Source organism: Streptomyces chrestomyceticus JCM 4735, from assembly GCF_003865135.1.
GTDB classification, from domain to species: domain Bacteria; phylum Actinomycetota; class Actinomycetes; order Streptomycetales; family Streptomycetaceae; genus Streptomyces; species Streptomyces chrestomyceticus.
This window is the reverse complement of record NZ_BHZC01000001.1, coordinates 9091750-9149420: the sequence shown is the minus strand read 5'-3', so window position 1 is coordinate 9149420 and position 57671 is coordinate 9091750. Positions and strand designations below refer to the sequence as shown.

The following is a 57671-nucleotide window of genomic DNA, read 5'->3' as shown; positions in this document are numbered from 1 at the left end:
CCGGCGCATTCCCGATGATTTGCGATGTCATTGCACAACCTTTTTCGGCTCGCTGCCCTGTCGTGTGGACCGGTTGCCCGGAAGCCGTTTGCCCGCGGCGGGAACAACGCTGTCGGTACGACGCGGCGCGGGTTATGTCCCGGGGGCTCGGCGGGCTCTCGTCGTTGTCCGGTACCGGCGTCGGCCGGGGTTCGTCGGCTGCTGTGCGGATGAGCCAAAACCCTAGTCACGATGGCGCTGGTGAAAAGGGCCGGCGGCCGATCCGGGACCAACGGGCAGCGTGCGTTGCCCTTGTGTACCCGAGCCGCGAGCGCCCCGCAGCGGCCCGGCGCCGCTGGTCATGGCCGTGCCGACGATCAGTACCGTACGCGTGCGCGCGAGGGGCGGGATATTCGCGGTGGTGCCGGCTTTCCCTAACGGCCCGCGGGTCTTCCCTCCCGCAAATCCTTTGGGGCAGTGAAGCCTTGACAGTGCCGAGTGAGCGCTGTTGTGATTGTTCTGCGCGGCGAGCCCCGCCCCAGCACATCTCTTCCGTCCTTCGGGCGGCGCGGCTCGCAGTATTCTCCAACGACCCTTTCGGAGCGTTCTTTGGAAAGCTATCTATGGAGGGACTCCGAGGTGTCGCGCTCCGGTTCCGGCGACGAGCCTTTCGGCTGGGTCCCGGAAGCGCACAGCGTCTTCACCGAGCGGATTCTCGCCGAAGAGCCGTCCTATCCCTGTTACTTCGGGACGCAGGGCCAGCAGCGCGGCAACAACTCCTTCAGCGCCGTCGACACCCGCTACCCGGACACCCACGGTCCGGCCGCGCTCGCCCGGTCCCTGCGGGCCTACCGGCAGCGGGCCTGGCAGGGACCCAAGCGGCAGACCCTGATCGTCTTCGTCGGTCCGGCCGTGCCCGGCGCGGAACTCGCGGACGACCACCGGCGGTTCTGGACGCTGCTGGACGAACTGCGGGCGTACGACACCGAGCCCTGGCCGGCCGAGGTGCCCACCGACCCCGCCGACCCCCGCTGGCAGTGGTGCTTCGACGGCGAGCCGTGGTTCATCTTCGCCGCTAGCCCCGCCTACCGGGACCGCCGCAGCCGTGACCTCGGGCCGTGCCTGACCCTGGTCTTCCAGGTCCGGCGGGTCTTCGAGGGCATCGGCGGCAGCACGGTGGCCGGCAAGGCCGCCAAACGCCGGGTCCGGGAGGGGCTGGCGCGCTACGACCGGATCGGGCCGCACCCCACCCTCGGCGACGGCGACACCTCCACCGACTTCAAGTGGCGGCAGTACGCACTCCCGGACGACGCGAGCGTCGCCGCCCCCGACGCCTGTCCGGTGCGGCACCACGCCGCCGTCCCCGTCCTGCCGGAGCGGAACGCCGTCGACGGCTCCGCCTTACCGCAATCACACGAAAGGCAGCGTCCGTGACTGCTGAAGACTTCTGGTCCCGACACGTGTTCGTCCTGCTGAGCTCCGACATCGTCTACCGGGGCCGGCACGGCGATCTGGTGCGGAGGCTGCGGGACGAGGGCTTCCCGCCGGTGGCCGCGCGGGCCCTGCAGGCCGATCCGGAGCTGATCGACGACCTGTACTCGGACCTCATCGCGGGCCAGTGGCAGACCTGGCGCTACCGCCTGGTGGACGCCGTCCTCGGCCTCGGTCCCACCGTCGCCCTGATCTGCCGCTGCGACGGCCGGCACGCCGAACTCGCCAAGCTCAAGGGCTACCAGCACCCGACCGACGCCGACCTGGGCACGCTGCGGCGGGACTTCGACGCCATCAACAGCGCCATGAGCGTGATGCACAGCTCCGACGGCCCGGAGGACTCCGAGCGGGAGGCCGCCGTCTTCGGTCTGACTCCGGAGCACGCGGGCGACCCGGAGGAGGTCGCCGCCGAGATCGACCAGTTGTGCCGGCTGAACACGCCGGGCAACCCGGAGACCCGCGACTTCGAGCAGGTACTGGCCTCGGTGCGCACCCGGCTGGTGGGCGCGCTGTGGGAGGAACTGCCTGCCGCCGTACGGCAGCGGTTCACCACCGAGTTCGCCGACACCGGCCAACTGGGCCTGCCCGGCGCCGGCGACCGGCTGGCCGACCTCCTCGGCGACCGGCTCACCGCCGGCTTGGCCGACGTGGTGCGCTGCGACTTCACCCCGAAGTGGCGCGACGAGCTGCGGATGGCCTGGGCGGAGGAGCGGCTGCGCCGGGCGGGCGTGGTCCTGGACGAGTGGGAGCGTGTGGTGCTCGGCTCGTCGCTGCACTTCCCGCCCCTGCGGGCGAGCGTGGAAGCGGCCAGGTGATCGGCACCCGTACCGCCTCCTGCACCGTGTCGGTCGCCGACTCGGTGGAGGAGGTGGGCCGCCGAGCCTGGACCTCGCTGGTGGAGGCGTGCGGGGCGCCCGTCTTCTACAGCTACGACTTCCTGTGCAGCGTGGAGAAGCTGCCGCTCACCTCGCCGTCCCGCGCCCGCTACCTGGTGGCGCGGGAGGAGCCGGCCGGTGAACCGGTCGCCGTCCTGCCGGTGTACCTCCAGCACACCCGTGACCCGTTCGCCACGGGCCCTGGGGCCGACGCGCTGCTCACGGTGCTGATGGGACACGTGTGGCACTGTTACGACACCGTGCTGCCCAGTCGCGTACCGCTGACCGCTCCCCTGGTGGAGACGTTCTGGAACGCGCTGGGTGAGCTGGCCGACAGCTCCGACGTGGATCTCTGGGGACTGGCCAACGTGGCCGCCGACGGCGAACTCGCCCGCCTCCTCACGGAGATCGGCGTGGCGACCGAGTCCACCGTGCCGCGTTACCGCCTGCCCCTCGCAGGCGGTCCCGCCACCCTGGACGAGCACCTCACCACCGTAAGCCGCCCCTCCCGGCGCACCCTGCGCCAGTTCGCGCGGCGGGCCCGCGACGCCGGCGCCGAGATCACCCTGCGCCAGGGCTCCGAAGCGCTCGACCAGGACGTACTGGACCTGTGCGAGGCCACCGCGGACAAGCACGCCCCCGGCTACTACCCGCCGGACCGGCTCGCCGCCCTGGTGAACGCCCTCGGCCCCGACTGCGGCATCCTGCGCGTGGATCTGGACGGCGTGCTGCTCGCGGTCTCCCTGTGCCTGTACGACCGCACCCGGATGCACGCCTGGGCGGGCGGCTGTCTCTACCCGCAGGAACTCAACTGGAGTCCCCAGTACGTGCTGTTCGCGGCCGAACTGGAGGCCGGCATGGCCTCCGGGCGGCAGGTCCTCGAATGCGGCCGCCGCAACGACGAGTTCAAGACCCGTTACGGCCTGCACGCCCAGCCGCTGGTCCGTGCCGCCGTGCGGCGCTGAGCCTCCGCACCGTACGGCCCCGCCGCGGGGCTCCCCTCCCCCGCGCACGCAAACGTCAGAGGAAAGGCCCCCACCATGTCCCTACCGGACCCTGCCTTCGACCGGCGGGCGGCAGCGCTGCTGCGCGCCGCCGCCAACGATCTCAAGCGCGACGACACCACCGCCGAGGCCGACCTCGGCCTCGCCCCCGGCACCTTCGCCGGTCTCACCAGCGGCGAACAGCCCGTGGACCTGGCCCTGCTGGGCCGGGCCGCCGAAGTGTGGCCGCTCAACGAGCGCGATCTGCTGCCCGGCCACGACGACACCTCCCGACGGGTCCGCATCATGCGGGCCAAGGAGTCGGAGGCGTCCTCCCGGGTGCTGGCCCGCGGCGGTGACGACTACTACGAGTACCGCGACACCGCGATGTCCCGCGTGGCCTCGTACCGCCCCGAGTGGATCCGCATGCTCCAGCCGGTGGACGACAACGATGCCGACAACCCGGCCGTCCGCTGGAACCGCGGCCATCTGCTCTACCAGTTCACCTACTTCGTCGGCCCGGTCAACTACTACTACCGGTGGCAGGACCGCAGCGTCTGCGTCCCGATGGAGACCGGCGACTCGGTGTGGGGGCTGCCGTTCGCCCCGCACTCCTTCACCGCGCGGTCCACCGACGAACCGGCGTACATCCTGGCCCTCACCTACGGCGGTGACCTGGTCGGGGACGCCCAGCGTGAGCTGGCCATCCTCGGCAACGCCGCCGCCCACCAGGCCAAGCTGACCCCCGACGGCGGACCGGCCGCCCTGCTGCGCTCGTTCCTCCAGGCCAGGGCGGTCACCGTCGAGGAGCTGGCCCGCCGCACCGGGCTGTCCGCCGGGCACCTGGCGGTACTGGTCGACGGGGACCGGCAGCCGACCGGCGCCGAGCGGGCCCAACTGGCCGAGGCGCTCGGCATCTCCGAGCGCGACCTGCTGCCGCCGAGCACCCGCACGGACGGCGGTGTGGTCGTCCAGCGGTCCGCGACCGCCCACCGCTGGCACTACCCGGCGGACTCTCCCGCCTACCGCTTCACCCAGCTCGCCGGCGACGCCTCGCACCCGCACACCACCGCGCTGGAGACCGAGGTGCTGGCCCGCTCCGCCGAGGACACCGCCTGGCTCTCCACCTACCAGCACAGCTACCTCTACGTGCTCGGTGACCAGCCCGTGCGGCTGCTCTGGGAGGCCGACGGGGAGCGGTACGAGGAGGAGCTGCAGCCCGGCGACTCCGCCTACCTCATGCCCGAGGTCCCGCTCTCCTTCGTCCGCACGGACCCCGAGGCGCCCCCCGCCCAGGTCCTGCTGCTGCGCATCGCGGGTGCGGTGCTGCCCGAGGTGCGGCACGCCCTCGGCGCCATGCCCGAGGGCGGGATCGAGCGCTATGTCAACGAAGACCGGCTCTGGTACAGCAAGGAAGGTAACTGACATGTCCGAGAACGCCACCACCACGAACAAGTCCGCACGGCTGCGTGAGCTGCTCGCCGGTCCCCGGCCGGTGGCCGCGGTCGGCGCGCACGACGGCCTCAGCGCCAAGCTGGTGGAGCAGGCGGGCTTCGACGCCGTCTGGTGCTCCAGCTTCGAGGTGTCCGCCAGTTACGGTCTGCCGGACGCCAGCCTGGTGACGATGACGCAGTTCCTGGCGGCCGCCGAGGCGATGGACGCGATCATCGACATCCCGGTGATCGCCGACTGCGACACCGGGTTCGGCGGGCCGCTCAACGTGGCGTTCGCCGTGGAGCGGTACGAGCGGGCCGGCATCGCCGCGATGTGCATCGAGGACAAGCTGTTCCCGAAGATCAACAGCTTCGCGGACGCCGGCCAGGACCTGCTGCCCACCAAGGAGTTCGCCCTCAAGATCGAGGCCGGCAAGCAGACGCAGAAGGACGAGCGCTTCCTGCTGATCGCCCGTACCGAGGCGCTCATCTCCGGCCAGGGCGTACCCGAGGCGCTGGAGCGCGCCCACGCGTACGCGGACGCCGGGGCGGACGCCGTACTGGTCCACAGCAAGAGCCGCCGCCCGGACGACATCCTGGAGCTCGGCGACGCCTGGGACCGCGACGTACCGCTGGTGGCGGTGCCCACCACCTACGCCTCGGTGGAGGAGAAGGCGCTGTTCGACGCCGGTTACCGCCTGGTCATCTACGCGAACCAGGGCATGCGGGCGGCCGTGAAGAACATGCGCGAGGTGCTCGGCAAGCTGCGCGTCGAGGGCCGCGCCGAGTCCGTGGACGCCGACATCGCCACCATGCCGGAGATCTTCGCGCTGCAGGGCATGACCGCGGCCTTCCGGACCGCCCCGTGAGCACGACCTCCAAGGCGTTCGTCACCGCGCTCGACAACCACGGCATCGGCCTGGTCTCCGGAGTGCCCTGCTCGTACTTCGGCGGCCCCATCGGCGAACTGGCCCACTGGCCGGACATCCCCTACGTGCCGGCCGCCAACGAGGGCACCGCGCTGGCCACCGCGGCCGGCAGCCGGCTGGCCGGACGGCCGGCCGCGGTCATCGCCCAGAACTCCGGCTTCGGCAACCTCATCAACCCGCTGACCTCGCTGGTCCTGCCCTATCAGATCCCGGTGCTGGTGTTCGTCAGCATGCGCGGCTGGCCCAAGGCGTCCAGCGGCGAGCCCCAGCACCACTGGATGGGCCGCGTCGTGCCGGACTGGCTCGACTCGCTCGACGTACCGCACCGGATGCTCCTGCCGGACGGGCCGGGCCTCGACGAGGTCCTGGAGGAGACCCGGCCGGTGCTCGCCTCGGGACGGCCGGCGTTCGTCCTGGTCGCCAAGGGCGCGGTGGAGGACGAGAAGGCGGTCGGCGCGCCGGACGCGGAGACGCGGCCGGCCGACGGCGATCTGCCCGACCGCGACGACCTGGTGAAGGCCGTGCTCGCCGAGGTCGGACCGGAGTTCGTCTTCTCCACCACCGGCTATCTGTCCCGCTCGCTGTTCAACCGGGGCGACCGGCCGCGCAACTTCTACATGCAGGGCTCGATGGGCCATGTGGCCTCCCTGGCCCTGGGGTCCGCCCTGGCCCGCCCGTCGGAACGGTTCGTGGTGCTCGACGGTGACGGCTCGGTGCTGATGCACATGGGAGCGCTCACCACGGTGGGGCACTTCGCGCCGCCGAACCTGGTGCACGTGCTGTTCGACAACCAGGTCTACGACTCCACCGGCGGGCAGGCCACCACCGCGAGCACCACGGAGTTCGACACCATCGCCCGGGGCAGCGGCTACCGGCGGGTGCAGTACGTGGCCTCCACCGCGGCGGTGCGGCCCGCGATCCAGGACGCCTTCCGCGCCGAAGGGCCCACGCTCCTCGTGGTCCGCGGCCGGGCGGGCGGCGCGGCGGGCGAACGGGCCTCCGGGGCCGTCACCGTCCCCGAGATCGCGCGCCGGTTCAGCGCCGAACTGACCGCGGGGCAGGTGCCGCTGTCGTGACCGGTACGGTTCCCCCGCGGCCGTCGCCGGACTGCGACGACTGCCAGGACACCCCGCCGCGTTCTTCGGGACCGGCGCCGCCGCACGGCTCAACGCCGTGCTGGCGGGCGCCGGCGCCCGGCGTGTGCTGCTGGTGCACGGGCCGTCGTACGCCACCGGCGCGGCGGCCCGCCTCACCCGAGCCGGCCGGGCCGGGTTCGAGGTGCACCACTTCGGCGACGTACGGCCCAACCCGGAGCTGGGCCACATCGAGGAGGCGGTACGGGTCATCCGCCGGCTCCGTCCCGACGCCGTCGTCGGCATCGGCGGCGGCAGCAGCATGGACGTGGCCAAGGCCGCCTCCGTGCTCGCCGCCCAGGACGCGGACCCGGCGGACTGTCTCGGCTCGCCGGACCTGGTCGGCCGGAAGCGCCCGGGGCGGCTGGTCCTGGTGCCCACCACCGCCGGTTCGGGCAGCGAACTCACCCGGTTCGCCACCCTGTACCGGGACGGCCGCAAGGTGTCCCTGGACACGGACGCGGCCCGGGCCGACGTGGTCCTGGTCGATCCCGAACTGACCGCGACCGTGCCGGTGCCGACGACGGTGGCCGGCGCGCTCGACGCCTTCAGCCAGGCCGTGGAGTCCTCCTGGGCCCGCACCGCCACCCCGCAGTCCCTGGAGTGGGCCGAGGAGGCGCTGCACGCCCTCCTCCCCGCGCTGGGGCAGCTCGCCGACACGGGACGGCCGGCCGAGGTACGGCACGACCTGTCCCTGGGCGCGGCCCTCGCCGGGGCGGCCATCGACGTCACCCGTACGACCGCGGCCCACGCCCTGTCGTACGCGCTGACCAGCCGGCTCGGCCTGCCGCACGGCGTGGCCGTGGCCCTGCACCTGCGCTGGCTCATCGGCCGGCACGCCGCGGCGACCTCCCGGGAGTGCCCGCCGCCCGGTGTCCGCGTCCTGCACGGGCGGGTCGCCGAGATCCGCCGGACGGTACGGGCGCACACCGGCCGGGAGCCGGAGGAGCTGCTCGCGGACCTCCTCCAGGCCGGCGGCTACCCCGCCGACCTCGCCGACCTCGCCCTGCCGGCCGACGAGTGGGCCGGCGTGGTGGCCGAGGCGCTGCACTCCGGCCGGGCCATGAACAACCCCTGCACGCTCACCCCCGAAGACGTCCTCGGCCGGTTCGTCCGGCCCTCACTGACGGAAGGCGCCGCGCGATGAACGCACAGCGTGTCCTGTACACCGACCCCGCCTGGCTGGTCGCCGACGGCCGGCAGGACCTCTCCCTGGCCACCGTCGAGCGCGACGTCCTGGGCGACGACGTAGAGCTGCTCACCGCTCCGCACGAGGACGGCCGCTACGTCCTGACCGACGACCGGCTGCTGGAACGTGCCGCCGGAGCCGACGCCCTGGTGGTGTACCGCTGCCAGGTCACCGACGCCCTGCTCGACGCGGCGGGCGACGGGCTGCGGGTCGTGGTCCGGCAGGGCGTGGGCGTGGACAACCTCAACGCCGACCTGCTCGCGGAGCGCGGCCTCCCCGGCTTCAACGTGCCGGACTACTGCGTGGACGAGGTCGCCGTACACACCTCGGCGCTCGCCCTCGCCCTGGAACGGCACGTGGTGCCGCAGCACGTGACCCTGACCGGCGGCACCTTCGACATCTACGCCGGTGGCGCGCCGCGCCGCGTCAGCCGCCGCACCCTGGGCATCGTCGGCTTCGGCCGGATCGGCCGGGCCGTCGCCCGCAAGCTCGGCACCTTCTACGGCCAGGTGCTCGTGTACGACCCCTACATCGGCCGGGACCTCGCCGAGGGCTACGGCGCCCGTACCGTCGACACGCTGGAGGAACTCCTCGCCGAGTCCGACCTGGTGACGCTGCACTGCCCGCTCACCCCCGGTACCGAAGGACTGATCGGGGAGGCCGAGCTGCGGGCCATGAAGTCCGACGCCTTCCTGGTCAACGCGGCCCGCGGCAAGCTCATCGACCCGGAGGCGCTCGGCAAGGCGCTGGACGAGGGCACGATCGCGGGAGCCGGACTGGACGTCTTCGCTCCCGAGAACCCGCACCAGGACCCGCGCTGGAAGCCGGTGCTCGACCACCCGCACTCCGTGTTCACCAGCCACCGGGCCTTCCTGTCGGAGGAGGCGGAGGCCAGCAGCCGCCGGCGGGTCGCCGAACTCGTCCGGGACGCCCTCGCCGGCGACCCGGCCCTGCTCGCCGGCCGGGTGGGCCGCGTACTGCCCGACGGAGCCGCCCGATGACCAAGCTCGCTCCCACCGCCGTCACCGAGCAGAACGGCGACGTGGTGGTCCTCTCCACCGGCGACATCCGCGTCGCCCAGCACGACCCGGGCGCCGTCCCCGCCGCCCGCCGCGCGGACCAGCCCTACCGCTCCCCCGCCGGTGACCGGGCGCTCCGCGAGGCCATCACCGCCTACGCGGCGGACGGCGGCACCCCGACGTTCGCCCCGGACCAGGTGGTGGTCACCCCCGGCGCCCGGCAGGCGATCTTCACCGCCCTGCTGTCCGTCCTGCGCGGCGACCGGCGGGAGGTGCTGCTCCCGACGCCGTACTGGGCCAGCTTCCCCCGGCTCGTCGAGATGGCCGGCGGGACGCCGGTGCCCGTCCCCACGGAGCCCGGCCAGGGCGCGCCGTCCCTGGAGGCGCTGGCGGGGCTGACGACCGAGCGCACCGCCATGCTGATCCTCAACTCCCCCCGCAACCCCGACGGCGCGGTGGTCTCCGCCGAGGAGCTGCGCGGCATCACCGAGTGGACGGCGGAGCGCGGGCTGACGCTGCTGTTCGACCAGGTGTACCGGGGTGTCGCGCTGTACGAGGAGCCGGCGCCGTCCGTGACCCAGCTCTACCCGGAGCTGCCCGGCCACGTGGTGCTCACCGACGGGCTCACCAAGAGCCACGCGCTGGCGGGCCTGCGGCTCGGCTGGGCCGTGGCCGGGCCCGAGACCGCCACCCGGATCACCGCCACCGCCTCCCACCTCATCGGCGGCGCCAGCGGAGTGGTCCAGGACATCGCGCAGCAGGTGCTGACCACCGGGGAGCCCGGGCGCCGGGAGCTCGGCGCCCGGCTCGCGACCCACCTCGACCTGGCCCTCGACGCCTTCGCCGGCATCCCCGGAGTGCACTGCGCCCGTCCGGCGGGCGGCATCTTCCTCTTCCCCGACCTGCGCGGCTGGCTGGCCGACAGCGCTCCGCCGCAGGCGCGGGAGGACCTCGTCGGCTGGCTGCGCACCCGGCACGAGGTGGCGGTGGTCGACGGCGCGGCCTTCGGCGCACCCGGCCATCTGCGGCTCTCCTTCGCGCTGCCCGCCGACCAGCTCAAGGACGGCCTGCACCGGCTGCGTACGGCCCTCACCCGCCCCTGACCTCCGAGCAGAAGAAGAGAGCGACCACCATGGACCCTGCCCTTCTGGATGCCCTCCCGCACGCGGTACAGGCCGCGCTCGCCGGGCAAGGCGCCACCCCGAGCGCATCGCCGCTCTGGTGGACGACCGGCCCGGCGACGTGGTCATGCTGGCCGGTTCCTACGCGACCGGCGAGGCCAACCCGACCTCGGACCTGGACATCCTCGTCCTGATGCCCGGACCGGGCACGCGCGGGGTACCCGGCACCACCAACCACCCCTCGATCTTCGGGGACAGCTTCGACGGCATGGCGGGCGACTTGATGGTCAACATCGAGTACGTCAGCGAGGAGGCGATCGCCCTGGTGCAGCAGGCCGTACGGCCGGCCACCGGTGACGGACCGCCCGACCTGGCCAACCTCCAGGGCCTGGAACTGCGGCTCATCCAGCGGGTCAGCACGGGCTGGCCGCTGTCCAACGCCGACCGCCTGGACGAGATCAAGAAGGGCATCGACGCGGACCTCGTCCGCGCGTCGGCGGCGGCGCTGTCCTTCGTCGACACGATGAGCCTCCTGGCCGACACCACGGTGCTCGGCTCTCCCGCCCGGGAACTGATGTGCCGCGGCGCCGCCGAAGCGCTCCTCACCTCCGGCCTCAACGCCTTCGGCCGGATCACCTACGGCACCAAGCACCTGCTGTCCAGGTCGGCCGCCGCAGCCCGACTCCCGGGCGCACCCGCCCTGTTCGCCCAGTGCGACAAGGTGCTCTTCGCCGACCGGCTGCCGCAGGAAGAGGCACTGCCCTGGCTGCTCGACCTCACCGAGGAGCTGTTCCGCGCGTTCGCCGACGAGCGGTGCGCGCCCGGCATCCAGGCGCTCCTCGAACCGTTCCGGCCCCAGTGGGCCTGGTCGGGCCGGGCCTTCTAGTGCCGGTCGGCCCTCTGTCCCGTTCCGTTTCTACCTAGGGAGTCCCCCGTGAGCTCCGCTCCCCAGTCACACCGGGGAATCATGGCCCAGCCGGCGTTCCGCCGCTTCTGGGCGGCCCGCACGCTGTCCCTGGTCGGCGACTACGCCTTCCGCATCGCCTTCGCCACCCACCTCATCACCGTGACCGGATCGGCGTCGGTGCTCGCCGCCGCCACCGCCGCGCTGCTGGTGCCCTCGCTGCTGTTCTACCTGGTCGGTGGGGCGGTGGGAGACCGGACCAAGGCGCGGCGGCGGGTCCTGGTGGTGTGCGACGTGGCGCGGGTGGTCGTCCTGCTGCTGATCGCCGCCGCCACCTACTGGACGACCAGCGCGCTGCTCCTGGTGGCGCTCTCGCTGCTCATCGGGATCGCCGACGGCTTCTTCATGCCGGTCTCGTTCTCGTACATGCTGGAGATCACGTCGCGGGACAAGCTGGTCTCCGCGAACTCCGCGCTGTCGGTCAGCATGCAGTTCGGACTGATCGGCGGCCCGCTGATCGGCGGTCTGCTGGTGGGGTTCATCGGGGCGCCCGCCACGTTCGCCTTCGACGCGCTGACCTTCCTGCTCTCCGGAATCCTGCTGATGGTACGGCCGAAGGGCGTGACCGGCGCCCGGCCGGTGACCACCGGCGAATCGGCCGACGAGCCGCGCCAGCCGATGGGCGAGCAACTGCGCCGCTTCGGCAGGGACATCGTGGAGGCGCTGCACTACGTGCGGGGCGTGCCCTGGCTGCTGATCTTCCTGGGCGTCGGCGCGCTGGTGAACGCCGTCTTCGCCGGGGTGCTCGACGTACCGATTCCGCTGATCATGTCCCCGGAGGGCACCAGCCAGGCCCAGTCGCTCGGCGTCTTCTACGCGCTGGAGGGTGTCGGCGCGCTGATCGGTGCCGTGATCCTCATGCGGCTCACCGTCAAACGGCTGGGCACCAGCATGTTCGCCATGCTGCTGATGATGGCGGCGGCACTGACCGCCGTCGGATTCTTCGGCGGAGGCATACCGGCGCTGGCCCTCGCCCTGCTGTACGGCATCGGGCTGCACGTCTTCAACTCCCTCTACCCGAGCCTGCTCCAGGACCGGGTGCCGGAGAACCTGACCAGCCGGGTGGGCAGCCTGTCGTTCCTGGGGTTCGACGGTCTGATCCCGTTGGGCACGCTGCTGATGGGCCCGCTGGTGACCACCATGGACGCCCGGGGCGCGGCCGTCGTGGCCGGCGCGGCGGCCGTCCTGCTCAGCCTCGCGGCGCTGCTCGCCCCCAGCATCCGGGGCCTGAAGGCCGAGCCGCCGGCCGACGTGCCCGCAGCCGAGCCCGACCTGGCCCCCCGCTGACCCGTCCACGAGAACCGGCCCACGACAGAACGAAGGAGAGGAATGCCCCGCACCGAGATCTCCGCGCACTTCGACGCCGCACGCTGGGGCCGGCTGTACCCCGGCTCCGCGGTGCAGAGCGCCTGCTGGATCGACATCATGCTCAGTCGGCTGCCCGGAAAGCCCCTGACGGTGCTGCACGAGGACGACGACGGTGCCGCGCTCGGCTTCGTGGGCGCGGTGGTCACGGAGCCGGGCGCCTACGAGGCGTACAACCCGTGGACGATCCTGCGCGCCGACCCCGAGGTCTTCCCCGCCGCGCACGCCGACGGGCCGGTGGCCCCGCAGCTCGGCGGCGCGGCGGAGGACATGCTGCCCAGCGTGGTCCTGTCCGCCCCCGGCTACCTCGGTGACCCGGTCGGACCGGCCGCCCACCGCCCTGGGGCGGTACGCGACTGCCTGTCCGCGGTGCTGGACCACGCGCGGGACGCCGGGCTGGCGACGGTGTGCGTCCTCTACTCCACCCCCGAAGGCGCCGCCGTCCTCGACCCGGTGACCACGGAGCTCGGCGGCGCGAGCTTCGACCTGACCTCCCGGTCGGTGCTGGAGATCGGCTGGACGGACTGGGACGACTACCACTCGGGACCGCGCAACCGGCGGCGGGCCGAGATCCTGCGCCAGTTGCGCCGGCTGGCCGAAGCCGGCGGCGAGGTGGTCCGCGAGGACCCGCGGCCCCGGTTCGACGAGGTGGTGGCCGCACGCTGCTGCCTGCTGCGCCACTACGGCCAGCCCGCCGACGAGGACAGCGAACGGCGCAGACTGCACGCCCTGATCGAGGCGTTCGGCGACGACCTCGTGCTGTACTCGGTCGTCCGCGAGGGCCGCCTCCTGGCCCACGCGCTGTTCGTCGCCCAGGACCGCGTCCTGCAGAACATCTACGCGGGCACCACCGAGGAGGGCCGCGCCACACCGTACGCCCACCTGGCGGCCACGTATTACGCGCCGCTGATGTACGTCACCGGCAAGGAGTTCGACCGCATCGACTACGGCGTGGGCCACGAGACGACCAAGCGCCTGCGCGGCTGCCTGGTCGTGCCCTTGCGGGGGCATCTGCTGCCGGTGGGAGGGCGGTGACCGGAGGGTGATCGGGCGGGTTCCCGGGCCGGCCCCATGCGGCCCGGGGGCCCGCCGGCATCACTCGGTCGGTAGTGGCGACCACGGGTACACCGGGGCTGGTACCCCCAAGGGGCCCAGCAGCATGCCTCGTACGGGTGAACGGGTGGGCGAGCCCGTATGCCGGTCTCCGCCGTCAGGCAAAGGCAGTGGGGTACGAGACCGCCGCGTCGTCGAGCCCTGACCCCGCTCCTGGAGACCCGCTGACATGACCGTCACCATCGTTGTGGCCGTGGTCGCCCTGATCCTCGGCCTGATCGCCCACCACTTCCTGCGCCGTCACGACACCGACGCCGACGACGCAGGTCTGTCGGTGAAAGACCTGCTCAGCCCGGTGCAGACCCTCACCGTACTGATTCTCGCCTTCGTCCTGGCCACCGCCGCCGGCTCCTACAACCGGGCCGAGGAAGCCGCCCACAACGAGGCCAACGCGGCCGACCACCTGGCGGAGACAGCGGACTACCTCCCCAACGCCGCGCAGCGCCACCGGGTACAGGCCGACGTCGTCTGCTACACCCGCGCGGTACGCCACTACGAATGGCCGACCATGGCCCACGGCCAGGGCTCCCCGGAGCCCAGCGTCTGGACCGCCGACCTGCGCAGCGCCTTCAAGGACATCGGTCCGGACCAGAGCGCCTTCGGCATGCTCGTGTCGGCGGACGACACCCGGGCCAAGGCCCGCCAGGCGCGGCTGACGGAGTCGACCGCGGCGGTCCCCGCGGCGGTCTACTGGTTCATGCTCGTCCTGCTCTCCATCACCGTCATCTCCCTGTGCCTGTGCATTCCCCGCCGCCACAATCGGCCCCAGCTCGCCACCCTGGCCATGGCCACCGCCCTGCTCACCGCCACCCTGCTGCTCGTCCACGACGCCGAACGGCCCTTCGGCGGAGCCATCTCGGTCGGCCCCACCGCGATCAGCGATGTCGAGCAGCAGGCCGCCCGTGACTTCCGCGCCGACGCCCCCGGCGCAGACCTGCCCTGCGACGCTGACGGGCGCAAGGCGAGCGGGCGCGCCTGAGGGAGCGGGAGCAGTCGGAAGCGCAGGCGCGCCTACGGGAGCAGCGCCAGGACGCGGGCCGGGAATGCGGTGCCGTGGCGGGCCTTGCCGACGCCGACGACGATGTGGGCGCCGGTGGGTGGCAGGGTGTGCAGGTTGGTGAGGAGTTCGACCTGGTAGCGGGCGTGGTCGAGTACGTACGCCTCGCAGGCGTAGCGGCGGCGGGCGCTCTCGGGCGATGACGCGTTGTCGGGGCCGGCCGCGGTGGTCCACATGCCGGGGTCGGCGTCGATGGTCTCGTGGCCGATGGCTGTGACGGAGCGTTCGACCAGGAGATGGCGGAGCGCGTCCAGGGTCCAGCCAGGGGTGTGGGAGATGCCGTCCGCGTCGAGGTTGCGCATGGCGTCGATGTCGGGCCATCTGCGGGACCAGTCGGTGCGCAGGGCGGCGAAACAGCCCGCGGGCACCGGGCCGTGGCGCTGCTCCCACTCGCGTACGTCGTCCCGGCCGAGGCAGCGGTCGGAGTCGGCGGCGACGGCCTGGGAGATGTCCAAGACGACCAGCGGAAGGACCAGTTCCTCGGCGGGCAGGGCGTCGATGGTGCGGCCGCCGGCCACCATTTCGGCGGGGGCGTCGACGTGCGTGCCCCACGAGCCCGCGATGCGGTGGTAGAACGCGTCGAATCCGTCGTGCGCGATCGTCATTTCCTGGTGTCGCTGTTCGTCGTCGAATTCCGGATCGCGCGGCTGTCCGGGGCCGAATGCGTGCGTCAGGTCCAGCACTCGGAGGAAGGTCATGGGGCCCATCATGCCGGGGCCGGTGTCCCCTCGGTGGTGAGCGACGGCCGGCGGCGGAACACATTGCTTCCTTCGGCGGATGCCATGGGGCGGCACCGGTGTTTCAGGGAGCGCCGAGGCCGCGGAGTTCCTGTACGCAGCATTTCGCGCCGCCGCCGCTTTTGGCGAGTTCGCTCAGGTCGATGCCGACCGGTTCGAATCCGCGGGTGCGCAGGGCGGGGAACAGGTCCCTGGCGGCTTCGGGCAGCAGGACGTGTCGTCCGTCGGAGACCGCGTTCAGGCCCAGGGCCGCGGCGTGCGCGGAGTCCGCGAGCACGGCGTCGGGAAAGCGCTGCCGCAATACGGCGCGACTGGCCGCGGAAAAGGCTTCCGGGTGGTACATGACGGCGTCCGTCGCGGGGTCCAGGACGGCCAGCGCCGTGTCGAGGTGGTAATAGCGCGGGTCGACGAGTTCGAGGGCGAGGACGGGGCGGCCGAAGAAATGCCGGGCTTCGGCGTGCGAGGACGGGGTGGTGCGGAAACCGTGGCCGGCGAGCAGGCAGGAGGCGGTGAGCGCGTAATCGCCCTCGCCTTCGTTGGCGTGTTCCGGCTCCCGGTACGCGGTGACGCCGTGGGCGATCAGCCATGCGCGGTGGGCGGCCGCTTCCGGGACGCGTTCGGGATGGGCGAAACGTGCGCCCATCGCACGCCCGTCGATGACGGTGGCACCATTGGCCGCGAAGACCATTTCCGGAGCCCCGGGGAGGGGCGTCAATTCCTCTACGGTGTGCCCGAAAGCGCGAAGCCGGTCCCGCAGGTGTTCCCATTGCCGGCAGGCCGCCTCGGTGTCCACCGGGTCGTCGGGATCCATCCACGGGGTGCGGGCTTCGGTGACCTCGAAATACGTGGGCCTGCACATCAGGTAGCGGCGCGGGGTGGCGTGACGTGACACGGCGGCTCCTCGGAGAACTGGTCCGGCATCTTTCGCCCCCGTAGCGAGCATCCCCCATCTGCCGCGTTTTTCATCCGGCTCCGGCCCGGCTCCTGGCGCGCGCCCGGTCGTAAGCCCAGGCCCCCAGCCCCACCAGCACGGCCACTCCGGCCGCGTACACCGGCAGCCACCGGGTCGTGGTGGCGGACAGGCAGTCGGCCACGGCGGTCTGGCGGTGGACGTCCTGCGCGTGGGCGAGGGCGGCGCCGTCGCGGCCGGTCAGGCCGGCCAGTGCCGCCTCGGTGCGGATGCTCTCGTAGGTGCCCAGTTCGGGGCACCGGTCGCGGGTGCCCGGCATCGGGAACAGCCAGGCCCAGCGCTGCATCATGGGGGCCAGGGTGATCGCCGTGCACAGGCCGACGACCAGCGAGAACGCCGTCAGGTTCGCGAGATACGCGGGTCGGAGGCCGGGGGCCCACGGCGGCAGCCGGTAGAAGGAGAGGATCACCGCGAGCAGCGTCACGCCGACGTACGTGGCGAACCACTGCCACGAGCCCTGCGCGAGTGCGGCCGTCAGTACGGCGGCGAGCCCGATACCGATGACTCCCGACCCGCCGGGGACGGTGTGGACCGCACCGGCGGGCGCCGGGCTCCGGGCTCCCCGGCCGCTGGGATCGTCCACGGCTCCTCCTGCCTGCTCCGGGCACCGGACCAGCATCCCGGCGCACCGCACCGGCACGCCGCCGCCATGCCGGGCCGGTCCGGAAGCCTGGCCCGGATGGCGGCACGCCGCGTGCGGCCCCGCGGGGCTCCCCCGCCTCCGCCCGGCGCAGGATTACGTAAGGGCCGGGCTACGTAGTTCTCGCCGACGCGGCGATTCCCCTTCCGGCGGCATGCTCGGTACAGCAGTCACGTACCGGCTCCGGACGGATGGGGACCGCCGGTGAACAGGACAGGGGATTCACGTGCTCAGCTCGCACCCGGCCGCCACGGCTTCCGTACCCACCGCGCGCCGGGTGCGGGTGGCCGTCACCGCGCCCGACCCGATCAGCCGTGAGGGGGTCCTCAGCCAGTTACGCCGCCACCCGGAGGTCGACCTCGGGGAGGACGCCGCTTCCGCCGCCGTGGCCGTGCTCGTCGAGGACGTGCTCGACGAGGCGGCGCTCGCCCGGCTGCGGCGGCTCGTCCGCAGCGAGGGAGCGCGGGTGGTGCTCGTCGTGGGCACCATCCGGGAGAACGAACTGCTGGACGTCATCGAGTGCGGCGCGGGAGCCATCGTCTGGCGCCGCGAGGCCACCGCGCACCGACTGCTGCAGGCCGTACTGACCGCGGCCGAGGGCGGCGGCGATCTGCCCGCCGACCTGCTGGGCCGGCTCATCAGCCAGGTGGGGCGCCTGCACCGGGGCGGCGCCGACCAGCCGGGGTCCTTCCTGGGCCTCACCTCCCGCGAGGTGGACGTCGTGCGGCTGGTCGCCGAGGGGTTCGACACCTCGGAGATCGCCACCAAGCTGTCGTACTCCGAACGCACCGTCAAGAACGTCATGCACGGGCTCACCACCCGCCTGCATCTGCGCAACCGCTCGCACGCGGTGGCGTACGCCCTCCGCGAGGGCTACATCTGACCGGCCGTACGGCGGGGGCGGCCCCTTGGGGCACCAGCGCTGCCCCGCCGCCGTCCGCCGCGCTGGTTCCAGCTCTCCTACCTGGTGACGGCCTGGACGAAGACGCCGCAGGACGAACACCGGCTGCTGTCCGCAGTGCTGGCCACGCTGCTGCCGCACGAACTGCTCGCCACCCGGTCCGGTGGGGACCAGTCCTGAACCGGCCGTGGTACGTCACCCCGTCGGAGCCGCCTTGGCGGCTGACGTACGCGGTGACGTGCCGCGACGCCGGGTCGTCACAGCGACAGCTCGCGGAGCTGGCGGCGCGAGGAGATGCCCAGTTTGCGGTACACGTTGCGCAGGTGGGTGTCGATGGTGCGCGGGCTGAGGAACAGCATCACGCCCACTTCCTTGGACGTGGCCCCGGCGGCGACCTTTCCGGCGATCAGCCGTTCCTGCGCGGTGAGCAGGCCCAGTGGGTCCTCGCCGTGCCGGCGCGGCTGTTCGCCGGTGGCGCGCAGTTCGCGGGCCGCGCGCTCGGCGAAGCCGCGGGCGCCGATGCACGACAGCGTGTCGTGTGCTGCCCGCAGTTCGTCACGGGCCTCGGCCCGCCGGTTCTCCCGGCGCAGCCATTCCCCGTACGTCAGGCGGGCGCGCGCGTGGAGCACCCGTACCCGCGTCCGGGCGAACTGGTCGATGGCCTGCCGGTACAACGCATCGCAGTCGCCCCGTTCGAGGAGGGCCTGGGCCCGGAGGCTTTCGGCGAAGGCCCACGGGACGGGGTTGGCGCGGGCCAGCGCCTCCAGGTGGTCCATGGCATCGGCTGCGTCCTCGCCGCGTCCGGCGCGCGCCGCGGCTTCGACCAGTTCGGAGTAGACGGCCCAGATCGAGTACGAGCCTGCCTGGTTCCGGCGCTGGGCCGTCAGCGCGGCGTCCAGTGCCGCTTCGTAGTTGCCGAGCCCGTTGTGCAGGACCGCCCTGGCGTAGTGCTCTCCGGCGGCTTCGAACGGCCGGCCCTCGCGTCCCACCAGTTCCCGCAGCTCGGCGAAGCGTTCCTCGTCGCCGCGGAAGCCGGTGAGGACGAGTTCGGGCCCCAGCAGGGGCACCGTGCCGGCCGCCTCGTCGACGGCCCGGGCCTCGCCGAGGCTGGCGGCCGCCTCGTCGAACCGGCCGACCGACACTCTGGCGACCGCCTGGTACCGCAGGGCCTGCGGCAGCGAGGCGAGGGAGCCCTGCCGCCGCGCCTCGTCCACCTGCCGGTCAGCGATCTCCTCCGCCGCCTCGTCGTCCCGCAGGTCGATGGCGACCTGGCAGAGCAGGTTCATCCGCCACGGGCCCGGCGAGGAGTCGGCCGCACGGTACGCCGCCACCGCGTCGCGCATGGCCGGCACCGCCCGCTCCACGGGCAGCATGGCCTGGTCCAGCAGCGCGTCGAGCAGCAGATCGGCCGGCCCGGCGGTCTCCCGCTGCGGCGCCCGCTCCCGGATCCGGGCACCGAGGTCCCTGAGCAGACCCGGGTGTATGTCGTTGTACATGAACGACGCGAACGCTTCCAGGTAGGTGTCCCGCGCCTGCTCGGGAGGCGCCAACTCGGTTACGGCGTCGACAAGTCGGGCCGTCGCCCGCGGCGCGTGGGAACGCTGGTACTCGATCCGGGCCCGCAGCAGGCGCGCCTTGGCGCGGCCCTCGTCGTCCATCCGGCGCCGCTCCGCGCGGGTGACCAGGGCGCGGGCGGCGTCGGGCGCCCCCGCCCGCAGCCGCAGGGTCGCCGCGACGAGCAGCCGCGTGGCCTGGCGGTCGGGGGCGGGGGTCAGTTGGCCCGCCCGCTCCATGAACGCGGCGGCCGCGGCGAAGCCGCCGCGCAGGCGGGCCCGGTCGGCGGACCGTTCCAGCTCCGCCGCGATGTCCTCGTCGGCGTCGATGACCGCGTGGGCCCGGTGCCACGCCTGACGGTCGAGGTCGGTCTCCGGATCGGTCACCGCCGCGAGGGCGCCGTGCATACCCCGGCGTTTCTCCGGGGTGGCCGAGGCGTAGACCGCGGAGCGCACCAGTGGGTGCCGGAAGCGCAACAGCGGTCCCAGGACCAGCAGTCCGGCGTTCTCCGCGTGGGTGAACCCCGCGGCGTCCAGCCCGAGGCGCCGTGCCGCGCTGCGCAGCAGGTCGAGGTCGCCGACCGGCTCGGCCGCTGCGAGCACGACCAGCGACCGGGTGGCGTCCGGCAGCCGCTCGAAGCGGTGGACGAACTGCTCCTCCAGCGTGTCCACCACACTGGCCCGGAAGCGCCGGGGGCCGGGGACACCGAACGGTTCCGCGTGGTGGGCGAACACCAGCAGCGCCAGCGGGTTTCCGTGCGCCTCGGCCAGGATGCGGTCGATGACCTCGGCGTCCGGTCCGATGTGCGTCGCGGCGCCCAAGAGGGCCCGGGCGTCCTCGTCGTCCAGGCCGGTGAGGGGCAGCCGCGGCAGTTCGGCGAAGCCGGACGACGCGCCGGCGTCGCGGGTGGCGAAGACCATCGCGATCCGTTCGGCGGACACCCGCCGGGCCACGAACACCAGCACGCGCCGCGAGGCGTCGTCGATCCACTGGGCGTCGTCCACCACACAGCAGACCGGCGTGTCCTTCGCCACCTCGTGCAGCAGCCCCAGGACGGCGAGGCCGACCGTCAGCGGGTCGGGCGAGGTCTGCGCGCCGAGGCCGAACACCGCCTCCAGGGACCTGCGTTGCACCACGGGCAGCCTGCGCCGGTAGTCCAGGACCGGGGCGCACAACTGGTGCAGCGTCGCGTAGAGCAGGTCGTGCTCGAACTCCGTACCGGCGGCCCGCAGCACCTGGAACCCGTCCAGCGCCTCCACCACGGCGTCGACCAGCGCCGACTTCCCGATGCCCGCCTCCCCGGCCACCACGACGGCCCCACCCCGCCCGACGGCGGCCGAAGTCACCAATCCATCGAACTCACGCCGCTCCGCGTGTCTGGCCACGAGCTGCACCGGGATCTTCCTCCGAGTCGACAATGCTAGAGGTTCCTGCACGTTTTCCTTCAGCCAGGCAGCGGCCGGACCGCTCCCCACGGCACGGCGCACCGGTGCGTTCCCGCGACCGGTGCCCTCCTGACTGATCTCACGCTGGGAGACGACAGTCACGGCCGACAGGTTCTTGATCGGTGGCGTCATTTGACCAACACCGGCGACGACCAGGGACGTTCTCCGGGATGACGGAGAGCACCGGGCCCGGCCCCACCCGTGACGAACAAACCTGACCTACCGCCATCTACCGGAGCACGGCGCGCCGGACAGTTCACCCGTGCCCCGGACGAGCCGTCCCCAACTCCCGGCGCAGCCGGCCCGGGTCGACCTCGGTCGCGGCCGTCTTCCCGTCCAGCTCCCAGCCCGTACCGTACGCCGCGGCGAAGGCGTCCTCGCCCAGCGCGGCCCGCCCCCGGCGGGTGAGGTCGCGCACCTGCCGGTCGGTACGGTCGTGAGCGCCGCGCAGCCGGGAGGCGGCGCCGAGCAGGACGGCGGCCCGGTGGTGCCGCCCGTGTGCCTCGGCGAACGCGGCCGCCTGCACCGCCACCACCGACAGGATCGGCAGATCACGGGCCGCCGGCGCCGCCGCGTACGCCGTCCCGAGCGCCCGCTCCGCGCCGGCCAGGTCCCCCGTCTCCAGGCAGTACGCGGCCCGTACGCCGCCGGCCAGCGTCCGCGCGTGGTCGCCGGGGAACAGGGTGCCGCCGCGCAGCCCCCGTTCGGCGTCGTCCAGCAGGTCGCGCGCCCGGTCCAGGTCGCCGCGCCCCACCCGGGAGGCGGCCTCCCACGCGTCGACCAGGAACAGCATCTCGGGCGCGCTCATGCGCCGCGCCCGTTCCCGTGCCGAGCCGATCGTCGCGATCACCCGGTCGGTGTCGCCGCGCCGCAGGTACAGGTCGATCCAGCGCAGATCGCCGAAGACCTCGTCGCCGACGCTGAGCGAGCCGAACGGCGGGCAGGGACTCAACCTCGGCCTCGGTGACGCCATGAACCTGGGGTGGAAACTCGCGGCGACCGTGCACGGGCACGCGCCGGACGGCCTGCTCGACACCTATACCCGCGAACGGCACCCGATCGGCGCGGGGGTGCTCGACTGGACGCGCGCCCAGGCAGCGGTGATGCGGCCGGGCCCCCACGGCCAGGCGATCCAGTCGGTGATGCGCGACCTGCTCGGGACGCGGGACGGAACGACCCACGTGTCTGCGAAGGTGTCCGGCTCGTCGATCCGCTACGACCTCGGCGGCGGCCACCCGCTGACCGGCCGCAGCGCCCCGGACCTCCAGCTCGAAGACGGCACCCGTCTCGGTGAACTGTTGCGGGGCGGGCGCGGCCTCGCACTCGACCTCACCGCCGACCGCCGCCTGCCCGATGCGGCGACGGCCCGGCCGGGCCGCCTGCGTCACACGGCCGGGACGGCGAAGAACGACCTCGGCCCGGGTGCCGTCCTCGTCCGCCCGGACGGCTTCGTCGCCTGGGCGGGCGACCGCGACTTCGACCCGTCGCGGGCCACAAGGTGCGGGACCTCGAACCCCGCTGGCAGACGGACATGCTCGGTGCGCGCCCTGACGGGGTGTCGATCCTCGTCGGGGTCAACGACATGGGCCGGCACACGCTGGCCCCGGAGGGACACGTGCTTCCCGTGGAGGAATTCGCGGCGGGTTACGGGCCGGCTGCTCGCGCCCCTCGCCGAGGCCGGTACGGAGCTGATTCTCATCGAACCGTTCCTCCTGCCGGTCCACGGCGTCGTCGAGGCCGGGGCCGCGCGTGTCGGCCCGGAAGAACGCACGCAATGGCGCGCCGACCTGAACCCGAAGATCCAGGCCGTACGTGAACTCGCCCGTCCTTATGGCGCGCAACTTCTCCCGGCCGACAGCATGTTCACGGAACTCTCCACGGCGACCGGCCCCGAATACTGGGCCGAGGACGGCGTCCACCCGACCCCGGCCGGCCACGCCGCACTCGCGGCGGCGTGGCTGCGATTGGTCGCCTGCCCCCGGAAGACAAGCCCTCGGCGCATCACCGGTGCCTTGCGTCCCGGCGTCGGGAATGCACCGTCCTTTCCGCTCCGCCGTTCCAGGGAATCGGGGTGTGCGCCCTTCCCCCGCCGGAGTTCCCCCCTTCGGGACGAAGGGCTCCTGTCTGCGGCCTGTGCAGCCAGGCCCTGGAAATGCAAACCTTCATATAAAGGGCTTGCGTGAGGCCGCACCATGGGACAGCGAAAGTTCCGAAGGCCCCGACGGGAAAGCGTGCCGTGTATTTCCGTTCACCCGGCTCACAACGCACAGGCACGTGTCGCGGGCGGGGTTGGGTCGTTGTTCCGCGTGCGGGCCGGGAAAGGAAGTGGCGGCGGTGAAAGTGGCGGCGGGCACGTGGCTGCAAGACCAGGCGGTGACCGAGCTGCTGGCCCTGAGCGGGCAGGCGCTGCCCCTGCTGCGGCGGTGGGCGGCCGAGGACCCGGGCAGCGGGACGGCGCGGGCGCTGCTGACGCTGGCGACCTCCGACAGCCTGAGCGACGCGGCGCTCAAGGACCAGTTGGTGGTGGCGCACCGGGACGCGCAGGCGGCGGGCGAGCGTGCGGCGAGCCTGGTGTACGGGGTGTACCTGCACACGCACCGGCAGTTCCGGCTGACCGCCGACCACCTGGTCGCGCACTTCGCCCGGTGGCCCGCCGACGAGGTGGCCGGGCTGATGATCGGCGCGTTCTCCGCCTGCGGGGAGACCGCCTACCGCGTTCACGGTGACGCGCTGGTCGAGGAGCAGTCGGCGCTGGCCGGCCCGGACAGTTGGGCCTGGACGGGCTGGCTGGCCGTGACGCGGGCGGAGCAGGGGCGCGTACGGGAGGCGCACCGGCTGGCCCGGCAGGCGCTGGAGATCCACCCCCGCTCGGGCGTGGCCGTGCACGCCCTCGCGCACGCGGAGCACGAACTGGGCGCCGGCCGGGCCGGCGTCGAGTACCTGGACGGGTGGCTCGCGGCGGACCCGCACGCCGTACAGGCCCGGCACCTGAACTGGCACGCCGCGCTGCACTCGATCGCCTGCGGCGACTTCCCCGACGCACGCCGGCGGGCCGACACGGCGCTGGAGCGCGGGGACGTGGGGATGCGGGCCGCGGTGAACTGGCGGCTCCTGCTGGCAGGACAGACACCGGCAGGCCGTAGCGACGTGGCGCAGGTGCGGGACCTGCTCGCCGGGCCGGGCGGGACGGCGGAGGTCTTCCACACCTTCAACCTCGCCCTGGCGCTGGCCGTCGAAGCGGCCACCGACGACCTGCACGCCCTGGCCTACCGTACGGCCACCGACCAGCGGCCCGACTTCCGCGACGTCCTGACGCCGGTGGTCCAGGCCCTGGCGCAGATCACCGAGGGCCGCCCCGCGGCGGCGGCCGCCCTGCTCAGCGCGCTGGGCGAGCGGACGCGGCGGATCGGCGGGGTGCGGGTGGAACGCGAGATCATCCAGGACACCCTCGCCCGTGCCCTGGCCGGAGCCGGAGCGTACGAGCACGCTGCCCGGCTGCTGCGCCACCGTACGGCCGGCCGTCGGCACCACGTCTACGAGGACCTGCTGCTCACCGCCCGCGCCCCCGTCGCGGCGCCCGGCCCGCTGTGATCACCCGGTGCGGTGGACCGTCCGCCCGGTCCGCCCGCCCACCCGGGGCAGCCGGTCGCCCGACCGGCCGCCCCGCCTTCCTTCGGACGGAGTTGTGCCATGGCCGTGCCCCAGATGATCGTCGTGTCGCTGCCCGGCAGCGGCACCCCGCTGCTGGCCGACATCACCACCGCCCTCGGCTTCACCCCCTACGGCACGATGAGCGGCGACCCGCGCATCCCGGCCGGGCAGCCGGGCCCCGGTGAGGTCTACCCGCTGTTGCGCGCCGCCTACGGTGCCGACCGCGCCGGGCTCCTGCTCAACCCAGCCGACCGGATCCGGAGTTCCGCGCTGCAGGACGCCTTCCAGGTCGCGGTCAGCGCCCTGTGGCGGGTGTGGTGGACGCGTCTGGGCCAGCCGACGACGCTCGCCTCCCCGGCCGCCCCGGACACCGAGGCCCGCCTGGCGCGCCTGCCGGAAGCCGAACTGCTCGGGCTGCTGCCGGGCCGGGGCTGCTGGTATCTCACCGGCCTGGACCTGCACACGGCCGACGCGGGGTTCCTGCGCGCCTGGCACGCCGACGGCCGGCCGCCCATCGTCTTCCACCACCGCGACCTCCGCGACCGCATCGTCAGCCAGATCCACGCCCTCTCCCAGCCCTTGGACCGGGCCGGCTCACTGCCGGGACACCTCGTCTACCACGACATCCTCGCCGCGCAGCCCACCCTGGACGCCAAGATCACTCTGGCCCTCAGCGACCCCGGCTTCCCCGGTATGCGCGAAGCGCGCCGCAGCCGGTGGCTGCTGCACCACCCCGCCGTCTGCGTGATCAGCCACGAAGAACTCGCCGGCCCCGCGCACGGCGGCACCACGTACGCTCGTGAACAGGCCCTCGCCCGGCTCATCCACGCCATCGGCCACCCCGGCCCCGTACAGGCCCTCGCCTCGGCGCTGCCCCCGCCTGCCTGGGACACCGACGACCTCGCGACGGGCGCCGGACGGCAGCACTTCACCGCGGCGCACGAGCGGCTGCTGTCCCGCCTCCACGGCGCCTGCTGATCCCCGGGGCCGCCCGGCGGCTCCATCGGCCGCCTTCCGGCCGCACGGAAACGGGCCCAGGGGTGCTCCGGTAGCCCCTGGGCCCCGTGATCCGTCCGCTCCTTGACGGATCAGGCCGTCCCGTCCGCTACTTCAGGCCGGCCCGGCGGCATCCGTCGAAGGCGATCTTCGCGGGGATGTAGGACCGCCGCAGCTCGGTGTAGCAGGCACGATGGCTCTCCTTGGTTCCCTTGGCGCCGAGGAGACAGCCTCGTTCGACCACTTCGGGGTCGGCGTCGGGGTGCTGTTCCATCACGTAGTAGAAGCAGTTCTGCGGGGTCGCGTGGACGGCCGGGGCGGCGACGACGACTCCGCCGAGGACGAGGGCGAGACCGCCGAGGGCGGCGGTGAGGCGCGGGACAAGACGCACGGTGGACAGGTCCTTTCGGGCGATGCACCGAGACGGTTACTCGGTGCGAGTGATCCACTGCGGACAGTGCCCAAAGCGGGGACCGGTGACGCCATGGAGCGCGGGGCGCGAAAGGTGAACCACAGGCGCGCGGGGAGCGAAACCGGAGGGCTGGGCGCGCCCCGGCGCGCGTTCGCCCTTCCGCTGTGTACGGGGGCGCCCGGTGGGTCACAGCACCCGGACCGCGTGGACGGGGAGATGCTTGCTCTCGTCGTCCAGGCAGGTGCCGGTGCGCAGGTCGAAGCGCTGTTTGTACATGGGCGAGGTCACGACCGGGGCGCCGTCGACCGCCCCGTAGATGCCGCGGGAGATGACTCCGGCCCGGGAGACGGGGTCGATGTCGGAGACGGCGAAGACCTCGCCGTCCGGTGAGCGGAAGAGCGCGACCGGGGCCGCTTCTTCGCCGACGCTGACCGGTATTCCGCGCCCCGGCTCCAGGTCGTCCAGCAGGCAGACGGACTGCCACTCGCCCTCGGGCGTACGGACCTGGACGTGTCCGGGCGCGGCCGGGCCGGCCGGGGCGGGGAAGGAGCTGGTGAAGCGGCGCAGTTTCGCCGGGTCTTCGAGGACGGCCCGCCATTCGTCGCGGTAGGCGTCGACGTGCCGCTGCATCTGCGCTTCCAGTTCCTCGGCCAGCCCGAGGGAGTCGTGCAGGACGACGTCGCGTACGTGGGCGATGCCGCCGTCGATCCGCTCCAGCCAGGCCGCGGTGCGTTCCAGGCGGTCCGCGGTGCGGATGTAGAACATCAGGAAGCGGTCGACGACCCGGATCAGTTCCTCGTCGCCCAAGTCCTGTGCGAGGAGGTCCGCGTGGCGGGGCTTGACGCCGCCGTTGCCGCCCACGTAGAGGTTCCAGCCCTTGGCCGTGGCGATGACGCCGACGTCCTTGCTCTGTGCCTCGGCGCACTCGCGGACACAGCCGGAGGCCGCCAGCTTCAGCTTGTGCGGGGACCGCAGTCCGCGGTACCGCAGTTCCAGCTCCACGGCCATGCCGACGGAGTCGCGCTGCCCGAAGCGGCACCAGCGGGAACCGGCGCAGGACTTCGCGGTGCGCAGGGATTTGCCGTACGCGTGGCCCGATTCGAGCCCGGCGTCGACCAGCCGGCGCCAGATGTGCGGGAGCTGGTCGACGGTGGCGCCGAACAGGTCGATGCGCTGGCCGCCGGTGAGCTTGGTGTAGAGGCCGAACTCGCGGGCGACCTCGCCGAGCACGACGAGGTGGTCCGGGCTGATCTCCCCGGCCGGCAGGCGGGGCACCACCGAGTAGGTGCCGTCCTTCTGGAGGTTGGCGAGGAAGAGGTCGTTGGTGTCCTGGAGCGCGGCCTGCTCGCCGTCCAGGATGTGGTGCAGGCCCAGTTCCGGGCCGAGGGTGGCGAGCAGCGAGGCGACGGTCGGGCGGCAGACCGCGCAGCCGTGCGGCGGCTTGCCGTCCGGGCCGGGTACGCCGTACTCCCGCGCCAGCCGGGAGAAGCTGTCGGTGCCGGTCACCCGGATGATCTCGTAGAGTTCCCGGCGGGTCTGGGTGAAGTCCGGGCACAGGCCGCCGGGGCCCGTCTCGACGCCTTCGGCCGCCAGTTGCGCTTCCATGATCGAGGTCACCGCGCCGACGCAGCCGCCGCACTGGGTGCCGGCGCCGGTGCACTTCTTCACCGCGGCCAGGTCGTGCGCGCCGTCCTTCACGGCCTCGCGCAGCGTCTTCTTGGTGACGCCGTTGCACGAGCAAATCACCGCGTCGTCGGGGAGCACCGCGGTGGTGTCCACCGGGCCGGACTCGTCGGCGGGCAGCAGGAATGAGGCGGCCGGGCCGGGCAGTTGGGCGCCCACGAGCGGCCGCAGGGTGCCGTACGCGTCCGCGTCGCCGACCAGGATGCCGCCCATGAGCTGCCCGTCCGGGCCGAGCACCAGCTTCTTGTAGACACCCGAACCGGAGTCGGCCCAGAGCACCGAGCCGCCGGCGTCCGGGGCGAAGGGGTCGCCGAAGGAGGCGACGTCCGCGCCCAGCAGCTTGAGCTTGGTGGAGGTGTCGGCGCCGGTGAAGCTGCCCTCCTTGCCGGTCAGGGTGTCCGCCAGGGCTTCCGCCATCCGGTAGCCGGGTGCGACCAGCCCGTAGACGTTGCCGTCGGCGGCGCGGGCGCACTCGCCGAGCGCGTAGACCTCCGGCGCGGAGGTGCGGCACCGGGTGTCGATCACGATGCCGCCGCGGTCCGCGACGTCGAGGCCGGCCGTCCTGGCGAGTTCGTCGCGGGGCCGTACGCCGACGGAGAAGACGATGATGTCGGCCTGGACGCCGGTGCCGTCCGACAGGGACAGGCCGCGCACCCGCCCGTCCGCACCGGTCCACACCTCGGTGATCGCCGCGTCCGTGTGCACGTGGACTCCCATCGCCTCGACGGTGTGGGCCAGGACGTCGGCACCGCCGGTGTCCACCTGACCGGGCATCAGCCGGGGCGCGGCCTCGACCACGCTGGTCTCCAGGCCGAGCGAGCGCAGGGCACCGACCGCCTCCAGGCCGAGCAGCCCGCCGCCGACGACGGCCGCGGTGCGGGCGCCGCGCGCCGCCTCCTGGATGTCGCGGACGTCCTCCACGGTGCGGTAGACGAAGCAGCCGGGCGCGTCCCGGTTGGGGACCGGTGGGACGAAGGCGTACGAGCCGGTGGCCAGCACCAGCGCGTCGTAGTGCCACTGGGCGCCCCTGCGCGTGGTCACCGTGCGGGTGGCGGTGTCGACGGCGGTGGCGGGGTCGCCGAGGCGCAGCGTGATGTCGTGCCGTTCGAAGAAGTCGGGGTCGGCGAGGTTCAGTTCCTCCGGGGTGGTCCCGGTGAACAGGGAGGAGAGGTGGACGCGGTCGTAGGCGCGGCGCTCTTCCTCGGCGAGGACCACGACGCGCCATCGCGCGCTGCCGCCCGGGCTGCCAGGTCCGTCCGGCCCGCCCGATCCGGCGAGCGCGTCCCGCGCGGCGAGTTCTTCCAGCAGCCGTTGGCCGACCATTCCGTGACCGACGAGAACAAGGGTGGGCCGGTCGGTGGATGACACCATGAGAGCACTCCTGCCAGCTGCTTGGCGACGGGACGCGTTCTTCCGTTTTCCACGACTGCCGCCCGAGCCCGCCGCCTCCCGGGCCGCCGCGCATTCAGGCTATGCCCGCCCCGCACCCGTACCCCGCGCCGAACGGCCTTTTGACCAAGGCCGGTCGTCCCTGCGCAGCCGGGACCAGCAGTGCCTTATCGCCGCGCGCGTACGCCTTTAGCGTGACCGCATGGCCTCCTTTTCCCCTGTACTGATTGCCGCCGCTCACGGTAGTCGCGAGGTCCGGGCGCAAACGGAAACACACCGGTTGCTGGCGTACGTGCGCGCACTGCGTCCGGCGCTGCGGGTGGAAATGGCGTTCTTCGACATTCACCGCCCCACGGTCGACGAAGCCGTGGCCGCCCTGCACGGCGCGCCCGCGATAGTGGTGCCTTTGCTGCTGGGGACGGGATTTCATTTCTCCGTGGATCTGCCCGCGCTGCTCGGGCACGCACACGCCGCGCGACCGCTGGCGCCGCACCCGCTGCTCGTCGAGGCGCTCCTGCACCGCCTCCAGGAGGCCGAGTGGCACGCCGGTCTCCCGGCGGACGCCGTGGTCCTGGCCGCCGCGGGTTCGCGCCGGCCGGGTGGCAACGACAGTGCCCGCGCCACTGCCCGGGATCTGGGCGCGGAGCTGAGCGCCCGGCGGGGCGCCCCCGTTCCGGTGCGGCCGGCCGTCCTGTGCGACGGTGCCGCGGACGGTCTGTCGTTGGCCCGTACGGTGGCTGACCTGCGCGCCGAAGGCCGTACCCGTATCGCGGTGCTGCCGTATCTGATGGCCTCCGGACGGTTCTCCGACCGCCTTACCGCGGAGGCCGGGCGCGCGGAGTGCGTGATCATCGCCCGCCCGCTCGGCGCCCAGGACGCCATGGCCCGTCTCGTCCTCGCCCGCTTCGACGCCTGCGCCCGCCGTGCGGCGACGGAGGGCGGCGTGCGGGCCCGGGTGGCCCGATGGGGCGTACCAGGCGTGTCGGACACCGCTGGGCGTCGTTGACCGGACACCGGCCGCTCCGGCCGGACAGTCGTTTCCGGAAACCGTTCCAGAAAGAGGATGAATGATGCGTGTCCTGCGTCCGGTCGCCGTTGCTCTCGCGGCGCTCACTTTCGCCGCGACCCTCTCCACGGGCGAGGCGTCCGCCGCGAAAGGGTCGTTCATCTGGCTGGGGCCGGACGGCAGGTCGTACGTGGTGGAGAATCCGCCGAACGGCCGGTGCCTGACGATGCAGCAGCGGGCGCACGGTGCCCGCAACTCCACGAAGACACCGGCCGTCCTTTTCCCGGGCAAGAAGTGCAAGGGGCGGGCCGTGCCGCTCGCTCCCGGTCAGCAGGCGCCGCGCGACGCGGCCTTTGCCAGCGTACGGTTCGGCTGACGAAGGAGGGCCCCGCACCTTTCACACTGCCGACAGGCCGTATTCCGCGAAGATTCCGCGCGCCGCCGCCACTTCCGGCGCGGTGGGAATCGGAGTGTCCCGCAGCGTGAAGTCCAGGCCGAGCCGTTCCCATTTGGCGGCGCCGAGTCTGTGGAAGGGCAGCACGTCGACCCGGGTCACATTGCCGAGCGAGGCGGCGAAGGAGGCCACGCCCCCGATGTTCGCCGGGTCGTCGGTCAGCCCCGGGACGAGCACGAAGCGTACCCATACCTCCTTGTCCAGCTGGGCCAGCCGCCGGGCGAAGTCCAGGGTCGGGCGCAGGGGCCGGCCCGTGAGCCTCTTGTAGAGCGCGGGGTCCCAGGACTTGATGTCCAGCAGCACGAGGTCCGTGTCGCGCAACAGCGCGTCGGTGGCGCGGACGCCGAGGTAGCCGGAGGTGTCCAGGGCGGTGTGCAGGCCGAGTTCGTGCTTGAAGCGGTGCAGGAGTTCGCCGGTGAAGACGGGCTGGAGGAGCGGTTCGCCGCCGCTGAGCGTGGCGCCGCCGCCCGCGGCCCGGATGAACGCCTGGTACTTGGCCGCCTCCGCCACCAGGTCACCGGCCAGGACCCGCTTGCCGTCGCGCATCTTCCAGGTGTCCGGGTTGTGGCAGTACAGGCAGGCCAGGGGGCAGCCCGCCAGGAACGGCACGAAGCGGATGCCGGGCCCGTCGACGCCGGTGGACAGGTCCCAGGAGTACACCGACCCGGCGACCGGCCGGTGCCCCACCGCACCGGCCGGCGTCGCGGCTTCCAGGACCGGCCTCGCTCCGGCGAGGGGCACCGCGGTCTCTGGGGACATCACAGGGCTCCGTGGAAGGTGCGGTTGATGACGTCGAGCTGCTGCTCGCGCGTCAGCCGTACGAAGTTCACCGCGTAGCCGGACACCCGGATCGTCAACTGCGGGTGCTTCTCGGGGTGCTCCATGGCGTCCTCCAGGGTCGCCCGGTCCAGCACGTTGACGTTCATGTGGAATCCGCCGCCGGCCGTGTAGCCGTCCAGCACGCCCGTCAGGTTCGCGATCCGCTCCTGTTCGGTGCGGCCCAGCGCGTCCGGGGTGATGGTGTTGGTCAGCGAGATGCCGTCCTCGGCGTCGTCGTACGGCAGCTTGGCGACCGACAGGGCGGAGGCGAGGTAGCCGTGCTCGTCGCGGCCGTTCATCGGGTTGGCGCCGGGCGCGAAGGGCGCGCCCGCCGGGCGGCCGTCCGGTGTGGCGCCGGTCTTCCTCCCGTAGACGACGTTGGAGGTGATGGTCAGCACCGACTGGGTGTGCACGGCGCCCCGGTAGGTGGGGTGCTTGCGCACCTTCTGCATGAAGGTGCGGACGATATCCCGGGCGATGGTGTCGGCCCGGTCGTCGTTGTTGCCGTACGCCGGGTACGTGCCCTCGGTCTCGTAGCCCGTGACCAGCCCGGTCTCGTCCCGGACGGCCCGCACCCGGGCGTACTTGAGCGCCGACAGCGAGTCCGCGGCGACCGACAGCCCGGCGATGCCGCAGGCCATGGTGCGCAGCACGGTGCGGTCGTGCAGGGCCATTTCGATGCGTTCGTACGCGTACTTGTCGTGCATGTAGTGGATGACGTTCAGGGCGTGGACGTAGGTCTCGGCCAGCCACTCCAGCATCGCGTCGTAGCGCTCGGCGACGGTGGCGTAGTCCAGGTATTCGCCCTCGACCGGCTCGAAACCCGCCACGACGGTCTTGCCGCTGATCTCGTCCCGGCCGCCGTTGATGGCGTACAGCAGGGCCTTGGCGACGTTGACGCGGGCGCCGAAGAACTGCATCTGCTTGCCGACCGCCATGGCCGACACGCAGCAGGCGATGGCCGTGTCGTCCCCGTACTTCGGCCGCATCAGGTCGTCGGACTCGAACTGGAGGGCGGAGGTGTCGACGGCGGTCTTCGCGGCGAACTCCTTGAAGCCGCGCGGCAGGCGCGGTGACCAGAAGACGGTCAGGTTGGGTTCGGGCGCCGGGCCCAGGTTGTAGAGCGTCTGGAGGGCGCGGAAGGTCGTACGGGAGACGAGCGGGCGGCCGTCCTCGCCGATGCCGGCCAGCGACCAGGTGACCCAGGTGGGGTCGCCGGAGTACAGCTCGTTGTACTCCGGGGTGCGCAGGAACCGTACGATGCGCAGCTTGATGACGAAGTCGTCGATCAGCTCCTGTGCCCCCTCCTCGTCGAGGAGGCCGCGTTCGATGTCGCGGCGGAGGTAGATGTCGAGGAAGGTGTCGATGCGGCCGATCGACATGGCCGCGCCGTTCTGCTCCTTCACGGCGGCCAGGTAGCCGAAGTAGAGCCACTGCACGGCCTCCCGGCCGGTGGCGGCGGGCCGGGAGATGTCGTACCCGTACGAGGCGGCCATGGCCTTCAGCTCGTGCAGCGCCTTGATCTGCTCGGCGATCTCCTCACGCTCGCGGATCACGTCCTCGGTCGGCCACTGCGCGTCCGCCTCGGCCTTGGCGGCCTGCTTGTCCTCGATGAGCCGGTCGACGCCGTAGAGCGCGACGCGGCGGTAGTCGCCGATGATGCGGCCCCGGCCGTAGGCGTCGGGCAGGCCGGTGATGATGCCTGCGGAGCGGCAGGCGCGGATCTCGGGGGTGTACGCGTCGAAGACACCGTCGTTGTGGGTCTTGCGCAGCCGGGTGTAGATCTCCTTGACCGCCGGGTCGGCCTCGTACCCGTACGCCGCGAGGGCGCCCTCGACCATCCGCCAGCCGCCGTTGGGCATGATGGCGCGCTTGAGCGGGGCGTCGGTCTGGAGGCCGACGATGAGGTCGCGTTCCTCGTCGATGTAGCCGGGCGCGAACGCGTCGATCCGGGACGGGGTACGGGTGTCCACGTCGTGCACACCCCGGGCCCGCTCCTGCGGGAACATGCCGAGCAGCTTGCGCCACACCGCGGTGGTGCGCTCGGTCGGGCCCGCGAGGAAGGAGCCGTCGCCCTCGTACGGTACGTGGTTGCGCTGGACGAAGTCGCGGACGTCGACGGTGTCCCGCCACAGGCCGCCGCCGAATCCCTCCCAAGCCGTACCGCCGGTCGTCTTCTCCACGGGTGTCGCGGTCATGGTGCGTGCCTTCCGAAGTGCTGTGAGCGCTGTGCCCGCGCTCACCCCCATTGCACTGCCGCGGCATGTCCACCGAGGTCGGCGTTGGTCCCGATCCGGAGGCCGAAGGGCCCTCGGCGGGCCAGGGGCCGCGGGCGGGAAGGCCGTTGGTCCCCGGGCGCGGGACCTTGGGGCCGTCCCCGCGATGCCCGTCGAGCCCCGAGAGTGGGGGCGGACGTACTTCCGTTCCTTCCTCAGGAGGCCCGTATGCCCGGCACCGTCACCGTCGGCCTGGACGGAACCGACCACAGCCTCGCCGCCGCCGATTGGGCCGCCGCCGAAGCCGCACGCCGCGGAGCACGGCTGCGGCTGGTGCACGCGTGGATCTGGCGCCCCCTGGACGTGCCGGTCGCGGCGGACGAGGAGGTGCAGCGCCGCTGGGCCGCCGAGGTGCTGCAGGAGGCCGCGGCCCGGGTGGCGAAGGACTTTCCCGACCTGCCCGTCACCCGGGAGATCCTGGCGGCCGAGACGGTGCCGGCCCTGGTCGCCGAGGCTGCCGCGGCGGACCTGCTGGTGCTGGGCTCGCGCGGCCACGGCACGCTGGTCGGCTATCTGCTCGGCTCGGTGGGTCTGCACGTACTGCGGCAGACGTCCTCGCCCGTGGTCCTCGTACGCAGCCCGCGGCCTGAGGAGGCGGAGGAGTCGCGGGACGAAGTGGTGGTGGGGGTGCAGGACGAGCGGGAGAGCGGGCCGGTGCTGGAGTTCGCCTTCGCGGCCGCCGCGGCCCAGGGGGCGACCCTGCGGGCGGTACGGGCCTGGAACATCCCGCCGGTCCTGGTGTGGGGCGGCGAAGCCATGCGGGCGGCCGACGACGCCGGTGGCCTGGAACCGCTGGAGCGCAAGCGGCTGGCCGACGCCGTACGGCCGTGGCGGGAGCGCTTCCCCCAGGTGGAGGTCGTCGAACACGTCGAGATGGGCGGCGCGGGGCAGGTCCTGCTGGCCGGCTGCGCACGGGCCCGGCTCCTGGTGGTGGGGCGGCGCAGCCCGGGCCGTCATGACCTGCGGAAGATCGGCGCGGCCGCGCACGCGGCGCTGCACCACGCGCCGTGTCCGGTGGCGGTGGTGCCGCACCCGTAAGAGCCCCGGCCGGACACCCGGGGAACCCGCACCGGCGCTGCCGAAATGACCCGCACCGGGGTCCGTTCGGCCCTGTCGCCGGGAGTCCCCTCCGGCGAGGCTGGTCGGCAGGCAACGAGTGCCCGGACGAGCGCCGCCGGAGCAGAGAGTGTGCAGCATGAACGACGAAGACGCACAGCATGTCGAGGTACGCCGTGAGCCGGCGGCCCGGGGAATGCAGCAACTGCCCCGGGAGGAATCGCTGCGGCTGCTGGGCAGTGTCCCGCTCGGCCGGCTCGTGTTCACCCAGAACGCCCTGCCGGCCATCCGCCCGGTCAACCACGTCCTCGACGGGGAGGACATCGTCGTCCGGCTCAACGACGGGGCGACCCTCACCTCGATCGCGCCGCCCGCGGGCGAGGCGGGCCTCGTGGTCGCGTACGAGGCCGATGCCATCGATCCGCACACCCGCCTGGGCTGGAGCGTCATCGTCACCGGGTACGCCCGGCTGGTGGCCGATCCCTCGCAGGTGGCCCGCTACGAGGAGCTGCTGCGGCCCTGGGTGGCGCAGACCATGAACGGTGTGCTGCGCATCCAGCCGGATCTGGTCACCGGTTTCCGGCTGGTGGCGCAGCCCGCGGTCGCGGTGTGCGCCGCGGGCGGCGACAGGCGGTGAGGTGACGGCTCCCGGCGTCGGGGGCCCGTACCCGGCTCCGCTGCCGCTCAGCGGTCGTCGGCCGGTGCTCCGTCGGCGGTGCCCATGAGCCGGTCGCCGAGCGCGCTCCTCCGGTACAGCACATGCCGTCCGTCACGGGTCCGGTTGACCAGTCCGGTGGCGTGCAGGACGCGCAGGTGCTGGGAGACGGCGCTCGGAGTGACCCTCAGGCGGCGGGCCAACTCGACGGTCGGCAGCGGTTCTTCGAGGAGGCTGAGCAGCCTTGCCCTGGCGGCGCCGAGCAGGGAGGTCAGCGCCTCCGGGCTGACGACCGGCACCTCCGGACCCCACAACGTGGCCACTCCCCTGCTGGGATAGACAAGACTCGGCGCCTCGTCCGGGCTGACCGGGGGCGCGGGCTTGTGCGCGAACACGGACGGGAGGAGCAGCAGCCCCCGGCCGGACGCCGCGACCCGGTGCCTGCTGATCATCTGGTGGATCTGCAGCTCGCCGTCCTGCCAGCGCAGATTCGGGTGCATGTCCGCGAAGAGCAGCCGGGCGCCGCCCAGGGCGAGCCGCCGGGCGCGGTAGGTCATGTCGGCTTCCAGCACCAGCCGGATCTGCGGCCACAGTGGCTCGACGGCCACCTGCCAATACTGCCGCAGGAGGTCGCAGAGGGCGTCGCGGAGTCCGGCGACCGACGCGTCGTCGGCGAAGGGGACGTCGCCAAGGGCCTCGGGAAGGGGGTCGGGTGCGTGCGCGAGCAGCAGGTCGTGGCGGACCCGGGCGGCGGACACCCGGCGGACGAGGGCGAGTTCTCCCTCGAAGGCCGGGGCGAAGCTCGTGGGGTTCGGCGTCAGGAAGTCGGGGAGCGTGCGCCGCTGCGCGACCAAGGACATCAGCAGACCGGTGTCGAGCGCGCCCAGCTTGCCGAGTACGGATCTGCGCCAGGGCAGGTGCAGCGCGGACAGGCCCGGGTCCTGGAGCACGCGCAGGCTGAGCAGGGTCTCGTGCAGGGGCGACAGGGCGAAGCGGGTGTCCGCGAGGTCCTCGACGCCGAGCACGAAGCTGATCATTAAGCCGTACGCTACATCGATTGGCGGCGCACCGTCGATGCCGTGGACTTCCGGCCATGACCTACTCGATTGACGGGCGGTGCCCGGCGTTTGCCACCGGGACGGCGGAGGACGGGACCTGTGCAGCGGCGGCCGGTCGTCCCCCGGGGGCCGGCGCATGAACCGCCGAACCGTGCTGCTCCTGGCCGTGACCTGCGCCGTCGCGGTCGGCAACATCTACTTCCCGCAGGCCGTCGGCCCGCTGGTCGCCAACGGGCTGCACGTGTCGCCCGACGCGGCGTCCGCACTGGTCACCGCCACACAGATCGGTTACACCGCCGGGACGGTCCTGCTCGTACCGCTCGGTGACCGGCTGCCGCACCGCCCGTTCCTCGTCACCCTGCTCGGCCTGACGGGCCTGGCACTGCTCGCCGCGGGCTGTGCGCCGGCGCTGCCGCCCCTCCTCGCCGCCGGCGCCGTGGTCGGTCTGACCACGGTGGGCGCGCAGATCGCCGGCCCTCTGGCGGCCGGTCTCGTGGGCGCCGACCGTCAGGGAGCGGTGCTCGGCACCCTGCTGAGCGGATCGACCGGCGGCATGCTGCTGGCCCGGACCTTCAGCGGCACGCTCGGCGAATGGCTGGGCTGGCGGGCCCCCTACCTGGTCGCCGCGGTCCTGGCCCTGCTCCTCGCCACCGTGCTGGCGTTCGCGGTGCCGACCACGGTCCCGTCCTCCCGCCAGCGGTACGCGGCCCTCCTGGCCGAGCCGCTGCGCCTGCTGCGCACCGAGCCGGACCTGCGCCGCTCGTGCTTCTACCAGGCAACCGTCTTCGCCGGGTTCTCCGCGGTCTGGACCTGCCTGGCACTGCTGCTCGCCGGCCCGGCCTACGGACTGGACACCCGCGCGGTGGGCACGATCGCCCTGGTCGGCGCGGCGACCATGCTCTGCACCCCGCTCGCCGGCCGCCTGGTGGACCGTCACGGCCCCGACCCGGTGAACCTCGTCTGCCTGCTCGGCGTTCTCGTCTCGGCCGCCGTCCTCACCGCCGGCGCCCGGGGCGGCGTCCCGGGGCTGGCCGCGCTGGTCCTGGGCACGCTGCTCCTCGACGTCACGATGCAGTCCGGCATGGTCGCCAACCAAGTACGCATCTACGCGCTGCGCGCCGACGCCCGCAGCAGGCTCAGCACCGCCTACATGACCTGCGCCTATCTGGGCGGCAGCGCGGGTTCCTGGCTCGGTGTACGCATCTGGAGCCGGGCCGGCTGGCACGGGGTGTGCGCCCTCGTCGCACTGCTCGCCATACTCGCCCTGACCCGCCACCTGCTGGCGCTGCACACGGCGAAGAACGGCGGACGACGACGCCGTACCCGGCGCGTGCTTCAGCGGGTGCCCTCCACGGCCTCGGACCGCAACGAGTGAAAAGATCGGATGTCCGGGTTCCCGCCGCCGCGTACCGGCTCCGCCACGCACATGCACCACGCTGTGCTGGTGGGAACACGACTTCACCCGGGCCGGGGTGCCGGACCGTCAGCATGAGCAGGTCTTCCTCGCCCGCGGCCCCCGCCGGGACCCGGTCGGCGACCTCGCGGCCGCGCACGCGGCGGACCGGATTCTCCGGTGGCGCTGGTGGTCACCGGACGAGCTGTCCGCCGCCACCGAGCCGCTGTGGCCGCCGCAGTTGCCCGAACTGCTCGCCGCCGTACGGGAGAACGGGGCCCCGACGACGCCCGTCGACCTCGGGTACGTCCCCAACGGGGCAGCGGTCGGCGGGCCTTGACCCGGGCCAGAGCACCGGGCAAGCCGCAAGGGCAAGGACGCCGACAACCCGTCAGGCGCCCCCGGACAGCGGAGCGCGCCACACCACCTGGCTCCCGCCACCCTCGGGCGTACGGATCTCCATCGTCCCGTCCACCCGGTCCGCCCGCTCGGCCAGGTTGGTCAGTCCGCTGCGCCGGCCGCCCTCCGGGACGCCCCTGCCGTTGTCCGTCACGGTCAGCACGACCTCGTCGCCGGCGGCCTGCAGCGCCACCTCGACGCGGGTCGCGTGCGCGTGCCGGGCCGCGTTGCTCAGCAGTTCGGTGAGGGCCGCCACGACGTGGTCGGCGACCTGGGCCGGTACGTCGGTGTCCAGCAGGCCCTCCATGCTCAGCCGGGGCGGGAAGCCCAGCGCCGTGCCGGCCTCCCCCACGGCGCGCGCCACCCGGGCCCGCAGGCTCGGTCCGGCGTCCTCCTCCCTGACCCGCAGACCGAAGATCGTCGAACGGATGATCTTGATGGTCTCGTCCAGGTCGCCGACCGCCCGGGTGACCCGCTCCGCCGCACCGGCGTGCTCGACCAGCCGGGCGGCGCTCTGCAGCGTCATACCGGTGGCGAACAGCCGCTGGATGGCCAGGTCGTGCAGGTCGCGGGCGATCCGGTCGCGGTCCTCCAGGAGGGCGAGCTGTTCGGCGTCGCGCCGGCGCTCGGCCAGTTCCAGGGCGAGGGCCGCCTGCCCGGCGAACGCGTGCAGCGGGTCCAGCTCCCCTTCGGTGAACACCGCCTCGCCCTCGGCGCGCGCCAGCAGCAGCACGCCCCGGGCGCTGCCGCCCTCGCTGTCCAACGGCACGGCCACCGCCGGTCCCAGGCCGTCGAACCGCCGGGGCCCGGCGGCGTACCGCTCGTCGCCCGCCAGCGCGGACGTGGTGACGGGCTTGCCCGCGACGAGGGCGGCGCCGGACAGCGTGCCGTCGACCGGCACCACCAGACCGCGGCGCTTCTCGCCGTGCCCGCCGAGCGCCAGCTCGACGACCAGGTCACCGGTGTCGTGCATGGGGACGCAGACGTCGGCGAGCTGGGCCCGGGTGATCTCCTGGGCCCGGCGGGCGATCAGCTCCAGCACCTCCAGGCGCGGGATGCCGGAGAACAGGCTGTTGGTGATCTCCGCGCCCGCCTTCAGCCAGCGCTGCTGGCGCTGCGCGCCCTCGTAGAGCCGGGCGTTGTCGATCGCCACACCGGCGGCGACCGACAGCGTGGAGATCACCGACTCGTCCTCCGCGTCGAAGTCGTGCCCGCCGCGCTTGTCGGTCAGGTACAGATTGCCGAAGACCTCGTCCCGTACCCGGATCGGCACGCCCAGGAACGTGCGCATCGGCGGGTGGTGGGCGGGGAACCCGTAGGACGACGGGTGGGAACCGAGGTCGGCGAGCCGCAACGGCTCGGGGTGCCGGATCAGTTCGCCCAGCAGGCCGTGGCCGGCCGGCAGCGGTCCGATCGCGGCGACCTCCTCGGGGGCCAGGCCGACGGTGAGGAACTGCGACAGCAGCCTGCCGTCCGGGCCGATCACGCCGAGCGCCGCGTACTGCGCGTCGACCAGCAGCGCCGCCGCTTCGACGATGCGCCGGAGCACTTGCGGCAGGTCCAGTTCCCGCCCCACCGAGACCACGGCCTCCAGCAGGCTGTGCACCCGGTCCCGGGTGCCGCGCGCGGCGTCGATGCGTGCCTGCAGTTCTTCCAGCAACTCGTCCAGTCGCATCTGCGGCATCCGCGACAACGGCTCCTGCGTGCCCACCGGCCCTCCTTCTTCGGTCGCCCGCCGTACCCGGCCAGCGTATCCCTGTTCGAACACCGCCATCGGACTCGGTGGCCGCCCGGTCCCGCGCGAGCCGAGCGCAGGGTGTTTCGGGAGTGACGGATGACGTGCTGGAGGCGACGGGTGACGTATCGGGGGCGAGTGGCCCTCGGACGGAGGCGGATGGACCCTCCTCCCGGGCCGCGGCCTCGGCGAGACTCGGTCGGCGGGGGAACAGCGGCCGGCCCGGAGGCCGGTTCCGTGAGGCACCGAAGGAGGGGAGGTACCGCCGTGCAGAACCGCACCGTGGCCGAGGTGATGACGTGGGAGGTCGTACAGGCCCGCCCGGACACCCCGGCCGAGGAGCTGGCCCGGCTGCTCGACGTCCACCGGATCAGCGGCCTGCCGGTGGTGGACGGCGACGGCAAGGTCATGGGGGTGGTGTCCCGCACGGACCTGCCCGCGCTCTCCGGTGACCGGCCCCGGAGCCCGGCCGGGCGGCTGCCGCACCCGGCGCCACGCCGCCCGCCCGGCACTCGTGCGCCCGGCGGCGCGACCGCGGGCGAAGTGATGACGACACCGGCGGTCACCGTGCACCCGGAACACCGCGTCGCGGACGCCGCGCGCCTCATGCAACGTCGGCACGTCGACCGGCTGCCCGTCGTCGACGAGGAGGACCGTCTCATCGGCATCACCACCCGCCGGGACCTGCTGCGGGTCTTCCTGCGGCCGGACGAGCAGATCCTGGTGGAAGTGGCCGGCGAGGTGCTGGGCCGCACCCTGGGCGTGCCGCCGGACGCCGTGCGGGTGTCGGTACGGGACGGCCTGGTGACCCTGCGGGGGACGCTCGCGCACGAGGACGACATCCCGGCCGCGATCGGCCTGACCTGGCGGGTGGACGGGGTGGTGGGTGTGGTCAGCCGCCTCGTCCCGCGCGCGGGTGACGACGGCAGCCCGTACGGAGACCCGTTACCACCTGCGCCCTGTCCCCCAGGTGAGGGCCGTGACCGGACCGGCTCGTAGCGGATACGCCAGGACTCAGCCGGCCCGGGGCGGCACCGGACGTCACGGACACCGCCGGGCAGCTCCCGGGCTCCCCGGAACGCAAGCTGCCCGGCGGATCGGCCGCTTACCGCTGCCGGCGGATCAGCAGGCCCTGACGTACCAGACCGGGGTCCAGTTGACCGTACGGGAGTCGTACGCCGTGGAGGTGAAGAGCAGCCGGCGGTTCTTGTCGTAGAACCTCGCCACGGTTCCCGCGGTCTGGTTGTTGACGAGGGGGCCCGAGCCGACCAGGTTGGGGAGCTGGAACTCGAAGTTACAGGTCGTGTACCGGAACGAACTGCCGTTGGCGGCCTGGCCGCACACGGAGTAGTACGGGCAGTCGAGCTGAGGCTTCGGCGGGACCGTCCGCTCGGCGGCGGAGGAGCCCGAGGCTCCGATCATCGAGCCGCCCACCAGCGTCGCGGCGGCGAGCAGGGGCATGACGAGTTTGCGCAGGCTCATGGGAAACTCCCTGAGTTCGCGGTTCTCGAAGGGGGGCCGGTGAGTCGGCCCGGCATCAGTGTGGGCGGCGGGCCGTGAGTGGGCCAGCGGTTTCGGTGCGGCCCGAAAAACGCAGGCCGGGTGCCCTGCCGGGTGTGCAGCCACGGAGCCGCGCACGGGTCGGCCGGCCGAGCGCACGGCAGTGACCGGCCCCCGGCCGCGTACGGCAGCACGCCGTCCGGCCGGGGAGCGGCCACGAAGGCCCTATCGGTGTCCCATCAGACTCGTCGGCCCCATGAGCCCCGTCGGCGCCGGGAACCGTCGCGTCCTCAGGCCCTCGGGCCGCCCGCGCGCGGCGTCGCGGAGGCCGCACCCGAGCGGGGCTCCGGGGCGGCGGCGAGCGCCTGGGTGGCGATGACCGCGGCCTGGACCCGGCGTTCCACGCCGAGCTTGGCCAGCAGGCGGGAGATGTTGTTCTTGACCGTCTTCTCCGCGAGGTAGAGCCGCTTGCCGATCTCCCGGTTGGTCAGCCCCTCGCCCACCAGCGCGAGAATCTCCCGCTCCCGGTCGCTCAGCCCCGGCAGACCCGGCTTCGGTTCTTCCTGCCGGGTCTCGCCGCGCAGCCGGGCCATGACGCGTGCGGTGGCACCGGCGTCGAGCAGCGACTGGCCCGAGGCCACCGTCCGTACGGCGTTGACCAGGTCGGTGCCGGTGATCTGCTTGAGCACGTACCCGGCGGCCCCCGCCATGATCGCGTCCAGCAGGGCCTCCTCGTCGTCGAACGAGGTCAGCATCAGGCACACCAGGTCAGGCATGCGGGAGCGCAGTTCGCGGCAGACACTCACGCCGTCGCCGTCGGGCAGCCGGACGTCCAGGACCGCCACCTGCGGACGCAGGGCGGGGATGCGCACCAGCGCCTGTTCGGCGGTGTTCGCCTCTCCCACCACGGTCAGATCCGGCTCGGCGTCCAGCAGGTCGTGCACGCCGCGGCGCACCACCTCGTGGTCGTCGAGCAGGAAGACGCTGACCGGTGCCTTCGTCCGGGCGTCGGCAGGGTTCTCCGTCATCACACAGCTCCGATGTTCCTGGTGCGGCCCGCCCCCGCGGGCGGCGCCATGTGCAGCCTGCCGCACGCCAGGGCCGAAGAGCCAGGGCCGGACGGCCCTTCTTCCCGGTCCTACGTCCCGGCGCCGGGTTGCCCGCCCCCGGTAGGGCCGAAGGTCCCGCCGTTCATCGGACGCGTTCCCAGCCGCGCCGGGGAGGGCGTGCGCCGAGCTGCGCGTCGCGGCTGCGGTAGACGATGTACGGGCGGGTGAGGTGGCCCAGGGGCGCGGTGAGCATGTGGACGAGGCGGGTGAACGGCCGGATCTCCTCACCCCCGGCGGCGGGCGCCGAGCGACGCCGTGATCGCCTCAGCCGCCCGCCCGGCGCCCTCGACGCAACTGGTGATGCCGACGCCGTCGTACGCGGCCCCGCACACCGCCAGCGTGCCGAGCTGCGCCACATGCTCCCGTACGCGGCCCATCCGGGCGACATGGCCGACGGTGTACTGCGGCAGGCCGGTGGCCCAGCGGGTGACGGCGGTGGCGTTCGGGACGGCCGTCAGGCCGGTCGCGGCGGACAGCTCGGTACGTGAACGGGCCACCAGTTCCTTGTCGTCGAGGCGCAGGGCGGTGTCCTCCCCGTGCCGGCCGATTGACGTGCGCACCACGACCTTGTCGGGCGCGCACCGGCCCGGCCACGCCCATTTGCCGGTCGGGAACGTGGCCGCCTTGATGAGGTGCCCGTCCACCGGCGGGACCAGGAAGCCGCTGCCCGGCAGGCCGCCGGGCAGGTCGGCGCGGTCGAAGACCAGGGTGACCAGGGCCATGTCCGCGTACTCGACGCCGCGCAGCGCGGCGGCCGCGGCCGGTACCTCGTCGGCCAGCAGCCGGGCAGCGGCGGGCGCGGGTACGGCGAGTACCACGGCGTCCGCTTCGAGCCGCTGTTCGCCGCTCGCGTTCCGTACCGTCAGCCGCCACCCGTGTCCCGTACGGCGGAGCGTGCGGGCGGCGGTGGCGGTGCGGATGTCCACGCCCGCGGCCCGGCACGCCTGGGCGACGGCCAAGGGCAGTCGGCCCAGTCCGCCCCGTACGCTCCGGAACGGGGACGCGGCCGCCCCGGGCTTCGGCGCGGCGGGCGCCGGCGTCCGCATGGCACGGATGCCTTCGAGCAGGGACCGCTCCTCGCGGGCGACGGGGAGCAGGTGCGGCAGGGCGGCGCGCAGGGAGATGCGGTCGGCGTGCCCGGCGTACACGCCGCCGAGGAGGGGTTCGACGAGCCGGTCGACCACTTCCTGCCCCAACCGGGCGGCCACGTACCGGCCGACGGCGATGTCGTCGCCCACGTCCGTACGCGGGAGCGTCAGGTCCTGGCGGGCGCGCGCGAGGCCGTCGGCGGACAGCACCCCGCAAGCGGCAAGGGAGTCGAGGTCGGCGGGTATGCCCATCAGGTGGCCCCGGGGCAGGGGGCGGAGCGCGCCGCGAGTCCACAGTGAAGCCTCCACCGTGGCCGGAGCCTCCAGCTCCTCCCCCAGACCGACCTCCCGGGCCAGGTCCACGGCGGACGGCTGCCGGGTGAACAGCGCCTCGGCCCCCAGGTCCACGGGCACGCCGCCGACCTCTCCGCACAGGAGCTTGCCGCCGAGCCGCCCGGCGGACTCCAGCAGCGTCACCCGGGCCCCGGAACCGCTGCCGCCCGCCGCGCCACTGAGGCGGGCGGCAGCGGTGAGCCCGGCGATACCGCCGCCCACGACCACGATGTGCGGCCGTGTCTCCTCCGGCTCCGGGAGGGAGGGAGTGAGGGGTGAGGTGGTGGATGCGTTCATCGGGCTGCGCTGCCTTTCTGAGGGCACCTCAGGGGCGCCCTTCCTGGAACCTGCTGCGATTCACCGGGCCGGCTGCGCCGTCACGGTGACGTGCCCTCGGAAGCGGCGGCCCGCCGGACCCGGGTGACGGTGAAGGCCAGGGCGGCGGCCGAGACCAGGACCAGCAGGAGCAGGCCGAGGGCGTAGCTCCCCGAGGCGCTGTAGATCGCACCCATGACCAGCGGAGGGATGAAGCCGCCCAGGCCGCCCGCCGCGCCGACCACGCCGGTGACCGACCCGACCTTGTTCGCCGGGGCCAGCAGAGCCACCAGCGCGAAGGTGGCGCCACTGCCCGCGCCGAGGGCGGCGGCCATGGCCAGGAAGGCGATGGTGCCCAGCGGGGCGAGCGGCGGGGTGGCCGACTGCACGGCGGCTCCCACCACGACGACCGCCAGGGACGCGGCGAGCACGCGGACCGAGCCCGCCTTGTCCGACAGCCAGCCGCCGACCGGGCGCATGGCCACCGCCAGCAGGACGAAGCCGGCCATCCGGTTGGCGGCGTCGGCCTGGCCCAGTCCGTAACCGGTCTTCAGGTAGGTCGGCAGGTAGACCGAGAAGGCGACATAGCCGCCGAACGCCACGGCGTACAGGGCGGATGCCTGCCAGGTGACGGGCAGGCGGGCGGTGTCGGCGAGACGGCGGGCCAGCGGCTCGGTCGGTACGGTACGGCCGGGCGCGTCCCGCAGCAGTACGGCGGCCAGTACGGCGTAGGCGGCCAGGGCCGCTGCGGTGATCAGGAAGGGGTTGGCCATGCCGTGCGCGTCGACCAGATTGACGGTGGTCAGCGCGCTGATGGCGGTGCCGCCCATGCCCGCGCCGAAGACGCCGATCGCCATCCCGCGCCGTTCCGGCGGGAACCAGCGGTTGACGAACGGCACGCCGACGGCGAAGGCCGTGCCCCCGATGCCCAGGAAGAACCCGCCGATCAGCAGCGCGATCAGCGAGGAGTGACCGAACAGGCCCAGGTAGAGCACCGGCACGATCGTCGCGGCGGACACCAGGGGGAACATCGCCCGGCCGCCGAACCGGTCGGTCAGCGCGCCGACCGGGATGCGTCCCAGCGACCCCACGACGACGGGCACCGCCACCAGCAGGGACTGCTCGAACGAGCTGAGGTCCAGGGTCTCCTTGAAGCGCGGTCCCAGCGGGCTGAGCAGCGCCCACGCCCAGAAGTTGACGGCGAAGCCCAGCGTGGCCAGCGTGAGCATCGTCCACGGGTGGCCGGCCGGGGAGAGGTGGCCCGCTGCTCTCGGTGACGTGGCGGTGGTGGTGTCCGGGCGCATGGTGTGCCTCTCGGTCGTGTCGTTCCGCGAGCCGCCCGGTGCGGAACCCGGGGTCCCGGCACCGCCCTGCGGCTCCCGTCGTTCAGCTTCATCGAACCCGCCCGCCAGGAGGCGGGCCATTTTTCGCCGCGTCCCGCCGGAGCGGCGCCCGGGGTGTGCGGCGGCCGGCTTCACCGGGACGCCTTGGCCCCGGCCGCGCCACCCCGGGCGGGGGCGGCCGGTGACCGGTCGTACCCCGGAGCGGCCTGCTTCCGCCGGTAGACCAGGTACGGGCGGCGCAGGTAACCGACGGGCGCGCTCCACACGTGGACGAGCCGGGTGAAGGGCCAGGCCGCGAACAGCAGGCACGCGGTCAGGGCGTGCAACTGGAACAGCAGGGGCGCGCCGGAGATCGCCCCGGGCTGCGGTTGCAGCAGGAACAGTCCGCGGAACCAGACGGAGACGGTGGAGCGGTAGTCGTAGCCGCCACCCGCGACGTTGTGCACGACGGTGGCGGCGATGCCCAGCAGCACCGTGACGGCCAGCAGCGGGAAGAGCAGCTTGTCGCTGGAGCTGGTCCGGGTGCGGATGCGCGGGGCGAGCAGGCGGCGGGCGCTGAGCATGCCCAGGCCCACGACCATGGCCGCACCGGCCACGGAGCCGAGGGCCACCGCCACGGTGTGGTAGGTGTGCTCGCCGATGCCCACCGCCTCCGTCCAGGACGCGGGGACGGCCAGGCCCACGACGTGTCCGGCGATCACGGCGAACGCACCGAGGTGGAACAGCGGGCTGCCCCAGCGCAGCCAGCGGTGTTCCAGCAGTTGGCTGGTGCGGCTGGTCCAGCCGAACTGGTCCTTGCGGAACCGCCAGACGTGTCCGACGACGAAGACGGCCAGGCAGATGTAGGGGACGGCGACCCACAGCAGCAGGTCGGTGCCGTTCGTCGCGGTGAGGGGGCTGCTGGAGGCGCTCATCGGCGGGGCTCCGAATCCATGGGGCCGGTCAGAGGGGGCATCAGGGTCGGCCGGGCCGGGGCGGGCGGTACGAAGGTGCCGGGCGGGGCGAAGCCGGTGCCGCTGTACGGGTCGAGGCCGACGTCCTCGGCGGGCGGCCCTTCGGCGGCCAGCTTCGCCACCGCCGCCAGCTCCGCGTCACTGGCCGGGGGCAGCAGGGACAGCAGCGCCGTCAGCAGTCCGGCGTAGGGGGATTTCACGTCGGACAGGGCGTGGTGGATGAGTTCCAGGCCGCGCCGGTGGCGGCGCAGCGGCGCTTCTCCGGCGCGCGGGCCGGCCAGCGCGGCGAATTCCAGGACGACGGGCAGGTGGTCGGGGAGTTCGCCGCTGTCGGCGCTCCACCCGGCGGCCCGGTAGGTCTGGGCGAGGGTGAGCAGGGCCATGCCCCGGCGGCGGGTGTCGCCGTGCAGGTAGTAGGTGAGGTAGAGGCTGCTCTTGCGGCGCAGGTCGAAGATTTCTACGTAGTGGCTTTCCAGCGTGTCAGCGGGCTGGGCCGTGAACCAGGTGGTGAAGGCGGCCAGTTCGTCGGCGGCGGGCGAGGGCGGCAGTGCGTTCACGGCCGCGGCCAGTGCGGGCCGCTCAGCAGTCAGTTCGGCGTCCGGGTACTGCAACAGGAGCGACAGCAGCCGCAGCAGGAGCGCGCGCTGAGCGGTCTCTTCGGGGCCGAGGCGGGCTGCGCGCCCGGCTGCCGGGCGGATGCGTGTGCGCAGGGTGCTCATGCGGTGTCTCCCGCGAGGCTGTCGGTGGTGGTGCGTCGCCGCAGGGCGGGGATGCCGAGCATGACCTTGCGATCGGTGCCGGACGGGGCGTCCGCGCTCTCTACAGGGCAGCGGTTCTCCATCGCGCTGAGCGCGGCGGCGTCCTCCCGGTGGGCGGCGGGGACCACGTACCGGTCGGCGTACTTGGCGACGGCCAGCAGCCGGTGCAGATCCTCGGCCTGCGCGGACGTGAGACCGACGGCCTTGAGGGCGCTCTCATCGCCCCGCTCGCCGAGGCTGCGCTGCCGCATGTGGCTGCGCAACGCGGTCAGCTTCATCAGCACCCCGGCGACGACGTCGGTGTCTCCGGCGGCGAAGAGGTTGGCCAGGTAGTCCAGCGGGATGCGCAGCCGGGTGACGGCGGCGAAGACGTGGTCGGGGTCCTCGGCGTTGCCGCCCGCCTCGCCGACGGCGTCCAGGACCGGGGACAGCGGCGGCACGTACCAGACCATGGGCAGCGTGCGGTACTCCGGGTGCAGCGGCAGGGCCACCTTGTACTCGCTGATCAGGGCGCGTACGGGAGAGCGGCGGGCGGCGTCGAGCCAGTCCTCGGGGATGCCGGACCGCCGGGCGGCGGCGCGGACCTCGGGGTCGGCCGGGTCGAGGAAGACGTTCCGCTGGGCGTCCAGCAGGTCCTGCTCGTCGGCCACGGCGGCGGCCTCGCCCACCCGGTCGGCGTCGTAGAGCACCAGCCCGAGGTAGCGCAGGCGTCCCACGCAGGTCTCGGAGCAGACGGTGGGCTGTCCGGCCTCGATGCGCGGGAAGCAGAAGGTGCACTTCTCGGCCTTGCCGGTGGCGTGGTTGACGTAGACCTTCTTGTACGGGCAGGCGGTCACGCACATCCGCCAGCCGCGGCAGCGGTCCTGGTCGACGAGGACGATGCCGTCCTCGGCCCGCTTGTACATCGCCCCCGACGGACAGGCCGAGACGCAGGCCGGGTTCAGGCAGTGCTCGCACAGCCGCGGCAGGTGGAACAGGAAGGTCTGCTCGAACTCGAACTTCACCTTCTCGGCCAGTCCCCCGCTGAGGTTGGGGTCACCGGCCGCCGTCTCGCCCGCGCCGCCGAGGCCGTCCTCCCAGTTGGCGCCCCAGGTGATGGAGGTCGGCTTCCCGGTGAGCACCGAGCGGGGGCGGGCTACGGGTACGTCCTGGCCTGCCGGGGCGCTGACGAGGTTGTCGTAGTCGTAGGTGACCGGCTCGTAGTAGTCCTCGATGGCCGGCAGGTCGGGGTTGGAGAACAGCGAGGCCAGGCGCTTGAGGCGGCCGCCGGAGCGCAGCACCAGGCGCCCGCGCCGGTCCAGCTCCCAGCCGCCCTTCCACTGCCGCTGGTCCTCGTAACGGCGGGGGTAGCCGACACCGGGCTTGGTCTCGACGTTGTTGAACCAGGCGTACTCCACGCCGGTGCGGTTGGTCCAGGTCTGCTTGCAGGTGACGGAGCAGGTGTGGCAGCCGATGCACTTGTCGAGGTTCATCACCATCGCCACTTGGGCCATGACGCGCATGTCAGTACTCCACATCCTGGCCGCGGCGGCGGATGACGGTGACCTCGTCGCGCTGGTTGCCGGTGGGGCCGTAGTAGTTGAAGGCGTAGGTGAACTGGGCGTAGCCGCCGGCCAGATGTGTCGGTTTGAGCAGCAGCCGGGTCAGGGAGTTGTGCATGCCGCCGCGCTTGCCGCTGACCTCCGTCTTCGGCACGTTCACCGTGCGGTCCTTGGCGTGGTACATGTACACCGTGCCCTCCGGCATCCGGTGGGTGACCACCGCGCGGGCCGCCACGACGCCGTTGCGGTTGTACGCCTCGATCCACTCGTTGTCCTTGACGCCGATCTTCTCGGCGTCGGCGGTGCTCATCCAGATCACCGGCCCGCCCCGGGACAGGGCGAGCATGTAGGCGTTGTCCTGGTACTCGGAGTGGATGGACCACTTGGAGTGCGGGGTGAGGTAGCGGACCGTCACCTCGGCCCGGCCGTCCTCGCCCAGGTGCTCGTCGCCGTAGTGCCGGGTGGTGTTCAACGGAGGCCGGTAGACCGGCAGTTGCTCACCCAGCTCGGTCATCCAGTCATGGTCGACGAAGAAGTGCTGGCGGCCGGTGAGGGTGTGCCAGGGCTTGCGGTGCTCGACGTTGATGACGAACGGGGAGTAGCGGCGCCCGCCGGTCTCGCTGCCGGACCACTCGTAGGACGTGATCACCGAGCGGGGCTGGACGCGGGTGTCGGCGAAGGTGATGCGTTCCGCCTCCCGCTCGGCGGAGAGGTGCGCCATGGCCGTACCGGTGCGTTCCTCCAGCGCCTTGAAGCCCTCGGTGGCCAGCCGTCCGTTGGTGGTGCCGGACAGCGCGAGGATCGCCTCGCACATGTCGGTGGCGGTGGCCAGCGACGGCCGTCCGTCCGCGGCGCCGCCGCGCCGGACGCCGTTGGTCCGCCGCAGCCGCTCCAGTTCCTCGTCCGGCCGGACGGTGACGCCCTTCGTGGTGGTCCCGAGCCGGTCGAGGAGCGGGCCGACGGCGCGCATCTTGTCCGCCACCGCCGCGTAGTCCCGTTCGACGGTCACCAGCTTGGGCATGGTGCGCCCGGGGACCGGCGCGCACTCGCCGGCCTTCCAGTCGGCGACGATGCCGCCGGGCTGGGCCAGCTCGTCGGGGGTGTCGTGCTGGAGGGGCACGGCCAGGACGTCGGTACGGGTGCCGAGGTGGTCGGCGGCCAGTTCGCTGAAGCGGTCGGCGATGGTCAGGAAGGTGTCGTAGTCGGTCCGTGCCTGCCAGGGCGGCGCGATGGCCGGGGCGAAGGCGTGCACGAAGGGGTGCATGTCGGTGCTGGACAGGTCGTCCTTCTCGTACCAGGTGGCGGCCGGCAGCACCACGTCGGAGAACAGTCCGGTGGAGGTCATCCGGAAATCCATGCTGACCAGCAGGTCGAGCTTGCCCTCGGGCGCCTCCTCGTGCCAGACGACGTCCCGGGGCCGCTTGTCGGGCGGTGTCTCCTCGGAGCGGACCGCCGCGTCCGTGCCCAGCAGGTGCCGCAGGAAGTACTCGTTGCCCTTGCCGGAGGAGCCCAGCAGGTTGGCCCGCCACACGGTCAGTACGCGCGGGAAGTTGGCCGGGTCGTCCGGGTCCTCGGCGGCGAAGCGCAGGGTGCCGGACGTCAGCCCCTCGACGATGTGCTCGGCCACCGGACGGCCCGCGGCGGCCGCCTCGTCGGCCAGGTCCAGCGGGTTGCGGTCGAAGCCGGGGTGGCCGGGGGTCCAGCCCATGCGGACGGCCTGGGCCAGACAGTCGGCGGTGGCGCGCCCGGCGAACCGCCCCTCGCCCAGCGGGGAGGCCAGCTCGTCCGGGCCGAAGGCCTCGTAACGCCACTGGTCGGTGGCCAGGTACCAGTAGGACGTACCGGCCATGTGGCGGGTGGGCCGCTGCCAGTCGAAGGCGAACGCGAGGTGTTGCAGGCCGGTGACGGGGCGGATCTTCTCCTGGCCGACGTAGTGGGCCCAGCCGCCTCCGTTGACGCCCTGGCAGCCCGTCATGGTGGTCAGGGCCAGGAAGGCGCGGTAGATGGTGTCCGAGTGGAACCAGTGGTTGGTGCCGGCGCCCATGGCGATCATGGAGCGGCCTTCGGTGCGTTCGGCGTTGCGGGCGAACTCCCGGGCGATACGGGCCGCCTGCGCCGCGGGGACCGAGGTGACGGTCTCCTGCCAGGCAGGCGTGTACGGCTGGGAGGCGTCCTCGTACGAGGCCGGCCACGTACCGGGCAGTCCGGGGCGGCGCACCCCGTACTGCGCCAGCATCAGGTCGAAGACGGTGGTCACCCGCCGCCCGCCGATCGTACGGACCGGAACGCCGCGCACCATCACGCCGCCGCCCTCGGTGGGGCCTTCGTCGAAGCGCGGCAGCGCCACGGTGGCCGTCGACTCGGCCCCTTCCAGCAGGCTCAACTCCGGCTCAGTGTCCCCCAATTCCAGGTTCCAGAGCCCCTTCCCCTCCTCCCCCCAGCGGAAGCCGAGCGACCCGTTGGGGACCACCGGCTCGCCGCTGCGGCGGTCCACCAGGACGGTCTTGAAGCGCGCGTGCTCGTCGCTCTCGCCGAGGTCGGCGGCGGTCAGGAAGCGGTCCGGCACCAGGTCGCCGTCCCGCTCGCGCAGTGTGACCAGGAACGGGGCGTCGGTGAACCGGCGCAGATAGTCCTCGAAGTAGGGCGTGGCGCGGTCGACCAGGAATTCGCGCAGGATGACGTGGCCCATCGCCATCGCCAGGGCACCGTCCGTACCCGGGTGCGGGGCCAGCCACTCGTCGGCGTGCTTGACGTTGTCGGCGTAGTCGGGGCTGACGGCGACGACCTTGGTGCCGTTGTACCGGGTCTCGGTCAGGAAGTGGGCGTCCGGGGTCCGGGTGACGGGGATGTTGGAACCCCACATGACCAGGTACCCGGCGTTCCACCAGTCGGCGGCCTCCGGCACGTCGGTCTGGTCGCCGAAGACCTGCGGCGAGGCGACGGGCAGGTCCGCGTACCAGTCGTAGAACGACAGCAGGGTGCCGCCGATCAGCGAGTGGAACCGCGCCCCCGCGGCGAAGGACGCCATCGACATCGCGGGGATCGGCGAGAACCCGGCCACCCGGTCCGGGCCGTACGTCTTGACGGTGTGCACCTGGGCGGCGGCGACCAGCTCGGCCACCTCGTCCCAGTCGGCGCGCACCAGTCCGCCCTTGCCCCGGGCCTTCTTGTAGGCGCGGGCCCTGGCCGGGTCCCCGGTGATCTCCGCCCAGGCGGCCACCGGGTCGCCGAGCCTGCGGCGCGCCTCCCGCCACATCTTCAGCAGCGCGCCGCGTACGTACGGGTAGCGGACCCGGCTGGGCGAGTAGGTGTACCAGGAGAACGACGCGCCGCGCGGGCAGCCGCGCGGCTCGTACTCGGGGCAGTCGGCACCGATCGACGGGTAGTCGGTGGCCTGGTGCTCCCAGGTGATGATCCCGTCCTTGACGTAGACCATCCAGGAGCAGGACCCGGTGCAGTTGACGCCGTGGGTGGAGCGGACGACCTTGTCGTGGGCCCAGCGGTCGCGGTAGAAGCCCTCCCACCGCGGGTCCGCCGGGCCGAACACGGCGCGCCCGTCCTCGCTCACCTCGCGGCGGTTCAGCAGCCGCCGGCCGGCCAGCGGCCAGCCGCGTGCTTCATCGGCCGCCGACGGGCTGCTGATCTTCTTGTTCTCCATGCGACCGAACCTAGATCCGGGTCATGCGGGGCACGGTGGGCGAAGCGTCCCGCGCCGCAGGGCCACAGGACCTCGAATGTTTTCGGCCACGCGGGACCAACGACCCTGCTCGGGGGCCGCCCCGCCCCCGGCGGCGGGCGCCTCCCCGGCCGCATGCTGGGGGTGATCGCATCGGAGGTACCGCTCATGTACGACCACGCCCGGCGGCCGGCCGCCCGCCCCGTTCCGTGTCCGCCCCGGTGACCGGCGCCCGGCCGGTCCGCCGGCAGCACCAGGCGGTGGCGGACAAGCCGTTCATCGTCATCTGGGAGTCGACCCGCGCCTGCCCGCTGGCCTGCCTGCACTGCCGGGCGACCGCGACGCCCGCCCGCGACCCCCGCGAGCTGGACACCCGGGCCGCCCAGGGCCTGATCGACCAGGTCGCCGCCTTCGGCCGGCCCGCTCCCCTGTTCGTCGTCACCGGCGGTGACCCCTTCCAGCGCCCGGATCTGCTGGAACTGATCGTTTACGGCACGCAGGCCGGGGTAAAGGTCGCCGTCTCCCCCTCGGGCACTCCGACCCTGACCGCCCCGAACCTCCGCGCCGTCCACGAGGCCGGGGCGGCGGGCCTGTCCCTGAGCCTGGACGGCTCCACCGCCGCACGCCACGACGGCTTCCGCGGCGTCCCCGGCGTCTACCGCTGGACCCTGGACGCCTGGGACACCGCCCGCCGCCTGGGCATGAAGGTCCAGATCAACACCACGGTCGGCCGGCACAACCTGCACGACCTGCCGGAGATCGCGGCGCTGGTCCGCGAGCACGGGGTGATGCTGTGGAGCGCCTTCTTCCTCGTACCGACCGGGCGCGGCAGCCAACTGGCCGCGCTCAGCCCGGCGGAGGCCGAGGACGTCCTCAACTTCCTCTACGACGTCGGGCTGTCGGTGCCGGTCAAGACCACCGAAGCCCACCACTTCCGCCGCGTCGCCCTGCAACGCGCGATCCTGTCAGCGAAGGGCGCCGACCACGTCCAGGCCCTCGGCCTCGGCCCCCTGTACCGCCAACTCCACCACCGCGCCGAAGAACTGGACCTCTGCACCGGCCCCCGCCGGACCCGCCGCCCACCCCTGGACGTCAACGCCGGCCGGGGCTTCGTCTTCGTCTCCCACACCGGCACCGTGCACCCCAGCGGCTTCCTCCCCCTCGCGGCGGGCAACGTACGTACCCGCCCGCTGACGGAGATCTACCGCGACTCGGACCTCTTCACCGCCCTGCGCGACGCCGGCCAACTGCTCGGCCGCTGCGGCCGCTGCGAGTTCCGCCATGTCTGCGGCGGCTCCCGCTCCCGCGCCCACGCCGTCACCGGCAACCCGCACGCCGAGGAACCGTGGTGCGGCTACGAGCCCGGGTCGTTCCCCTATCAGCGGGAACTGGCGGACTTGGTGGCCGGGACCGGCACCGACGGCGTACGGCCAGGTCAGAGCCGGTCGTAGATGACCGACAGCCGGCGCAGCATCTCCGCCGCCGAGTGGATCGAACGCGCCCTGAACGGAGAGCTGCGGGAGGCCGGACGGGACGTACGGCGCTACGTGCGCCGACCTCAGTAAGACTTCGTCACGGGCTGTCACCGGTCTTCCCGGGCCGAGAAGATCGACGCATGGGCTGTGCCGACTGGGATGGCGTGGCTGCCCAAATGGCGAGGAGTTTGAGCCGGTCCTCGGACGCGGTGCCGGGTTCGGCCGTGTAGATGATCAGGTCGTGCACGGCTCGGCCCGGCAGGGGCAGGTCGAGGGACTGGAAGGTCAGGTCCAGGTGGCCGACGGCGGGGCGCTGGAGCCGTTTGACGCCGTCGTGGCGCATCAGGACGTCGTGCGCGGCCCATCGACTGCGGAACTCCGGGCTGGTGGTGGACAGTTCGCCGACGAGTGCGCGCAGTGCCCGGTCACGGGGCTCGCGTCCGGCCTCGGCGCGCAGCAGGGCGGCGGTGGCGGCGCCGGCGGCGTCCCAGTCGACGAAGAAGTCATGGGCGCCAGGGTCGAGGACCTCTTCGGACACGCCGCCGATGTGGCCCTTCTTCAACCGCGTGTACCACTCCGTGCTCGCGCCGGCGAGGACGGCGACCTCCTCGCGCCGCAGTCCGGCGACCCGGCGGCGGGTGCTGGTCGGCAGTCCGACCTGCGCGGGGGGTGATCCTGGCGCGCCGGCCGGCAAGGAAGTCCCGGATTTCGCCGCGGTTTCCGGGCTGTTGGTCCATGCCATTCATCGTAGCCACCGGTCACCGCACAAAGGAGGTTGAGGTTGTACCCCCCCATAGACGCGACCTTCTCCGGTGGCGGCGACCGCGGTCTCCTGGGGTCCGATCGTTCCGACACGATCCCGAGATCCCAAGAACGGACAACGGAGTAAGACATGACGAGCAAGGCGCTGGCGGTGCCGGCGGTGGCGTTGGGCACCTGGGCCTGGGGAGACAGCGGCGAGACGGGCGACGGCTACATCGGCAGTCGGCTCAGCGCGGGTACAGCCCGGCGCATCCGTTGCCGGAGGGGAGCAACCGGGCGACCGTGTACAACGGCATCCTGCCCCGGTTGCAGGCGCTGACGGACCGGATGGGGGCGATCGGCAAGGACCGGGGCGCGTCCGCCGCCGATGTCGCCATCGCCTGGGCCGTCGCCAAGGGGACCACCCCGATCGTCGGGGTCACGAAGACGGATCACATCGACGGGGTGGTCCGGGCCCGCGGCATGGAGCTCGCCGACGAGGAGATCGCGGAACTGGAGGCGCTGGCGGACGCCGCGGACGTCGACACGCGCGGCTGGTGGGAGAACGAGATGTAGCGGTGGCCGGAAACCGGATAAGGGGCCGCGTCCGTTCCGGGCGCGGCCCGCGAATTCGGCCCTGCAGGAAAACAGGCCCTGGACCGGCGCCTTCAGCGGTCCTTTGGCCGGACGCACAAAACCTGTGCGCCATCTCTGTACGGCCGTCGCATGCCGCCGGCCGGGGCAACGGTAACGCTGTCCGCACGCACATTCAGCGAGTTACGACGAGTTCCGGCGCGTTCTGACGAACGAGCGACACGCGGGGCGGAACCGACCGAGCGCTGCGCGCATCAGTATGACTGAAGGAGACGTTCAACGTTATGCGATACGGGACCAGCGCCGTGGCTTTGGCATTCACCGCTTCTCTGATCACAGCGGCACCTGCCGCGTCGGCCGCGGCACCGCGGTGCGACACCCGGCCCGTCCAGACCGCGCTCAAGGCGCTGGAAAAGGTCGGCGCCTCGGGGATCAGCGTCACGGTGAAAAGCCCCCGCTGCGGCGTATGGCACGGCGGTGTCGGCCTCGCCGACCTGAGGACGGGCCGTAAGGCCGTCGGCAATGAGCACGGCCGTATTGCCAGCAACACCAAGACCTGGACGGCCACGGTCGTGCTCCAGCTCGTCGGTGAGGGCAAGCTGAAGCTGGACGACACCGTGGACCGGCATCTGCCCGGCCTGGTCCGCACCGAGCACTACGACGGGCGCAAGATCACGATCCGGCAGCTACTGCAGCACACCAGCGGTCTGCCCGACTACCTGGACGCGTGGGACGACCTGGAGGCGCACCGCTGGGAGCACATGGAGCCGCTGGAGACGGTCGAGCAGGCCCTGACGCTGCCCCCGCCCGACGACCGGACCCCCGGCGGCTTCGCCTACTCCAACACCAATTACAACCTGGTCGGCCTGATCGTCGAGAAGGTCACCGGCCGCGACATCGGCACCGAGATAGAACAGCGGCTCATCGAGCCGCTCGGGCTGCGGCACACCTTCTGGCCCGGTGACCGGACCACGCTGCCCAAGCCGGACATGCGCGGTTATGTGGACCGGGACGGGAAACTGGCGGACCGGACGGAATGGAACGTCTCCGGGGCCGACGCGTCGGGTGCGCTGGTGTCCACCAGCGCCGACGCGACCACGTTCTGGACCGCGCTGCTCTCCGGAAAGCTGCTGGCGCCGGCCCAGCTCGCCGAAATGAAGAAGACCGTCGCGGACAGCTTCCCGAGTGAGCGGTACGGTCTGGGAGTGGAGCGCTACGAAACCACTCCGGGCTTTGTCACCTGGGGTCACAGCGGCCATATGGAGTCCGGCCACAAATTCCGTAACGCCGTCACCGACGACGGCCGACGGGCCGTGACGCTGCTGATCGGCTCGGAGTCGTTCGACTCGGACAAGGTGGACGCGATCATCGGCAAGCTCATCCACGACCTCCGCTGACCGGGCCCCTCCCCCGCTCCCCGGCGCGCCTCAGGGCGTCCGGGGAGTGTCCGCGTTTCCGGCTCCGGCAGCGCCGCCGAGCCCCGCCAGCGTCCGCAACTGCAGCCAGAGCACGAGCCGTTCGTCGGGGTCCTCGAAGTCGATCCCGAGTTGCCGGCCGGCCTGCTTCAGGCGGTAACGGCAGGTGTTGGGGTGGACCGAGAGCAGCTTCGCCGCGCCCGCCACGTCGCAGCCCGCGTCGAACCAGGACACCAGGGTGCGGGCGTAGTCGGTGCCGTGCCCGGCGTCCGCCGCGAGCACCCGCTGCCAGGCACCCGCCCGCAGCCCCCGCTGTTTCTGCATGACGTCGGAGAGCCGCAGCAGTGTCACCCGGGGCCGCACCTCGTCGATCGTGGCCACCGGCAGGCCGTCGTGCAACAGCCGTAGGACCAGGTCCGCGTCCGCGCGCGAGTCCGCCACGCCGCCGAGGTCCGGTGCCACCTCGCCGAGCGCCGCCCGTACCGGAACGCGCAGCGACCGCCCGGCCCGGCGCACGATGTCCTCCGCCAACTGCCGGTGCCGCTGGTGGGTGGTCTTGTGGTCCTGCGGCGTGCGCGCTCCGGCACTCTCCTTGGGCGCCGGCAACAACGCGTACACCACCCCGTCCAGGAGGACGCACGCGTGCCGCCCGTAGCGCGCTTCGCACTGCAGGCGTACGACGTCCAGCAGTCTGAGCGAGGTCCGCTCGGCGTCGGGGACGCTCGCCGTGAAGTCCAGCTCGAACGCGGCCACGCGCACCGCGTCCCATCCCAGGCGGTGTGCTGCCGTCGAGGCGTCCGCCGAGCCGTCCAGCAGCCGGCGCAGCAGGTCGGTGTTCTGGTGGCGGGCCAGTTCCTGGGCCGCGCGGGCACGCAGCAGGAGCAGTGCCGCCGTGGACGCGCCCTGGACCAGGGTCTCCTCGGCGTCCGGGGCGAGGGCGCCGCCGTCGA

At 72.9% G+C, this 57671-nt stretch carries 47 protein-coding genes and 4 pseudogenes (2 of these 51 only partly in view); 28 read left to right on the top strand and 23 right to left on the bottom strand.

Annotated elements, in window-relative coordinates; genetic code table 11:
* On the bottom strand, positions 1-31 hold the 5' end (the start) of the coding sequence (locus tag EJG53_RS39540; RefSeq protein ID WP_125048922.1) for an ATP-grasp domain-containing protein. It extends 1220 nt beyond the left edge of the window; only the first 31 of its 1251 coding nucleotides appear in the window; the start codon lies at positions 29-31; the stop codon falls past the left edge of the window.
* 587 nt (positions 32-618) lie between these two features.
* Here EJG53_RS39540 and EJG53_RS39535 point away from each other — a divergent pair.
* From EJG53_RS39535 to EJG53_RS39475, 13 genes are all read left to right on the top strand, one after another.
* Positions 619-1413, top strand: a complete 795-nt coding sequence (locus EJG53_RS39535; protein ID WP_218041951.1) for a YqcI/YcgG family protein — start codon at positions 619-621, stop codon at positions 1411-1413.
* Positions 1410-2285 carry a nucleoside-diphosphate kinase gene (locus EJG53_RS39530; protein WP_125048920.1) on the top strand — a complete coding sequence of 292 codons (876 nt, stop codon included), beginning with the start codon at positions 1410-1412 and terminating at the stop codon, positions 2283-2285. Before EJG53_RS39535 ends, EJG53_RS39530 begins: the two co-directional genes overlap by 4 nt.
* A complete protein-coding gene (locus tag EJG53_RS39525) occupies positions 2282-3310 on the top strand; it encodes a GNAT family N-acetyltransferase (RefSeq protein WP_125048919.1) in 1029 nt (342 codons plus the stop codon). Before EJG53_RS39530 ends, EJG53_RS39525 begins: the two co-directional genes overlap by 4 nt.
* Positions 3311-3385: 75 nt before the next feature.
* Positions 3386-4753 (top strand): helix-turn-helix transcriptional regulator, encoded by a 1368-nt coding sequence (locus tag EJG53_RS39520; RefSeq protein ID WP_125048918.1) that lies wholly within the window; start codon positions 3386-3388, stop codon positions 4751-4753.
* Between the two features lies 1 nt (position 4754).
* Complete coding sequence (locus EJG53_RS39515) at positions 4755-5630, top strand: isocitrate lyase/phosphoenolpyruvate mutase family protein (RefSeq protein ID WP_125048917.1); 876 nt, start codon at positions 4755-4757, stop codon at positions 5628-5630.
* Positions 5627-6766 (top strand): phosphonopyruvate decarboxylase, encoded by a 1140-nt coding sequence (gene aepY, locus EJG53_RS39510; RefSeq protein ID WP_125048916.1) that lies wholly within the window; start codon positions 5627-5629, stop codon positions 6764-6766. Before EJG53_RS39515 ends, aepY begins: the two co-directional genes overlap by 4 nt.
* A 31-nt stretch (positions 6767-6797) precedes the next feature.
* Positions 6798-7970 carry an iron-containing alcohol dehydrogenase gene (locus EJG53_RS39505; RefSeq protein WP_125048915.1) on the top strand — a complete coding sequence of 391 codons (1173 nt, stop codon included), beginning with the start codon at positions 6798-6800 and terminating at the stop codon, positions 7968-7970.
* Positions 7967-9013, top strand: a complete 1047-nt coding sequence (locus tag EJG53_RS39500) for a C-terminal binding protein (protein ID WP_125048914.1) — start codon at positions 7967-7969, stop codon at positions 9011-9013. Before EJG53_RS39505 ends, EJG53_RS39500 begins: the two co-directional genes overlap by 4 nt.
* A complete protein-coding gene (locus EJG53_RS39495; RefSeq protein ID WP_125048913.1) occupies positions 9010-10134 on the top strand; it encodes a pyridoxal phosphate-dependent aminotransferase in 1125 nt (374 codons plus the stop codon). Before EJG53_RS39500 ends, EJG53_RS39495 begins: the two co-directional genes overlap by 4 nt.
* Before the next feature lie 118 nt (positions 10135-10252).
* Entirely contained in the window at positions 10253-11038 is a 786-nt protein-coding gene (locus EJG53_RS39490) for a nucleotidyltransferase domain-containing protein (RefSeq protein WP_125048912.1), read from the top strand.
* Positions 11039-11086: 48 nt separating this feature from the next.
* Complete coding sequence (locus EJG53_RS39485) at positions 11087-12403, top strand: MFS transporter (RefSeq protein WP_125048911.1); 1317 nt, start codon at positions 11087-11089, stop codon at positions 12401-12403.
* Between the two features lie 42 nt (positions 12404-12445).
* A complete protein-coding gene (locus EJG53_RS39480; RefSeq protein ID WP_125048910.1) occupies positions 12446-13516 on the top strand; it encodes a GNAT family N-acetyltransferase in 1071 nt (356 codons plus the stop codon).
* Between the two features lie 247 nt (positions 13517-13763).
* Positions 13764-14573 (top strand): bestrophin-like domain, encoded by an 810-nt coding sequence (locus tag EJG53_RS39475; RefSeq protein ID WP_125048909.1) that lies wholly within the window; start codon positions 13764-13766, stop codon positions 14571-14573.
* Positions 14574-14605: 32 nt separating this feature from the next.
* Here the strand turns inward: EJG53_RS39475 and EJG53_RS39470 are convergent, their stop codons facing one another.
* The 3 genes from EJG53_RS39470 to EJG53_RS39460 all read right to left on the bottom strand — a co-directional run bounded on the left by EJG53_RS39470 (position 14606) and on the right by EJG53_RS39460 (position 16941).
* A complete protein-coding gene (locus EJG53_RS39470) occupies positions 14606-15349 on the bottom strand; it encodes a cyclase family protein (protein WP_218041949.1) in 744 nt (247 codons plus the stop codon).
* Positions 15350-15452: 103 nt separating this feature from the next.
* Positions 15453-16280, bottom strand: a complete 828-nt coding sequence (ddaH, locus tag EJG53_RS39465; RefSeq protein WP_125048908.1) for a dimethylargininase — start codon at positions 16278-16280, stop codon at positions 15453-15455.
* Positions 16281-16350: 70 nt separating this feature from the next.
* Complete coding sequence (locus EJG53_RS39460; protein ID WP_244955540.1) at positions 16351-16941, bottom strand: hypothetical protein; 591 nt, start codon at positions 16939-16941, stop codon at positions 16351-16353.
* Between the two features lie 283 nt (positions 16942-17224).
* Here EJG53_RS39460 and EJG53_RS39455 point away from each other — a divergent pair, with 283 nt between their 5' ends.
* Positions 17225-17881, top strand: coding sequence for a helix-turn-helix transcriptional regulator (locus tag EJG53_RS39455; RefSeq protein WP_125048907.1), 657 nt, complete (start codon positions 17225-17227; stop codon positions 17879-17881).
* A gap of 45 nt (positions 17882-17926) precedes the next feature.
* A pseudogene (locus EJG53_RS39450) lies at positions 17927-18049 on the top strand (Pvc16 family protein); the annotation flags it as partial.
* A gap of 107 nt (positions 18050-18156) precedes the next feature.
* Here EJG53_RS39450 and EJG53_RS39445 read toward each other — a convergent pair.
* Positions 18157-21030, bottom strand: coding sequence for a helix-turn-helix transcriptional regulator (locus EJG53_RS39445; RefSeq protein WP_125048906.1), 2874 nt, complete (start codon positions 21028-21030; stop codon positions 18157-18159).
* Between the two features lie 124 nt (positions 21031-21154).
* Positions 21155-21871: a hypothetical protein gene (locus EJG53_RS39440; RefSeq protein ID WP_218041998.1), complete on the bottom strand. Its 717-nt coding sequence runs from the start codon at positions 21869-21871 to the stop codon at positions 21155-21157.
* On the opposite strand from EJG53_RS39440, the pseudogene EJG53_RS44255 reads away from it, so the two are divergent.
* From EJG53_RS44255 to EJG53_RS39420, 3 genes and pseudogenes are all read left to right on the top strand, one after another.
* Positions 21819-22379 (top strand): annotated as a pseudogene (locus EJG53_RS44255) (aromatic-ring hydroxylase C-terminal domain-containing protein); the annotation flags it as partial. The gene EJG53_RS39440 and the pseudogene EJG53_RS44255 overlap by 53 nt on opposite strands.
* Positions 22380-23232: 853 nt before the next feature.
* Entirely contained in the window at positions 23233-24489 is a 1257-nt protein-coding gene (locus EJG53_RS39425) for a tetratricopeptide repeat protein (protein ID WP_244955538.1), read from the top strand.
* A gap of 99 nt (positions 24490-24588) precedes the next feature.
* A complete protein-coding gene (locus tag EJG53_RS39420; RefSeq protein ID WP_125048904.1) occupies positions 24589-25527 on the top strand; it encodes a hypothetical protein in 939 nt (312 codons plus the stop codon).
* 127 nt (positions 25528-25654) lie between these two features.
* On the opposite strand, the gene EJG53_RS39415 is transcribed toward EJG53_RS39420, so the two are convergent.
* On the bottom strand, positions 25655-25936 hold the full coding sequence (locus EJG53_RS39415) for a hypothetical protein (RefSeq protein WP_125048903.1): 282 nt from the start codon (positions 25934-25936) through the stop codon (positions 25655-25657).
* A 207-nt stretch (positions 25937-26143) separates the two neighbouring features.
* Positions 26144-29011, bottom strand: coding sequence for a nitrite reductase large subunit NirB (nirB, locus tag EJG53_RS39410; RefSeq protein ID WP_125048902.1), 2868 nt, complete (start codon positions 29009-29011; stop codon positions 26144-26146).
* 220 nt (positions 29012-29231) lie between these two features.
* Here nirB and EJG53_RS39405 point away from each other — a divergent pair, with 220 nt between their 5' ends.
* Together EJG53_RS39405 and EJG53_RS39400 are read left to right on the top strand one after the other, a co-directional pair.
* Positions 29232-30035, top strand: a complete 804-nt coding sequence (locus tag EJG53_RS39405) for a sirohydrochlorin chelatase (RefSeq protein ID WP_125048901.1) — start codon at positions 29232-29234, stop codon at positions 30033-30035.
* A gap of 61 nt (positions 30036-30096) precedes the next feature.
* Positions 30097-30411 carry a hypothetical protein gene (locus EJG53_RS39400; protein ID WP_244955537.1) on the top strand — a complete coding sequence of 105 codons (315 nt, stop codon included), beginning with the start codon at positions 30097-30099 and terminating at the stop codon, positions 30409-30411.
* A gap of 21 nt (positions 30412-30432) precedes the next feature.
* Here the strand turns inward: EJG53_RS39400 and pflA are convergent, their stop codons facing one another.
* Entirely contained in the window at positions 30433-31248 is an 816-nt protein-coding gene (gene pflA, locus EJG53_RS39395; protein WP_125048900.1) for a pyruvate formate-lyase-activating protein, read from the bottom strand.
* Positions 31248-33506 carry a formate C-acetyltransferase gene (gene pflB / locus EJG53_RS39390; protein ID WP_125048899.1) on the bottom strand — a complete coding sequence of 753 codons (2259 nt, stop codon included), beginning with the start codon at positions 33504-33506 and terminating at the stop codon, positions 31248-31250. Before pflB ends, pflA begins: the two co-directional genes overlap by 1 nt.
* A gap of 246 nt (positions 33507-33752) precedes the next feature.
* On the opposite strand from pflB, the gene EJG53_RS39385 reads away from it, so the two are divergent.
* Together EJG53_RS39385 and EJG53_RS39380 are read left to right on the top strand one after the other, a co-directional pair.
* The gene (locus EJG53_RS39385) at positions 33753-34622 is read left to right on the top strand and encodes a universal stress protein (RefSeq protein ID WP_125048898.1); all 870 of its coding nucleotides are present in this window, start codon (positions 33753-33755) and stop codon (positions 34620-34622) included.
* Positions 34623-34779: 157 nt separating this feature from the next.
* On the top strand, positions 34780-35277 hold the full coding sequence (locus EJG53_RS39380; RefSeq protein WP_371858775.1) for a pyridoxamine 5'-phosphate oxidase family protein: 498 nt from the start codon (positions 34780-34782) through the stop codon (positions 35275-35277).
* A gap of 47 nt (positions 35278-35324) precedes the next feature.
* Here EJG53_RS39380 and EJG53_RS39375 read toward each other — a convergent pair whose 3' ends face one another.
* The gene (locus EJG53_RS39375; protein ID WP_125048897.1) at positions 35325-36332 is read right to left on the bottom strand and encodes an ArsR/SmtB family transcription factor; all 1008 of its coding nucleotides are present in this window, start codon (positions 36330-36332) and stop codon (positions 35325-35327) included.
* A gap of 157 nt (positions 36333-36489) precedes the next feature.
* On the opposite strand from EJG53_RS39375, the gene EJG53_RS39370 reads away from it, so the two are divergent.
* A complete protein-coding gene (locus tag EJG53_RS39370; protein ID WP_125048896.1) occupies positions 36490-37728 on the top strand; it encodes an MFS transporter in 1239 nt (412 codons plus the stop codon).
* Between the two features lie 97 nt (positions 37729-37825).
* Positions 37826-38086 (top strand): NUDIX hydrolase, encoded by a 261-nt coding sequence (locus EJG53_RS39365; RefSeq protein ID WP_244955536.1) that lies wholly within the window; start codon positions 37826-37828, stop codon positions 38084-38086.
* A 51-nt stretch (positions 38087-38137) separates the two neighbouring features.
* Here EJG53_RS39365 and EJG53_RS39360 read toward each other — a convergent pair whose 3' ends face one another.
* The gene (locus tag EJG53_RS39360; RefSeq protein ID WP_125048895.1) at positions 38138-39856 is read right to left on the bottom strand and encodes a sensor histidine kinase; all 1719 of its coding nucleotides are present in this window, start codon (positions 39854-39856) and stop codon (positions 38138-38140) included.
* A 291-nt stretch (positions 39857-40147) separates the two neighbouring features.
* Between EJG53_RS39360 and EJG53_RS39355 the strand changes: the two genes are divergently transcribed.
* Positions 40148-40879: a CBS domain-containing protein gene (locus tag EJG53_RS39355; protein ID WP_244955535.1), complete on the top strand. Its 732-nt coding sequence runs from the start codon at positions 40148-40150 to the stop codon at positions 40877-40879.
* Positions 40880-41002: 123 nt separating this feature from the next.
* Here the strand turns inward: EJG53_RS39355 and EJG53_RS39350 are convergent, their stop codons facing one another.
* From EJG53_RS39350 to EJG53_RS39310, 9 genes and pseudogenes are all read right to left on the bottom strand, one after another.
* Positions 41003-41362: a hypothetical protein gene (locus tag EJG53_RS39350; protein WP_125048893.1), complete on the bottom strand. Its 360-nt coding sequence runs from the start codon at positions 41360-41362 to the stop codon at positions 41003-41005.
* 308 nt (positions 41363-41670) lie between these two features.
* Positions 41671-42408: a response regulator gene (locus EJG53_RS39345; RefSeq protein WP_125048892.1), complete on the bottom strand. Its 738-nt coding sequence runs from the start codon at positions 42406-42408 to the stop codon at positions 41671-41673.
* A 163-nt stretch (positions 42409-42571) separates the two neighbouring features.
* Positions 42572-42703: pseudogene (locus EJG53_RS39340) on the bottom strand (respiratory nitrate reductase subunit gamma); the annotation flags it as partial.
* Positions 42704-42713: 10 nt separating this feature from the next.
* Positions 42714-44207, bottom strand: a complete 1494-nt coding sequence (gene hemG / locus EJG53_RS39335; protein WP_125048891.1) for a protoporphyrinogen oxidase — start codon at positions 44205-44207, stop codon at positions 42714-42716.
* An 80-nt stretch (positions 44208-44287) separates the two neighbouring features.
* Positions 44288-45454 (bottom strand): MFS transporter, encoded by a 1167-nt coding sequence (locus tag EJG53_RS39330; protein WP_125049887.1) that lies wholly within the window; start codon positions 45452-45454, stop codon positions 44288-44290.
* A 245-nt stretch (positions 45455-45699) separates the two neighbouring features.
* A complete protein-coding gene (gene narI, locus EJG53_RS39325; protein WP_125048890.1) occupies positions 45700-46482 on the bottom strand; it encodes a respiratory nitrate reductase subunit gamma in 783 nt (260 codons plus the stop codon).
* A complete protein-coding gene (gene narJ / locus EJG53_RS39320) occupies positions 46479-47240 on the bottom strand; it encodes a nitrate reductase molybdenum cofactor assembly chaperone (RefSeq protein WP_125048889.1) in 762 nt (253 codons plus the stop codon). The genes narI and narJ overlap by 4 nt, the downstream gene beginning before the upstream one ends.
* A complete protein-coding gene (narH, locus tag EJG53_RS39315) occupies positions 47237-48781 on the bottom strand; it encodes a nitrate reductase subunit beta (RefSeq protein ID WP_167515245.1) in 1545 nt (514 codons plus the stop codon). The genes narJ and narH overlap by 4 nt, the downstream gene beginning before the upstream one ends.
* A 1-nt stretch (position 48782) precedes the next feature.
* Positions 48783-52478 (bottom strand): nitrate reductase subunit alpha, encoded by a 3696-nt coding sequence (locus EJG53_RS39310; RefSeq protein WP_125048887.1) that lies wholly within the window; start codon positions 52476-52478, stop codon positions 48783-48785.
* A gap of 227 nt (positions 52479-52705) precedes the next feature.
* Here EJG53_RS39310 and EJG53_RS39305 point away from each other — a divergent pair, with 227 nt between their 5' ends.
* Positions 52706-53947 (top strand): TIGR04053 family radical SAM/SPASM domain-containing protein, encoded by a 1242-nt coding sequence (locus EJG53_RS39305; protein ID WP_167515244.1) that lies wholly within the window; start codon positions 52706-52708, stop codon positions 53945-53947.
* Positions 53948-54068: 121 nt separating this feature from the next.
* On the opposite strand, the pseudogene EJG53_RS39300 reads toward EJG53_RS39305, so the two are convergent.
* Positions 54069-54708 (bottom strand): annotated as a pseudogene (locus tag EJG53_RS39300) (MmyB family transcriptional regulator).
* Here EJG53_RS39300 and EJG53_RS43515 point away from each other — a divergent pair.
* Together EJG53_RS43515 and EJG53_RS39290 are read left to right on the top strand one after the other, a co-directional pair.
* Complete coding sequence (locus EJG53_RS43515; protein ID WP_218041948.1) at positions 54707-55288, top strand: aldo/keto reductase; 582 nt, start codon at positions 54707-54709, stop codon at positions 55286-55288. The pseudogene EJG53_RS39300 and the gene EJG53_RS43515 sit on opposite strands and share 2 nt — an antisense overlap.
* A gap of 302 nt (positions 55289-55590) precedes the next feature.
* Positions 55591-56703 carry a serine hydrolase domain-containing protein gene (locus EJG53_RS39290; protein ID WP_125048886.1) on the top strand — a complete coding sequence of 371 codons (1113 nt, stop codon included), beginning with the start codon at positions 55591-55593 and terminating at the stop codon, positions 56701-56703.
* A gap of 30 nt (positions 56704-56733) precedes the next feature.
* Here the strand turns inward: EJG53_RS39290 and EJG53_RS39285 are convergent, their stop codons facing one another.
* Positions 56734-57671: the 3' portion of a PucR family transcriptional regulator gene (locus EJG53_RS39285; protein ID WP_125048885.1), read on the bottom strand. It continues 682 nt past the right edge of the window; 938 of the gene's 1620 nt are visible here — the last part of the coding sequence; its start codon lies off the right edge, out of view; the stop codon is at positions 56734-56736.

Coding starts and splice junctions, on each gene's coding strand:
- EJG53_RS39420 (WP_125048904.1), top strand. CDS start 24,589: ATGGCCGTGCCCCAGATGATCGTCGTGTCGCTGCCCGGCAGCGGCACC.
- EJG53_RS39380 (WP_371858775.1), top strand. CDS start 34,780: ATGAACGACGAAGACGCACAGCATGTCGAGGTACGCCGTGAGCCGGCG.
- EJG53_RS39370 (WP_125048896.1), top strand. CDS start 36,490: ATGAACCGCCGAACCGTGCTGCTCCTGGCCGTGACCTGCGCCGTCGCG.
- EJG53_RS39400 (WP_244955537.1), top strand. CDS start 30,097: ATGATGCGTGTCCTGCGTCCGGTCGCCGTTGCTCTCGCGGCGCTCACT.
- EJG53_RS39330 (WP_125049887.1), bottom strand. CDS start 45,454: ATGCTCACGCTGGCCACGCTGGGCTTCGCCGTCAACTTCTGGGCGTGG.
- narJ (WP_125048889.1), bottom strand. CDS start 47,240: ATGAGCACCCTGCGCACACGCATCCGCCCGGCAGCCGGGCGCGCAGCC.
- EJG53_RS39475 (WP_125048909.1), top strand. CDS start 13,764: ATGACCGTCACCATCGTTGTGGCCGTGGTCGCCCTGATCCTCGGCCTG.
- narI (WP_125048890.1), bottom strand. CDS start 46,482: ATGAGCGCCTCCAGCAGCCCCCTCACCGCGACGAACGGCACCGACCTG.
- EJG53_RS39515 (WP_125048917.1), top strand. CDS start 4,755: ATGTCCGAGAACGCCACCACCACGAACAAGTCCGCACGGCTGCGTGAG.
- EJG53_RS39440 (WP_218041998.1), bottom strand. CDS start 21,871: ATGGCGTCACCGAGGCCGAGGTTGAGTCCCTGCCCGCCGTTCGGCTCG.
- EJG53_RS39470 (WP_218041949.1), bottom strand. CDS start 15,349: ATGACCTTCCTCCGAGTGCTGGACCTGACGCACGCATTCGGCCCCGGA.
- pflB (WP_125048899.1), bottom strand. CDS start 33,506: ATGACCGCGACACCCGTGGAGAAGACGACCGGCGGTACGGCTTGGGAG.
- EJG53_RS39495 (WP_125048913.1), top strand. CDS start 9,010: ATGACCAAGCTCGCTCCCACCGCCGTCACCGAGCAGAACGGCGACGTG.
- EJG53_RS39290 (WP_125048886.1), top strand. CDS start 55,591: ATGCGATACGGGACCAGCGCCGTGGCTTTGGCATTCACCGCTTCTCTG.
- EJG53_RS39375 (WP_125048897.1), bottom strand. CDS start 36,332: ATGATCAGCTTCGTGCTCGGCGTCGAGGACCTCGCGGACACCCGCTTC.
- pflA (WP_125048900.1), bottom strand. CDS start 31,248: ATGTCCCCAGAGACCGCGGTGCCCCTCGCCGGAGCGAGGCCGGTCCTG.
- EJG53_RS39405 (WP_125048901.1), top strand. CDS start 29,232: ATGGCCTCCTTTTCCCCTGTACTGATTGCCGCCGCTCACGGTAGTCGC.
- EJG53_RS39345 (WP_125048892.1), bottom strand. CDS start 42,408: ATGACGGAGAACCCTGCCGACGCCCGGACGAAGGCACCGGTCAGCGTC.
- nirB (WP_125048902.1), bottom strand. CDS start 29,011: ATGGTGTCATCCACCGACCGGCCCACCCTTGTTCTCGTCGGTCACGGA.
- EJG53_RS39500 (WP_125048914.1), top strand. CDS start 7,967: ATGAACGCACAGCGTGTCCTGTACACCGACCCCGCCTGGCTGGTCGCC.
- narH (WP_167515245.1), bottom strand. CDS start 48,781: ATGCGCGTCATGGCCCAAGTGGCGATGGTGATGAACCTCGACAAGTGC.
- EJG53_RS39385 (WP_125048898.1), top strand. CDS start 33,753: ATGCCCGGCACCGTCACCGTCGGCCTGGACGGAACCGACCACAGCCTC.
- EJG53_RS39445 (WP_125048906.1), bottom strand. CDS start 21,030: ATGACGCCACCGATCAAGAACCTGTCGGCCGTGACTGTCGTCTCCCAG.
- EJG53_RS39520 (WP_125048918.1), top strand. CDS start 3,386: ATGTCCCTACCGGACCCTGCCTTCGACCGGCGGGCGGCAGCGCTGCTG.
- hemG (WP_125048891.1), bottom strand. CDS start 44,207: ATGAACGCATCCACCACCTCACCCCTCACTCCCTCCCTCCCGGAGCCG.
- EJG53_RS39310 (WP_125048887.1), bottom strand. CDS start 52,478: ATGGAGAACAAGAAGATCAGCAGCCCGTCGGCGGCCGATGAAGCACGC.
- EJG53_RS39350 (WP_125048893.1), bottom strand. CDS start 41,362: ATGAGCCTGCGCAAACTCGTCATGCCCCTGCTCGCCGCCGCGACGCTG.
- EJG53_RS43515 (WP_218041948.1), top strand. CDS start 54,707: ATGCCATTCATCGTAGCCACCGGTCACCGCACAAAGGAGGTTGAGGTT.
- EJG53_RS39480 (WP_125048910.1), top strand. CDS start 12,446: ATGCCCCGCACCGAGATCTCCGCGCACTTCGACGCCGCACGCTGGGGC.